Source organism: Klebsiella sp. KE9456, from assembly GCF_043832615.1.
In the GTDB taxonomy this organism is placed as follows: domain Bacteria; phylum Pseudomonadota; class Gammaproteobacteria; order Enterobacterales; family Enterobacteriaceae; genus Klebsiella; species Klebsiella indica.
Genome location: NZ_JBDYQK010000015.1, coordinates 1 through 57,671, shown reverse-complemented (window position 1 = coordinate 57,671; position 57,671 = coordinate 1). Strand labels below are relative to the sequence as shown.

Below are 57,671 nucleotides of genomic sequence, written 5' to 3'. Positions count from 1 at the left end.
GATACGCTGGGGCTGCGAATCGATTTAGTTGTCGACCTGTGGTTTGCACAGCAGCCGTGGCAAGGTCCGGATCGCGCGGAGGTCACTGCGCGAATTATCAACCGCGCCATCCAGTTGGTTGAAGATGCGCGCCCGCTCCTGCCCGGCGTGCGAGAAGCCGTCGCGCTGTGTAAAGCCCAGGGGCTCAAAATCGGTCTGGCTTCGGCTTCACCGCTGCGGATGCTGGAAAAAGTCCTCACCATGTTTGAACTAAGAGACCAGTTTGACGCCCTCGCCTCGGCCGAAATGCTGCCCTTCAGCAAACCGCACCCGCAAGTTTATCTCGACTGCGCGGCGAAACTCGGGGTCAGTCCGCTGAACTGTGTGGCGCTGGAAGACTCGGTAAATGGCATGATTGCCAGCAAGGCGGCGCGTATGCGCTCAATCGTCGTTCCTGAGGCAGAAAACAGCCGCGATCCACGCTTTGTGTTGTCTGACGTGAAGCTCGCGACGCTGGAATCCCTCACGGTGCGCGACCTGCTGGGCTGAAGTTGCGGTACAGGATATATCAACGGCCCGCCATACCTTTTTAATTAAAACAATGTTTCATTTTAATTGTTTTTTTCTCTTTTGCCCTCTATGCTGATTTCACAGGCGCTATTTGACGCATGAAATCAGCATACAGAGGTGCATATGGTACTGAACGCCTTCGACCTTACGAATAAGGTCGCTATCGTTACGGGTTGTGATACCGGGTTAGGCCAGGGGATGACGCTGGGTCTGGCGCAGGCCGGATGCGATATCGTCGGCGTTAATCGGCGCATTCCGCATGAAACGGCGGAAAAGGTTCTGGCGCTAGGCCGGCGGTTTATTCCCATTCAGGCCGATCTGAGCCGTCAGGATGACATCGACGCCATCGTAAACCAGGCCGTTGCGGCGATGGGACGTGTGGATATTCTGGTCAACAACGCTGGCACGATTCGCCGCGCCGATGCGATCTCCTTTAGCGAAAAGGACTGGGACGATGTCCTCAATCTGAACCTGAAATCGGTATTTTTTCTTTCACAGGCCGTCGCGAAACAGTTTATTCGCCAGGGTGATGGTGGAAAAATTGTCAATATTGCTTCGATGCTCTCTTTCCAGGGCGGTATTCGCGTGCCTTCATATACCGCCTCAAAAAGTGGCGTGCTGGGGATTACCCGCCTGCTGGCCAATGAATGGGCAAAATATCACATCAATGTTAACGCCATTGCGCCAGGATATATGGCCACCAACAATACGCAGCAGTTACGGGACGATGCTGAACGCAGCAAAGAGATTCTTGACCGCATCCCGGCCGGACGCTGGGGAATTCCGGACGATCTGCAAGGACCGGTGGTCTTTCTTGCGTCCTCCGCCGCCGATTACATCAACGGATTTACCCTCGCGGTAGACGGTGGATGGCTGGCACGTTGACGGTTTTGTGACAAAGAGTTACACCGTCACCTCTTCCCCGCACTGTATAAAAACCCTATACTGTATAAATTGACAGTTTAGGGTTTTTATCATGACGGCGGAAGGCCACCTCCTTTTTTCTATCGCCTGTGCGGTATTTGCGAAAAATGCGGAATTAACCCCCGTGCTGGCCCAGGGTGACTGGTGGCATATTATCCCTTCCGCCGTGCTGACCTGCCTGCTGCCCGATATCGACCACCCCAAATCTTTTCTTGGGCAGCGATTAAGCTGGATATCAAAGCCCGTGGCGCGCGCCTTCGGCCATCGTGGTTTCACCCACAGTCTGCTGGCGGTATTTGCCGCGGTCGCGCTTTTCTCACTGAAAGTGCCAGAGAGCTGGATCATTCCGGCAGACGCGCTGCAGGGGCTGGTACTGGGTTATCTCAGCCATATCCTCGCCGATATGCTGACCCCGGCGGGTGTTCCACTGCTCTGGCCCTGTCGCTGGCGTTTTCGTTTACCGGTGCTTGCGCCGCGCAAGGGGAATCAACTGGAACGCGTGCTCTGCATCGCGCTATTCGTTTACGCCGTATGGCTGCCGCAAAACGTCGCCGAAAACAGCGCAGTACGCTGGTCGTCGGAGATGATTAACGCCCTGCAAATGACGTTTCATCGTCTGATTGGTCCCCCGTCCAGGCAATAAACCAGCAAAAAAACAAAACGGTTATAATCAATTCCATTTGGATATAAGTAAGGAAAGACGCCTTCTGCTACCCTTGCCGTCACAGGAATACGACATTGACCTACGGTCACAAAGGATATCAGGAGAACAGGAATGAATTTTCCATTAATAGCGAATGTTGTTGTGTTCGCGGTTTTACTGCTGGCGCTGGCGCAAACCCGGCATAAGCAGTGGAGTCTTGCTAAAAAAGTGCTGCTTGGTCTGGTTATCGGCGTTATTTTCGGTCTGGCGCTGCAGATTATCTATGGTTCCGGGCATCCGGTGCTGCAGGACTCTCTCCAGTGGTTCAATATCGTCGGCAACGGTTATGTGAAACTGCTGCAAATGATTGTTATGCCACTGGTGTTCGCCTCAATTCTGAGCGCGGTCGCCCGCCTGCATAATGCTTCACAGCTCGGTAAAATCAGCTTCCTGAGCATTGGTACGCTGCTATTCACAACCCTGATTGCCGCGCTGGTCGGAGTGCTGGTGACCAATATGTTTGGTCTGACCGCCGAAGGGCTGGTTCAGGGCGGCGCGGAAACTGCCCGTCTCAATGCCATTCAGAATAACTATGCCGGTAAAGTCGCGGACCTGAGCGTCCCGCAACTGATCCTCTCTTTTATCCCCAAAAACCCGTTTGCTGACCTCACTGGCGCAAACCCGACATCGATTATCAGCGTGGTTATTTTCGCGGCGTTTCTCGGCGTGGCCGCGCTGAAACTGTTGAAAGATGATGTGGCAAAAGGCCAGCGCGTACTCACTGCGATCGACACGCTGCAAAGCTGGGTTATGAAACTGGTGCGCCTGGTTATGCAGTTAACACCCTACGGCGTGCTGGCGCTGATGACCAAAGTGGTGGCGGGATCCAACCTGCAGGACATCATCAAACTCGGCAGCTTTGTTATCGCCTCCTACATTGGCCTGGGCATCATGTTCGTGGTACACGGGCTGCTGCTGGCGGTCAACGGCGTGAGCCCGCTGAAATACTTCCGAAAAGTCTGGCCGGTGCTCACCTTCGCCTTTACCAGCCGCTCCAGCGCGGCATCTATTCCGCTGAACGTTGAAACGCAAACCCGCCGTCTGGGCGTGCCGGAATCTATTGCCAGCTTCTCAGCATCGTTCGGCGCCACTATCGGTCAGAACGGCTGTGCGGGTCTCTACCCGGCGATGCTGGCCGTGATGGTCGCGCCGACTGTGGGTATTAATCCGCTCGATCCGCTGTGGATTGCTACCCTGGTGGGCATCGTTACCGTGAGTTCCGCTGGCGTCGCGGGCGTGGGCGGCGGCGCAACCTTTGCTGCGCTGATTGTCCTGCCGGCGATGGGTCTGCCAGTGACGCTGGTGGCGCTGTTAATCTCGGTTGAGCCGCTGATCGATATGGGCCGTACCGCGCTAAACGTGAGCGGTTCAATGACGGCGGGCACGCTGACCAGCCAGTGGCTACGTCAAACAGACAGAACAATTCTCGATAGCGAAGAAGATGCTGAACTGGTACACCGCTAATGGCAGGCCTGATGAGGATTGAGAGCGCAAACAGCGCTGATATCCTCAGTTCAGCGCCGTTCGGGACTTAAGAAGGGATGATTACGGGTCAGAGGATATCAGTGAATCGGTGGTGCTGGCGAAGATGGCGCGTTTTTGTTTTCGCCTGATTTTGCTCCGTGGATTATTCCGTTCACTGCCCATACGAGGATATTGGCCATCTCCACGGCCTGCGAACCGTGTGGGGGCGTCTCACCCGCCCCCAACGAAAGAGCGAGAAACACTGTGAACCGCTTAACCGAACGGTATTACGGGGGACTCTCAATCGTTTTTTATTCTTACGGCGCCGCCTCCTCAGGCGCCTATTTCACCTTCCTGCCGCATTTGCGTCGCCCAGCGTTGCGCCGCTTCCGGCACATTAAAGGTGGGTGAACGACGAAAATGTTCGCCCATTAGCACAAAAGCGACATACTTCCCCCGCAATAACCAGACATCGCGATATCCCTCAATCTTGATGGCGTGTTCCGGCGGTGCTGGCTCTACTCGGGGCACGTAGCTGATAATCTGGCGGTTTTGTTGGCGAAGAGGTTTCATCACAAATAGGTTCACTAAACAAAGCGGGGACAGAAACCACTATCATAGCCGAAAAAGCCTCCGTTCGTCGCCCCTTTGCATACTCGCCGTACAGATGTAAACCCTATAAAAAGCCGATCACTGCCACCCGGATATCAGTAAAAAGGACAAAATTGCCACAGTCTCTGTATAAAAGGCCCGGCAGCACCGCCGCCGGGCCGGCTGTCACCGACAACCACTACAGGTCGCAATACGTCCCGAGCCGATATCCACGCCCGGCTATGGCATACTTTAACGATTCGGATGTCAGCACATCCAGTTCGCTCAGACGCGGATAACAATAGGCGCTGCGCATAATCGTGTTATCAATAAATGCCGGATGACACATTACTTCCAGCGATTTTTCATCACGCTGAATAGAGGCATCCAGCGTTTGCAAAAATAGGGCTTCGGAAACCGCCTCGCCGTAAAAGTCGCGGGAAAAACCATCGCTGCTGCGCACCCTATCATGCGCCAGCGCTGAAGGCGCCACTTGCTGTCGGTCAATACGCAACGCAATCCCCTTGCGGGCGGCAAACGCCGCCACAATGGGGTAAATCTGCGCCATCATATGCACATGATGATGGCTGTCGATATGCGTCGGCTCGCAGCCAAACAGCTCGACAAACCGAGCAAACTGACACTCCAGCTCATACGCGATTTCATCCAGCGGCAGATTACCCGCTTCCGCCATCTCCCATATCCACTTGCCGAGACGCCCTTCACGCGTTAAACCCGGCATGGCCGACAGCGGCTCCCCCAGCGTCAGCACAAAATGCATCCCGACCGCCAGCTCCGGTGCACCGCGGCGAAGCTGCACGGCATGGCCGATCGCTTCACCGTTGACCAGTGCCGTTGTAGACGTAACCAGACCATTTTTGCAAGCTTCGATAATACCGTAATTTTGCCCCTTGCTGAGACCAAAGTCGTCGGCATTCACGATCAACACGCGCGCCATATACAGCTCCCGTTACTGTTTCAGTGTTTCGATAGTCGTCGCAAAGTTTGGCAGCCATTTCTCATGTGCGAGGATCATCTCCCGCGCCAGTTTTTCGGCATCGCGATCGGAGTGGATCAGCGGATTCAGGTTAAGCGCCAGCAAAACATCATCCAGCTTACCGCTGATTGCAGCGTCGCTGGCCGCCACCTCAAAACTCTTGATGGTATAAATCAACCCCAGCACTTTCTCATCGAAATGGGTGATGCGCGGCGTCGGTTTTGCGCCATCGCGGCCAAGCGTGCAGCTCATCTCTACCGCCCACTCTGCCGGAACGTTGTCGATGTGACCGTGGTGCGGCACATTCACGTAATGCTCAGTCTGTTTATCATTGTAGATAGCGTTGATGACTTCACAGGCTGCGTCGGAGTAATAGGCCCCGCCGCGTTGCTCCAGCTCTTTCGGCTTCACCTTCAGCGCCGGATTTTTGTACAGCTCGAACAGCTGCTTCTCAACTTTCTGCACCACCTGAGCGCGAGCGCCGCCTTTGTAGTATTCCCCCATTTCAATTGCCAGCATCTCTTTTGGCTTGAAGTAGTAAAGCAGGTAGGAGCATGGAATCAGGCGCAACGCGCGTATCAACCCTTCGCTAAACGGCAGGTCAAAGATATTTTTCACCGAATTAGCGGTCAGACGACCGGACGCCACGCCGTCCAGCAGTTCGTCAAAGCGCGAGACGCCGTTAACCAGCACATCGCGGACAAAGACCAGGTGATTCAGGCCAAACAGATCGATGTTAAGCACATCACTCGGGTTCAGTTTCAGCACATCGGTGATAAACATCTTCATACCAACAGGGATATTACACACGCCGATAAAGCGCTTAAAATCGGTGTGGCGACAGACGGCTTCAGTCACCATCCCTGCCGGGTTAGTGAAGTTGATAATCCAGGCCTTCGGGCAAATTTCCTGAACATCTTTCACAATATCAAATATCACAGGAATGGTGCGCAAACCTTTAAACAGCCCCCCCGCACCATTGGTTTCCTGACCTAAATAACCGTGACTCAGCGGAATTCGTTCGTCCTTCTCACGCGCCTTCAACTGACCGACGCGCAATTGGGTGGTAACGAAATCAGCCCCTTCCAGCGCCTTGCGACGGTCGAGAGTTTTGTAGACCTGCATCGGCACACCGGCTTTTTCAACCATCCGCTGACACATCGCATGGATAATATCGAGCTTTTCCTGCCCTTCCGCGACATCCACCAGCCACAGCTCGCTCACCGGCAGTTCATGATAACGCTTCAGGAACCCTTCCAGTAATTCCGGGGTATAGCTGCTGCCGCCGCCAATCGTCACGACCTTTAATTTCTGGCTCATATTTTTCTCCCTTGTGGACTACGCATATATAGCCGCCATATTTCAAAATGCAGATGTGTCAGCCGCGAATGACGCTCCCTGACGGGCAGCCGCCAGCAACGTTCAGGACGGTTAACCGTTTTGTCCTGCACCCCGAATGATTTTGGCTATACGTTACCCACTCCCCGCGTAAATGCGGATAGTTAAGCTGGATATTTTGCTTACGCGAATATTTCGCGCCTGGTTAATTAATACTTGTAAGATGCTTCCGATAGCTACTGGGGGTAAATGAAGTCAGTTTCTTAAACGTTTTAATAAACAGACTGGGACTGCTGTACCCCGACTCATAGGCAATATCGGTCACTGAGTAATTCGTTATCTCTAACTGTTTCTTGGCAAAGTTGATACGGATATCGTTAATTATCTGCATTGGCGTTTTCGCATAATAACGCTGAGTTGCCCGGGTTAAATATTCCTGCGTTTTCCCGGAGGACTTCACCATATTTTCCAGCGCACATTCAGCAAACATAACTTTATCGTGCATACCTTCAACGGTATTTTTCAACCATTGTGGAATAAAATCCTCCTCTGGCTCCTCGCGATAATGCCGTAAACGATTGAGAGTATAAAACGATACCAGTTCAATAAATTCATCAAACTCGGTTTCGCGAAAATTCAGTGATGCAATAACCGACTCAATATAACTAAGAAACGAACTTTTAACGGTATAGACCTGGGAGGCAACCAGACCAAACGGCAGTAAAGGCAGGTAGTGTTTCTCAAAGAAACGTTTACTGATGCCTACGTTGAGAATGCGCGTCGCACCAAATTCATAAAAACTCTGGTGATGCGACCCCATTGGAATAAAGACAAAATCCCCGCGCTCCAGCAGCACCCGCTTACCATTAATGACCTGATAATAGCGCCCGGTCAACACAATGGTATATTCATAATAATCATGCTGGTGAAGCCCGCTGACGCTCTCCGTCTTGTTATAGATGACCACGTGAAAATTTTTGCCGTTAAAGAGTTGTTGCTCCCGGGCGGTACTGATTTCTGTGGTCATCATTTTTGGCTGCCTCATCGTGTCGATGACCTATTGTACCTTCTCATGCAGCTCAATCAATTCAGCGACCAGCTCGCGAGCCAGCATGGAAGTCATCAGATGATCTTGCGCATGAACCAGCACCAGACTCACTTTCATTTTGCCTTCACCTTCATCACTCTCGATTAATTGTGTCTGCACAAGGTGCGCTTCGCTCAACGCCATTCGCGACTGCTCCATCATCGCTTTGGCCGACGCGAACTTCCCCTGCTTTGCTTCCTTCAGCGCGGCATAAGCCAGGCTACGCGCCTGCCCGGAGTTAATGATCAATCCCATCACCACCTCTTCGAGGTCGTTGGCCGGGCGCTCTTCCTCTGCAATGTTATCCAGATCAAACATAATGACTCCCTCATCTCTCAGACGGTACGGGGATTTCCCGTACCGTGTAATGTCAGAATTTCAGTGCGTTAGCGATATCTTCTTCGCTCTCTTCCTGCTCAATCACGCCCTGCGCTTTGTTGGAAATCACCACAAACGGCAGGTAGACCAGGGTTGATATGGCAAGGTTAAACAGGGCCAGCAGCAGAGCGGCGACGCTGCCGTTCGTGTTAAAGAACGCGCCCAAACCGGTTGGCATGGTCCACGGCGCGATGTTGGTAATCGGCGGGATAACGCCCAGGGTATAAGCCGTCATGGTGATAGCCGCCAGCAGGGGCTGAATCAGAATGAATGGAATGAACATCACCGGGTTCATAATAATCGGCAGACCAAACAGAATAGGTTCGTTAATCTGGAAGATACCCGACGGCAGCGCCAGCTTCGCAACCTGACGATGATCCTCACGCCGTGAAGCGATAAAGATGGCGATAATCAGGCCCAGCGTCGCGCCGGTACCGCCGAGGAAAATATAGGAGTCCAGCATCGGTTTGGCCCACATATGGAAGGTTTTACCCGCAGCCAGCGCCGCGTCAACCGAACCATACTGCTGGTAGATTGCGATGTTTTCCAGCGCCCATGGCGTCATAATTCCGCTGTCCAGTGCCGACAGCGCCAGCGAACCATGTACGCCAAAGAACCACAGCAGGGAGGTGAAAATCACGTACGCCCAGCCGACAACTGCGCCCATTGCGGCCAGCGGCGTGGAGATGGTATCCATAATTATCTGATGGAAGTTAGTGCCCCAGTGCGTCAGCGCCCAGGAGATAATTCCCATAATAGACAGAATAATAAACGCCGGAATGACTGCGGAAAATGATCGGGAAACCGAAGCCGGTACGCTGGACGGCAGGGTGATCACCCAATTACGATGAACAATAAAAGTGAACATCTCCGCCACCACCAGGCCGATAACAATACCTGAAATGATATTGGCGCCGCCTAACCAGTTCGCGCCGACAGCGTAAGCCTCGCCAACGCTATAAGGGGTCACGGTCATAAATGCCGCGATAGCCAATAATCCTGCCGCCATCGGGTCGACTTTGCGCTCTTCCGCCAACGCAGAACCAATAAAGAAAGGCGCCATCAGCGACATAATGCCGAGCGTGCCGTTATAAACGTTACCACCGATTGCTTTAAAACCGTTTAGCGTTTCAATGGTGGAAGCATCCAGACGAATGCCCATTGAATAAAAGAAAGAACCTTCACCAAAACTCAGAAATACGTTATTAATTAAAACAAACATGGCCCCGGCCAGCGTCAATGGCATTAACTTAATAAAACCATTTTTAATTGCATTGACGTGTGGCTGCCTTCCTATTTTAACAGCAAACGGAAGGAGTACCTTTTCAAGCGAATCAATCACTTTACTCATAATAAATACCCTTTAAGGCCGCAATATATTTATTGCGGCGATGGCCGATAAAATTACTCTTTGACGGGAAAATAAACTCTCTTCATTCCGGATAACAATATATTTGTCCTCCCTTGTGTGGTTATCAGCATTACCCGGAAAAATCGAGTTTTAAAATAAAATTATTGCGCAGCCGCTTTCTTAATGGCCGCAACGGCTTCTTTCAAAACGCCTAAACCATCGACTTTACCGTATAAAATAGAATCAATAACAGCCACAGGTTTATTTGGCAGTAAACGCTGGATATCCGGCAGCATATAGGCGATCTGCGGGCCTAACAGAACAACATCGGCTTCGGGTCCCTTTTCTCCGGCTAAGGTTTCCGGAAATGCTTCGATAATAACCGGCACCGCATATTTCTCGGCCTGCGCTCGCATTTTAGATACCAGTAGTGACGTAGACATACCGGCTGAACAGAACAGGTAGATATGTTTTTTTTCCATCAACGCTTCCTCAATTGCTGTGACCTGCTCTCTTCAGCATTTTTATGCCGGAGAGGCGGTAAGAAATATTGCTGCGAATTAATATTGTTGATGCAGTGAGTATATAGTATCGTTCTTCGCGCGGATAATTCCTCCTTGATCAGAATTGTCTCTCATTGACCTTACGTTATGACTACCTTCACATTTCCCTCAAATAATTCGCGCAATTAAATAAGCAACATCATGCATGAAAAAAGCCTGGACAAAGGCCAGGCTTAGGGGAAATCAGCAGTATGGCGAGATCTTACTTGCTGGTGGCTGGGTCAGTATCATACTCAGCACAGGTCTGGTAGCCGGAATTCATTACATGGCCGGTATCATCCAGGGCAACAAAGTAGGTTTCAATTTTACCATCACGTTGACCCAGAATGTAGGTCTGGCAGGTCCCACGCGCATGAATCATGGTGACTTCTGATGAAGGTTTACCGGCGATCTGCATCACCTGCGCGCGGGTCATCCCCTTTTTAACATCTTTAACGACCGGCTGCGTGAACTGATCTTTGGTGCGGTCGTAGGCCGTACACCCTGCCAGCATGGTTAATACTGCTGCTGCGCCGAGAAATCCTGCGAAATGCTTGTTCATATTCCATCCTCTTTTTTTGGCGTGTTAATAAGCCTGGAATAAATGTCGTTATTTTTCAAGCCGAAGGTAGAAATGAGCAAAAATTAAGAGCTTTCCAATAAAATAATCTATGCCATTGAGATCGCCTGCTTTTACACCACTCAAAACGGTGATCCTTGTTGTTTTACCGTCAAAGAGGTAGCTTAAACCTTTGCTGATTGCCAAACTGATTCACTTCCGGGAGGGCGCGATGACGCTACAACAAGAGATTATTCAGGCGCTGGGCGTAAAACCCCAGATCGATGTCGAAAGCGAGATACGCCGCAGCGTAGACTTTCTCAAATCTTATCTACAGCGGTATCCTTTTATTAAATCACTGGTGCTCGGCCTCAGCGGCGGCCAGGACTCAACGCTAACCGGTAAATTGTGTCAACAGGCCATCAGCGAACTGCGCGCGGAAAGCGGCGACAGCAGCCTGCAGTTTATCGCCGTTCGTCTGCCATACGGCGTACAGGCGGATGAGCAGGACTGCCAGGATGCCATCGCGTTTATTCAGCCGGATCGCGTTTTAACGGTCAATATTAAAGGGGCCGTGCTCGCTAGCGAACAGGCGCTGCGCGAGGCGGGAATCGAGCTTAGCGACTTTGTTCGCGGCAACGAGAAAGCCCGCGAACGCATGAAGGCGCAATACAGCATTGCCGGCATGACCCAGGGCGTCGTCGTGGGAACTGACCACGCAGCGGAAGCGGTGACCGGATTCTTCACCAAATACGGCGATGGCGGTACGGATATTAACCCCATCTTCCGCCTCAACAAACGTCAGGGCAAACAGCTGCTGGCTCATTTCGGTTGCCCGGAGCATCTGTATAAAAAATTGCCGACCGCCGATCTTGAAGATGACCGCCCCTCCCTGCCGGACGAAGTCGCGCTGGGGGTAACCTATGAAAATATTGACGACTATCTGGAAGGCAAAACGCTGGATGAGAAAATCGCTAAGACCATCGAAAGCTGGTATCTGAAAACCGAACATAAACGTCGGCCGCCGATTACCGTTTTCGACGATTTCTGGAAAAAATAATTCCCGCTCTTTTCACCCCGATTTTGATCGGGGTGAGTTTTGAACTTCCCGCCTCTTTACTCGCCTGCTATACTGTACAGATAAACAGCATCAGGAGTAAGAGTGGCAAGAAGGCAATCCGCGCCGCGTCTTGAGTTTGAAGCGGCGGCAATTTATACATACCCTGAACACCTGCGTCCGTGGCTCGACGCATTGCCAAAGCAGCCCGGCGTTTATCTGTTCCACGGCGAAAGCAATAGCCTGCCTCTCTATATCGGCAAAAGCATCAATATCCGTAGCCGGGTACTGTCGCACCTGCGAACCCCCGACGAAGCGGCGATGCTGCGCCAGGCCCGGCGAATTACCTGGCAACGTACAGCGGGTGAACTCGGCGCGCTATTATTAGAAGCGCAGTTGATTAAAACGCAGCAGCCGCTTTTCAATAAACGTTTACGGCAAAACAGACAATTGTGCGCATTACGCCTTACTGACGCACGCCCGCAGGTCGTTTATGCCCGCGAACTGGATTTCTCGCATGAAAGTAATCTCTATGGTCTCTTTGCCAACCGACGCGCGGCGCTGCAGGCATTGCAAAAAATCGCTGACGGGCATCGCCTTTGCTATGGGTTAATGGGGCTGGAGCCGCTAAGCCGCGGTCGCGCCTGTTTTCGCTCGGCGCTGGGCCGCTGTGCCGGCGCCTGTTGCGGTAAAGAGCGTCCCGAGGATCATCATCAGCGGCTGCTGGCAAATATGGAAAAGATGCGGCTGGTATGCTGGCCGTGGGCCGGGGCGATCGCGCTGGAAGAGAAGAGTGACGATATGACCCAATACCACATTATTCATAACTGGCTGTGGCTGGGCGCCGTAGATTCTCTTTCGCACGCGCCGGCGCTGACGCGCCTGTCGGCAAAATTTGATCATGACGGTTATAAAATACTGTGTAAGCCGCTGTTAAGCGGCCAGTATCCGCTCCATTCGCTGTGAGAAATAGCGGATTGTTAGTCGTCTCCTTTCGCGTCGTGAAGGCTAAACGTACCGGCGTGGCTGTTAAACTCTGCCGGGCAAGCGAAGCGCCCTTAGTTCAGGCCCCGTTCTCAGATAAAGAAAAACCGCCGATCCTGCCCAACGCCTGTTGGCATAATTGGGCAAGACCGGCGGTCTTAAATCAGCGCGCTGAATTATTCAGCGGGTGCAGGCATTTTACCTTCCGGCGCTTTACGTTCTGTCAGATGCTTCTCAAAATTGGCATTGAACTGTTTTTTCTGTTCCGGCGTCAGAATGTTGTAAATCTTGTTCTGGGTTTCCAGACGGGCCAGCGCCATCTCTTTGTGCTGGGCTTCCATCTTCTCAATCTGCGCTTCCGCCTTTGCCTTGTCGAAGGTATCGCTGGCGATGAGATCGTGCATTGCGCGGCGTTCATCCAGCAAAGGACGCTTCATCTGCTCACGCTGGCTCTTCATAATATCGCGGATTTGCGCTTTCTGCGCATCGGTCAGGTTCAGACCTTTAAACATCATTTCGTGTGGGGCGCCAGGTCCGCGTTTATGATGCAGCATCGGCTTGCCGTCTGCTGGTGCGGCGGAGGCATCTGCCGCATGCGCCAGGTTAGCCGCGCCCAGCGCCAGAGTAGAGGCAACAAACAGTGCAGTAATCTTCTTCATCGTTAAATCCTTACTTTGCGTTATTCTTACGGCGCGTTGCCGTGTTGACGAGATAAACTTTACGGTATTTATCGTCAATTAGTCAGAACAAGCGTAAAACAATGAAAGTGTAAAAAACATTTTCTCATCAATTGTGGAGGAAATATGGAAAACAAGGAGATAAACGCAAGAAAAAATAACTAACAGACTGTTTTATATATAAATCAAGTGAATTATAAAACAGCAGGGATTGAAAAAAAAGAATTAAACCAGGAATAATCTGTAATCAATCAACAGAAGAACAAAAAATAACATTACGGGATAAAAACAAACCACAAAATAAATTCTGTCGCCCGCCCGGACGACAGCATATTCAGCAGCGTTCCAGCATCAGCCCGGCGCGCTGTCCGCAGGCGACGCCGGGGTTGGGAAACAGTACATACTCCTGCGCTTTTGCCGCCACGTAACGAGTATCGCCATCTTCAGCAAGCAACGTCCCTGCTCTGAATGGCGTGAAATTCAGGGTTTGCGCCGACATATATAACTGAAACTTGTCGCTGCTGCGGGTGATCTGCTGCACCACCCGGTAGCGCAGTGGCATATTCCCCTCTCCCGCCCCCCTATCGCCAGCCAGCAGACGTAGTAGCGCATGCTGCGTGGCGCTAAACTGACTCAGTTCGTTGTCGCCAAACGGTAGCGCCTTTCCCAGTTCCAGGGTACAGGAGTACGCGCCGAAACGTTCACTGCTGAAATGCGTAAACGTTCCCCCCGGTCGCTGATGAAATACCAGCGCTTCCAGCCCCGCGCCCCCCAGCCAGCGCAAAAAAAACTCATCCCATGGTTTTTCCCGCGCCGGAAGGACGCCAAAGCGGGTATGCAGAGAACCGCGAATCGCAGTATGTAAATCAAGGTGCCAGCGTTCACCGGAACCTGCCTGATAAAAGCGGGTCAGCACATGCTCCAGTTGCCGGGCACGGGCGGTTTCATCGCTGGGGCTAAATGACCGCCAGCGCTCGCCGAACATGCGGTTGATATCGCTATGCATATAGCGCTGGTTGGCTCTCAGCGCAGGCGGATTACCCAGCACCACCAACAGCCGCCAGCGCAGCGGCAACTCCCCGCCGCACAGCTGGCGCAGCAGTAAATCAGTGATTTCAACCGGTGCGGTTTCATTACCATGAAGCCCGGATGACAAAACCAGCGAACCTTCACACGGTTCATGGGGGATGAGCTGTAAAATACCCCAGTCAATCCACTGCCAGCGAAAGCGCGCGGTTTGGCCATGAAAATGGTGAGGCAGACGCCCCGCCAGAGTTAATGCCAGAAAGTCTTCCACAACGCCTCCTTATTGCTGGAACGGATAGACTGACCCCAGACGCAAAATTTGCGTTAAGCGGTCGAGCGCTTCGCGTCCTTCGCTCAGCAGTTGGGGATCGGCCAGATCGGCCTGAGTCAGGCGATCGCGATAATAGCGTTCCACCCAGGCATTAAGCGTCGCTAACAGCGCATCGTTGATCATAACCGCCGGATTCACCGCCCGTAGCTCCCTTTCATTCAAGACGACCCGCAAGCGCAAACACGCTGGTCCGCCGCCGTTAGCCATGCTTTCACGCAGATCGAACACCTGTAACTCATCAACTGGATTATCGCCATCAACCAGCCGATTCAGATAACGCCAGACGCCGGGGTGCTCTTGTGCCTCCAGCGGCAGAATAAGCCGCATCCCGCCCTGCGGCTTACTTAACAACTGGCTGTTAAACAGATAGGTCGCCACCGCGTCTTCAACGGAGACCTGGCTTGCGGGCACGACGATCGGCGTAAATCCGTCAACCTGCCGGGCCAGCTGTTGCAGAAGTTGCGGTTGGTCAACAAACGCCTGTTCATGGCAGAACAACACCTGCTGATTGCTTACCGCGATCACGTCGTTATGAAAGACGCCTTTATCGATCACCGCCGGGTTTTGTCGGGCGAAAATCAGTTGCCGGGGATTAACCTGGTTCAGACGGGCGACAGCCTGGCTGGCTTCCAGCGTTTGCCGCGCCGGATAACGCCGCGGGTTGTCCTCGCCTCCCTGCTGGCGACCATAAACAAATAGCTGCACGCCCGGCGCACCATACTCGCCGCCGAGACGGTTATGATTTGCCGCCCCTTCATCGCCGAACAGCGCCACCTGAGGCAACGCCCCGTGTACGGCGAACTGCTGCTCATCGGGAAAAATCGCCCGCAGCAGCGCTTCCGTGGTCGGCGCTTCGCTGGCGCGATGGAATTTATCATGCAGACTGGCGACGGTCAGATGCACCCGGCCATCCAGCGTATCGGCAGAGGGCGAAACCGTAGCGGCGTTTGCCACCCACATTGATGATGCTGAGCTCGCCGCCGAAAGCAGATCCGGCGCCTGACGCGCCGCTTTTTCCAGCACCTGCGCATCGCTGCCGCGAAAGCCAATCTGGCGTAATAACGGGATATTTGGCCGCTCCTGCGGTGGGATCAGCGCCTGCGGATAGCCCGCATCCGCCAGGGCTTTCATCTTCTTCAGCCCCTGCTTTGCCGCCAGTTGGGGATTCGACATCCGATAGCGATGCTTAGTCGAAGCTTCGTTGCCAAAGGATAATCCCGCATAGTGGTGAGTCGGGCCCGGCAGCCCGTCAAAATTCACTTCCCAGGCTTTCATCGCGATACCTCCTGCCGGAAATCCAGCCCCGGACTCAGCGTTGTCGGTAACGACAGCGTTGGCGACTCCAGGCTGGCCATCGGCCAGGCGCAATAATCGGCGGCATACCACGCTCCCGGACGATGGTTACCAGACGCCCCGGTGCCGCCAAACGGCGCGGTGCTGGCGGCGCCGGTCAGCGGTTTATTCCAGTTAACGATACCGGCCCGCGCCTCCAGCAGCAGACGGTCAAATCTGGCGCGGTCGGCAGAGATCAGCCCGCAGGAAAGCCCGAATCGGGTGTCGTTGGCCAGGGCAATAGCGTCATCGAATGAGTCATAGCGCCAGACGCAGAGCAGTGGACCGAAAACCTCTTCATCCGTCGTCAGCGTCGCCTCGCTCATCTCGATAATACCCGGCGTCAGTAGCGAGGTTCCGGCCTGCAACAGACGCGGTTCCAGCAGCGTCCTGCCGCCGTTTGCCACATGATCCAGCCACGCCTGATGCACCTTTTGCGCCGCCTGCGGCGAAATTAATCCCCCCATAAAAGGCTGAGGTTCCGCATCCCACGCGCCGGGGATTATTTTTTGTGACACCGTCACCAACCGCTGTAAAAAGGCGTCCCCCGCTTCACCACGTTTCACCAGCAGCCGGCGCGCACAGGTGCAGCGCTGCCCGGCGGTAATAAACGCCGACTGAATCGTCAGATACACAGCGGCATCAATGTCCTGCGGCTCATCAACAATCAACGGATTATTGCCGCCCATCTCAAGGGCGAGAATTTTTTCCGGCTGTCCGGCCAGTTGCCGGTGCAGTTGAAAGCCGGTGGCGGAACTACCGGTAAACAGTAGCCCGTCGATATCCGCCTGGCTGCTCAGGGCTTCGCCCGTTTCCCGCCCTCCCTGGAGCAAATTAAGCACACCTGGCGGCAAACCCGCTTCAGTCCATAGTTTCACCACCGCCTCGCCGCTCTGCGGGGTCAGTTCGCTGGGTTTAAACACCACGGTATTCCCCGCCAGCAGCGCCGGTACGATATGCCCGTTAGGCAGATGTCCGGGGAAATTATAGGGGCCGAATACCGCCAGCACGCCGTGCGGCCGATGGCGCAGCGTCGCCGCCCCCTCTGCCATTGCGGTCTGCGCTTCCCCCGTGCGGCGATGATAAGCATTCACCGAAATCGCGATTTTGTTAATCATCGCGGTAATTTCCGTTTCCGCCTCCCAGCGCGGCTTAGCCGTTTCCTGAGCGATAATCGCCGTCAATTGCGTTTTGTTCGCCTCCAGCAGCGCGGCAAACTTTTCCGCGATAGCCTTACGGGCGACAAATGGCTGGCGCGCCCACGCAGGAAACGCCTGACGTGCGGCGCTGACCGCCAGCGCAACCTGCTCAGCATCGGCGTCATTACCCTGCCAAAGTAATGCCTGGCTCACCGGGTTACTTTTACTGCGCACCGGGCCGTGACCGCGTTGCCATTGACCGTTAATCCATAAACTCATGATGTTTTCTCCTCAGCGCACAGGCGAACCAGACGGATTTGGTCACCAGCGCGGCATTTCAGGGCGTCCTGTTCACGCGGGTTCAGCGCGACACGATGGCTGTCGGGGTCAGCATGAACCAGAATGGCGCGGAACTGCTGGTACTGTTCATTAGCGGCCAGGCAAAGCGGCCACTCGCCGGGGGCAGGTTGTCCTTGCGCAACGGTAACCAGCCGACTTTCACGGATAGCCCGCACCCGGTCAATCTCGCACTCCAGCGTCGGCCCGCCGTCGAAGATATCGACGTAATTCAGATAGCGGAATCCCTCTTTCTCCAGCACCGCGCGCGCCGGGGCCGTTTGCGGATGCACCTCGCCGATCGCCGCCTGCGCCTCGGCGGATAAAAAATCGATATACAGCGGATGTTTCGGCATCAGCGCGGCAATAAACGCTTTTTGTCCGGTACCGCACAGATAGTCGGCGCGGGTGAACTCCATCGCAAAAAAGCGCTTACCGAGGCTTTCCCAGAATGGCGAATAGCCATGCTCATCGATCACCCCACGCATCTCCGCCACCACTTTTTCATTAAAGCGTTGGCGAAAAGCGGCCATAAACAGAAAACGCGATTTCGACAGCAGGTAGCCGTTACCCGCCTTACGCCATTTCGGGGCGAGGAATAAGGTACACAGTTCGCTGCTGCCGGTATGATCGTTACTGAGAAACAGCGTCGGCATGGCGTTGTACACATTCAGCGCTTTCGAGGCATGAACCTGGGTGCCCACACGATAGTTGTACCAGGGGTCATTGAGGCCCACTGCCACCTCAATAGCGCAGATCCCCGCGATCTCGCCGCTGACGCAATCTTCAAGGACGAACACATAGCCCTGCTCGCTTTTCGGCAGTGCGTCGCGCCAGGTTAGCTGCGCGCGCTCAATCCGCGCCGCCAACGCGGCTTCATCAGCGGGCAGTGACGTCAGCCCACCGCCAGTCTCGCCAGCCAGGGCCATCAACCCCGGCAGATCCTCTTTTTCTACAGGACGGATCACCATCATGATAAGACCCTCGCGAGAAAGTGCTCACAGGCCCGATCAAAGCGATCCAGCCCGCGATTAATCTCTTCTTCACTGACGATCAACGCTGGCGCAAAGCGCACCACGCTGGCACCGGCAATCAGGATCATCAGCCCCTCTTCCGCCGCCTGATGACTGATGGCTTTCGCCTTTCCGGCATATTCGTCTTTCAGCTCGCAGCCAATCAACAACCCGAGTCCACGGATCGCTTTAAACAAGCCGTAGCGGGCGTTAATGGCATTCAGCCGTTCGCTGAACCACTGATGACGCAGCTTAACGCCGTTGAGCACCGCCGGAGTATTAACGATGGAGAGCACTTCCCCCGCCACCGCGCAGGCCAACGGGTTACCGCCATAAGTGGTACCGTGAGTGCCGACGGTCATTACGCTGGCGCAGCGCGCCGTTGCCAGCAACGCGCCAATCGGGAAGCCGCCGCCCAGCGCTTTAGCCGTAGAGAGCACGTCAGGCGTGACGCCGTAGTGCATATAGGCGTACAGCTCGCCGGTGCGCCCGACACCGGTCTGCACCTCATCGAATATCAACAGCGCATTGTGCGCATCGCACAGTTCGCGTAAACCACGCAGAAAATCCGCATCCGCGGGCACTACACCGCCTTCACCCTGCATCGGCTCAACGATTACCGCGCAGGTATCGTCGTTAATCAGCGCCTTTACCGAATCGAGGTCGTTGTAGATGGCATGCTGGATTTGCGGCGGCAGTGGCGCAAAATCCTGCGAATAGGCAGGCTGGCCGCCAGCGGAAACGGTGAACAGCGTGCGCCCGTGAAAAGCATTTTTGAATGCCACGATACCGCTTTTCTGGCTGCCAAAATGGTCGTGGGCGTATTTGCGCGCCAGTTTTAGCGCCGCTTCATTGGCTTCTGCCCCGGAATTACAGAAGAAAACCCGGTCGGCAAAGGTGGCATCAATCAGCCGTTTCGCCAGACGCAGTACCGGCTCATTAGTATAACCGTTGCCGGTGTGCCAGAATTTCCCCGCCTGTTCGCTCAATGCGTTAATCAACTGCGGATGCGCATGACCGAGGGCGTTAACCGCAATACCGCCGGCAAAATCGATATACTCTTTCCCCTGCTGATCCCACAGGCGTGACCCTTCGCCGCGTACCGGAATAAAAGCCGCTGGCGCGTAAACGGGCATCATCCATTCATCAAAATGGCTACGCGTAATTGACTGACACATATCGACCTCTCCGGTAAATAAAAAGTTTAAATAATGTTAAATTTTATGTTTATTACGCTGTAAATGTAGATTGCACGGTTCATGCCAGCCAGAGGAGAAAATGCATAAAGTGAAGTCGACAACGAAATATCAATAAGTTACAAGCACCTCTTATTCACCTTAAATGCATAAAAAGTGAATAAAAACACAAAATACACATTTAATAGTGGAAAAAAAAGAAAGATTATTCATATGTAAGATATAATTCTGCAATTGTGATCAGAGACGAAATTTACCGGCAATATTCGCCCTTTTTTGGCGCATCGCGCTGCATAATGGTGCGCAGTTGGCCAGCTCGCCAATGGCTGCAATTGGCAGAATAAACTGCCTTAACGAAGCCAGGGCGGCGAATTTCTGCTACCATCCCTGCACTATTCACCTTGCACAGTGGCAGCGACTATGAAATTTGTCTCTTTTAATATCAACGGCCTGCGTGCCCGCCCTCATCAGCTGGCCGCCATCATCGATAAACACCAGCCCGCCGTCATCGGCCTGCAGGAAACCAAAGTTCACGACGATATGTTTCCGCTCGAAGAAGTGGCGAAACTTGGTTACAACGTTTTTTATCACGGGCAAAAAGGCCATTACGGCGTCGCGCTGCTGACCAAAGAAACGCCCGTCTCCGTGCGTCGCGGCTTCCCGAACGATGGTGAAGACGCCCAGCGCCGGATTATCATGGCGGAAGTCCCTTCCCCGTTTGGCAATGTTACGGTGATTAACGGCTACTTCCCCCAGGGAGAGAGCCGCGATCACGCAACCAAATTCCCGGCTAAGGCGGCGTTTTATCAGAATTTGCAACACTATCTCGATAACGAACTGAATAAAGACAATCCGGTGCTGATCATGGGCGATATGAACATCAGCCCAACCGATCTCGATATCGGCATCGGTGAAGAGAACCGTAAACGCTGGCTGCGCACCGGTAAGTGTTCATTCCTGCCGGAAGAGCGTGAATGGATGGATCGTCTGCTGGGCTGGGGTCTGGTGGATACATACCGCCACGCCAACCCGCAAGACAACGCGCATTTTTCGTGGTTTGACTATCGTTCGAAAGGATTTGACGACAACCGCGGTCTGCGTATCGACCTGTTGCTGGCCAGCACCCCGCTGGCGCAGCGCTGTATCGAAACCGGTATCGACTACGAAATCCGCGGGATGGAAAAACCCTCCGACCATGCGCCGGTATGGGCGACCTTCAAAGCGTAAATTATTGCTGTCAGTAAGGCGGCGGCATTGATCAATGGTTTTCAGGCGGATTTAAGATTGTCTGGAAGGGAAGATATAAGGATGGCGATAATAAGCCCCTATTACGTACAGTACGATGACTCACATGCTCAAAACCATTGATGTTGTAGCCGCCATTATCGAACATAACGGGCAAATTTTGCTGGCGCAGCGGCCCCCGCACGCCGATCAACCGGGAATGTGGGAATTTGCCGGTGGAAAAGTTGAACCCGGCGAGACCCAGGCGCAGGCGCTGACCCGCGAGCTTCAGGAGGAACTGGGGATCCACGCTCATCCAGCGCGTTATATCGCCAGCCATCAGCGTGAAGTGTCCGCGCGCCTGATTCACCTTCATGCCTGGTGGGTTCCGCATTTTAGCCCGGCCCCCACTGCTCGCTACCACAGCCAGCTATGCTGGTGCTCGCCGCAGGACGCGTTAACCTTCAATCTCGCCCCAGCGGACATTCCCCTGCTGGAAGCCTTTATCGCCCGGCGTCCTGCATTGTTACCCGATGATTTATGCCGGGCCAGTCATCGTTTTTAATTATGACCAATACGCAATCATAAAAATTCCTTTCTGAACAATTTTTCCTTGCTCAACTAACGATTTCCAGTGGTATAGTCGAAAAATCGGCCTTTTCAAGGGCCGAATAATAATAAATATACTCTAAATAATTCGAGTTGCATGAAGGCGGCAAGAGAGTAAATCCCCAGGAGCATAGATAGCTATGTGACTGGGGTGAACGATCGCAGCCAACACACATGCAACTCGAAGTATGACGAGTATATACAGCTAATCATTCTGCCTGCACGATAGCGGCAAGGACGAGGCTCACGCACAGGCCGCGCATCTTTGCCGTTAATCATAAAGCGGGCACAGGGATGACATGTATATACCCTAAATTATTCGAGTTGCAGGAAGGCGGCGACGCAGTGAATCCCCGGGAGCGTACTCCAGTACGTGACTGGGGTGAACGAGGAAAGCCAACGCACATGCAACTTGAAGTATGACGGGTATAGATGCGATCACAACCATAAGAGGAACTTATATCAATGGATCAGATGTGCACTCTGGAAAACTTTCTCGCCCGCGTTCAACAGCGCGATCCCCATCAAACTGAATTTGCTCAGGCCGTTCGCGAGGTGATGACCACCCTGTGGCCTTTCATTGAGGAAAACCCACGCTATCGTCAGCTGAATTTGCTGGAGCGTCTGGTTGAGCCGGAGCGGGCTATCCAGTTTCGCGTCGTTTGGGTTGATGACCGTAACCAGGTTCAGGTTAACCGCGCATGGCGCGTACAGTTCAACTCCGCTATCGGCCCGTATAAAGGCGGCATGCGTTTCCACCCTTCAGTCAATTTGTCGATACTCAAATTCCTTGGTTTTGAACAAACCTTCAAAAACGCCCTGACCACCCTGCCGATGGGCGGCGGTAAAGGCGGCAGCGACTTCGATCCTAAAGGTAAGAGCGACGGCGAAGTAATGCGCTTCTGCCAGGCGCTGATGACCGAACTCTATCGCCACCTCGGCCCGGATACTGACGTACCTGCCGGCGATATCGGCGTGGGCGGGCGTGAAGTCGGCTTTATGGCCGGAATGATGCGTAAACTCTCCAACAACAGCGCCTGCGTGTTCACCGGCAAAGGCCTCTCCTTCGGCGGCAGCCTGATTCGCCCGGAAGCAACCGGTTACGGCCTGGTATACTTCACTGAAGCGATGCTCAAGCGCCACGGCATGGGCTTTGAGGGAATGCGTGTATCGGTTTCCGGTTCCGGTAACGTTGCTCAGTATGCGATTGAAAAAGCGATGGCGTTGGGCGCGCGCGTGATCACCGCTTCTGACTCCAGCGGCACCGTGGTGGATGAAGCGGGCTTTACCACTGAAAAACTGGCTCGCCTGTGTGAAATCAAAGCCAGCCGCGATGGTCGCGTGTCCGACTATGCCCGCGAGTTTGGCCTGACCTATCTTGAAGGCAAGCAGCCGTGGTCCGTACCGGCGGATATTGCCTTGCCCTGCGCCACACAGAACGAACTGGATGTTGACGCCGCGCGTCAGTTAATCGCTAACGGCGTGAAAGCGGTGGCCGAAGGCGCCAATATGCCGACCACCATTGCCGCCACTGACCTGTTCCTCGACGCAGGCGTGCTATTTGCGCCGGGTAAAGCGGCTAACGCCGGCGGCGTGGCGACCTCTGGTCTGGAAATGGCGCAGAACGCCGCGCGCATGGGCTGGAAAGCGGAGAAAGTGGATGCCCGTCTGCATCACATCATGCTGGATATCCACCATGCCTGCGTGGAGTACGGCGGCGACGCGAAGCAGACCAACTACGTGCGCGGGGCAAATATCGCCGGTTTCGTCAAAGTCGCGGACGCGATGCTGGCGCAGGGTGTGATTTAACGCTGAGAGTCGTCAGAAGCGGATGGCTTCGGCTGCGGCTGATCAGCGCGATGCCCGGTATCCCATAATGCTGGTCCGTTAAGGGCCGTCAGTTGTGTTTATAACTGGTTGAGCGGTTCTGTCAATCGGTGGTTTAAACGAAAATCTAATTCTGCTGATTCGCTTACTGAGCTGATACGGGCTGAAATATAAAGGATATAACTTTTTTTATGATTTTCAGCCACTGAAAAGCCACTGACGAATAACGGACTCACCGCATGGGGGTTGGGCGCATCAAGGAAACCTGGCGAGAACGCAGGCGCGCATCCAGGACAGGCCGCCAGGACGGCGGCCAGAGGGCGGGTCGAGACAGGACGTCGAGTCCCGCCCGGTCCGCCAGATGAAGCCGGAGTGGAGCGGACCGCGCAGCGGCAGGTTTTCAGCGCAATGCCGGGGGTGCAGGGGGACGGGCGAAACGTCCCCCTGCCCGTTCACACGCTGTGGATATAACGAATATCCGTGAATTTATCGTGAACGGAACAGACCACGGAATCTGAATGGGCGAAAACGAAAAACGCGCCATGTTCGCCATAACCACCGATAATGCGATTGCCACAGGCAAATAAAACAAAAGACAACACCGATGATTTGCTTAAGTGAACGGCATTGCCCGGTTTCCCCGGGGGTTTTTATTGCGGGCCTTCTGCCACAGCGTCAGATGCCGGTTTCTCACCTTTCGCTGCAGATCGACCTTTACGCTTACTAAAACCTTTCTTACCCTCTCCCGGCGCGACAATACCACGGAAGCGGCGTACCGGCGTGCTACGCGCCTGATCGATAAGCTGGAACAACGTGCCCACCAGCGGCTGCATAAAATCCTGATAGCGACACTGCTTTTCGCTAATTTGCGTCAGAACCGATTCCCAGTGGGCGGTCATATCCGGGCGGGTCGCCATTTCAGGCAGCGAATGGAACAGCGCTTTCCCCGCGTCGGTAGAGTGGATATAGCGCCCTTTCTTGGTCAGGAAACCACGTTTGAACAGCAGCTCGATAATCCCGGCGCGGGTTGCCTCCGTTCCGAGGCCATCCGTCGCGCGCAGGATCTTCTTCAGATCTTTATCCTGCACGAAGCGGGCAATACCGGTCATCGCCGACAGCAGGGTTGCATCGGTAAAATGACGCGGCGGCTGAGTCTGGCGCTCCACCACTTCGCCCTTTTCGCACAACAGTTCGTCATCTTTTGCCACCACCGGCAGCGGCATACCGTCGTTTTCCTCATCACGCTCTTTATTGCCCAGCAGCGTTCGCCAGCCAGCTTCCGCCAGAAAACGGGCTTTGGCGACAAACTTACCGTTGGCGATATCGAGATCGATCTGACATTTGCGGAATACCGCATCCGGACAGAACTGCATCAGATACTGACGGGCAATCAGGCCGTAGACTTTTTCCTCATTGTCATTGAGTTTCACCTGCGTGCTACGCGCAGTAGGAATTATCGCGTGGTGCGCATCAACCTTTTTATCGTCCCAGCAACGGTTGCGGATCTCCGGATCCACCACCGGCTGCGGCAGCAGATCCGCCGCGTGGACGCCAATGGCGTTCAGCACCGCATGACGCCCGGCAAAATGCTCCTCCGGCAGATAGCGGCTATCCGAACGCGGATAGGTAATCAGCTTGTGGGTTTCATACAGCTTCTGACAGATATCCAGCACGCTCTGCGCGCTAAAACCAAAGCGCTTCGCCGCTTCAATCTGCAGCGCTGAAAGGGAGAACGGCAGCGGCGCGGGCTCCGAGTCGCGCTTGTCGTTATAGGCGGTCACCGTCGCCGGTTGGCCCTCAATCCGCTTAACGACATGTTCAGCAAGTGCACGATGAAGCAGTCGCCCTTCTTCATCCTGATACGGTTCGCAGGCCTCACTGGGCACCCAGGTCGCCACAAAACGCTCATCCTTCGGGGTAACGATATGCGCCTTCACATCGAAGAAATCTTTCGCGACGAAGTTTTCAATCTCTTCGTCCCGACGAACCACCAGGCCAAGCACCGGCGTCTGCACGCGTCCGACCGATAACACGCCCTGATAACCGGCGTTACGTCCGAGGATGGTATAGGCGCGGGTCATATTGATCCCGTACAACCAGTCGGCGCGGGCGCGGGCCAGCGCCGAGACGCATAACGGAATAAATTCACTGTTGGCGCGCAGGCGGTTAATCGCGCGCTCCACCGCCTGCGGGTTAAGGTCATTAATCAGGCAGCGCTGCACCTGCTGGCGCTTTTCCGGCGATAATTGCAGATAATCCAGCACTTCATCCACCAGTAACTGACCTTCCCGGTCCGGGTCGCCCGCGTGGATCACCTCCTCAGCCTCGCCAAGAAGGCGCTTAATCACGTTAAGCTGTTTGGTTACCGACGGCCGGGGCTGAAGCTGCCACTTGTCCGGCACAATGGGCAAGTCGAGCAGGTTCCAGCGCGCATAGCGCCCGTCATAGACATCAGGCTGTGCCTGCTCCAGCAGGTGGCCGATACACCAGGTGACCACCTGTCCGTTGCCGCACTCAATGTAGCCGTCGCCTTTGCGGTGCGGTTTTGGCAGCACATCGGCAATGGCGCGCGCAAGACTTGGCTTTTCTGCAATAAACAGCCGCATGAAATCAACGGATCTCAATCATGGGGCGTCCACCGCGCGCGGTGAGCAGTTCGCCAATGGCGGCAAGCGTGATACCAAACTCGGCCGCCGCCGCTTGCACCTCCGCCTCCGCTTCCGGCGTCACTGCCAGCAGCAGACCGCCAGAGGTTTGCGGATCGCACAGCAGATCGCGCCACGCTGGCGGCATCTCGCCCATAAGATGACCGTAGCTGGCAAAGTTACGTCCGGTCCCTCCCGGTACCGCGCCCGCTGCAATGTACGCTTCCACACCGGGCAGCTTCGGGATATCCGCATAGGAGAGTTGCGCCTGAACGCCTGCGCCACGGCACACTTCGCTCAGGTGGCCGAGTAACCCGAAACCGGTCACGTCGGTCATCGCTTTTACGCCATCGATGCTGGCAAACGCCGAACCGACAAGATTCATCTGGCACATGGTTGCCGTCGCCAGCCCCTGATGCTCAGGCTTGAGCAGCGACTTCTTCTCCGCAGTGGTCAGCACGCCAATACCCAGCGGTTTAGTGAGATAGAGTTTACACCCCGCCTGAGCGGTACTGTTTTTCTTGATGCGATCGGTTGACACGACGCCGGTCACCGCGAGACCGAAGATCGGTTCGGGGGCGTCAATTGAGTGGCCGCCAGCCAGGGCAATTCCCGCCTGCTGACAGGCAAAACGCCCGCCGTCAACCACCTCGCGGGCGATCTCCGGCGACAGGGTATTGATCGGCCAGCCGAGGATAGCAATCGCCATAATCGGTTTACCGCCCATGGCGAAAATATCGCTGATGGCGTTGGTGGCGGCTATGCGTCCAAAGTCGAACGGATTATCAACGATCGGCATAAAAAAGTCGGTGGTGCTGATAATGGACGTACCGTTGCCGAGATCATAAACGGCCGCATCGTCGCTGGTCTCATTACCCACCAGTAAATTCGGATCGATAAACTTCGCCTGGTCGCTTTTGAGGATCGTTTCCAGCACTTTTGGCGAAATTTTACACCCGCAACCGGCTCCGTGGCTGTATTGCGTTAAACGAATGGTTTGCTCGCTCATGGACATCTCCTGTCATTGCAATCCCGCTATGGTAGCGCTCAAACGTCGGGGTGATAAGTATCACTGTCCTAAATCGCGTATGGTTGCTCATTAAGCAGACAAAAAACGACTTTGCAAAACGGCAGAAGTACCTGGTGAACAGGGTTTCGTCGTCGCGGGATCCGTGAGGCGGCGCTGCGCACCTGTCCGTGCGCCCCTCGCAGGCGCACGCAGCACGTGGCCGGGCCTGGCGTCAACCGTTTCCCGACAAAAGGCAAGCGCCGTCAGAAGCGCGTGACGAACGGCGCGGTATCCGGCAACGCTATTTTGGTTGAGGCTTTCAACATCGGCGTCCCCAGATAGAGAAATCCGACAATTTTATCCTGCTCCCGGCAGGCAAATCCTTCGCGCACCACCGGGCTCTCGGTCAACGCCCCGCTACGCCAGATCCCATTAAAACCCTGCGCCACTGCCGCCATTTGCATGGCCATCACCGCGCAGCCTGCCGACATCTCCTGTTCCCATTTCGGCACCTTCGGATGATCTTCGCAGCGGGCCACCACGGTAATAATCAACGGTGCGCGAAACGGCGCGCTACGGGCCTTTTCAATCGCTTTTTCATCTGCCCCCGCCGCGATGGCGCCCTTTTCCAGCAACTGGCTGAAGCGTTCGCGACCTTCATCGGCAATAATAAAGAAACGCCACGGCTGCAACGTCCCGTGGTCCGGCGCACGCAGGCCTGCGCGTAGAATATTTTCCAGCTGTTCGCCTGCCGGGGCGGGCTCAGTCAGACGTGACGCGCTGCGGCGATTAAGCAATAGTTCGAGAGCATCCACCTGTATAACTCCTGTCATGTCATTTTTCATAAAATTAACATGCGCAAGGATTTTGTTACAGCCCAACAGGTGATTCCTGCTGACAACCGTCGGCACTCTCTTTAGGATAGCCAGACGCGGCTGCCCCGGCGGCTCGCTCATTTTTAATAATGGTAAGGGAGAATACATGCGCACTCTTTGGCGACTACTCGCCGGAATGATTAAATGGACATGGCGGGTACTCAATTTCATTCGCCAGCTCGCACTGAACGTGGTTTTCCTGCTGCTGGTACTGGTTTGCATCGGTATCTGGTCTCAGTTCAGCGGTACCACGACAGAGCACACCACCCGCGGCGCGCTGCTGATGGATATCACCGGCGTCGTCGTCGATAAGCCCTCCGCCAGCAGCAAGCTTGGCGTGATTGGCCGCCAGCTTTTTGGCGCCAGTTCCGATCGTCTGCAGGAAAATTCGCTGTTCGATATCGTGCAAACGATACGCCAGGCGAAAGATGACCGGAATATCACCGGTATCGTGCTGGATCTGAAAAATTTTGCCGGTGGCGATCAGCCATCAATGCAGTATATCGGTAAGGCGCTGCGCGAATTCCGCGATAGCGGTAAGCCGGTGTACGCTATCGGTAACAGCTACAGCCAGGCGCAGTACTATCTGGCCAGCTTCGCCAATAAGATCTGGCTCTCGCCGCAGGGTGAAGTGGACCTGCATGGTTTCGCCACCAACGGCCTGTACTACAAATCGCTGCTGGATAAACTCGAAGTCTCAACCCATGTCTTCCGCGTCGGCACCTATAAGTCGGCGGTTGAGCCGTTTATCCGCGACGATATGTCGCCCGCCGCCCGTGAGGCGGATAGCCGCTGGATTGGCGAGCTGTGGCAGAATTACCTCAACACCATCGCCGCTAACCGGCAGATTACCGCCCAACAGCTGTTTCCTGGCGCACAGGGCGTGATTGACGGCCTGCGTAAAGTCGATGGCGACACGGCGAAATACGCGCTGGATAACAAGCTGGTTGATGAGCTTGGCACCGCCGCTGAGGTGGACAAAGCGCTGACGAAGCAGTTTGGCTGGAGCAAGGCGGACAACGACTATAGCGCAATCAGCTATTACGACTATGCGCTGAAAACCCCTGCCGATCAGGGCGCGACGATTGCGGTTATCTTTGCCAACGGCGCGATTATGGACGGGGAAGAAACGCCGGGCAATGTCGGCGGCGATACCACTGCGGCGCAGATCCGCGATGCGCGTCTGGATCCGAAAGTGAAAGCCATCGTGCTGCGAGTCAACAGTCCGGGCGGTAGCGTCAGCGCCTCTGAAGTGATTCGCGAAGAGCTGGCGGCGGCGAAAGCAGCGGGTAAACCGGTCGTCGTATCAATGGGTGGCATGGCGGCCTCCGGCGGCTACTGGATCTCAACCCCGGCGAACTATATCGTGGCAAACCCGAGCACCCTCACCGGCTCCATCGGCATTTTTGGGGTAATCAATACCGTTGAAAATACGCTGGGCGCAATTGGCGTGCATACCGACGGCGTCTCAACCTCGCCGCTGGCTGATGTCTCTACCACCAAAGCGCTGCCGCCGGAAGTGCAGCAACTGATGCAGTTGAGTATCGAAAACGGCTATAAGCGCTTTATTACCCTGGTGGCGACCTCGCGCAAGAGCACGCCGGAGAAAATCGACCAAATCGCCCAGGGTCATGTCTGGACCGGAGAAGACGCGAAAGCTAACGGCCTGGTCGACAGCCTCGGCGACTTTGACGACGCGGTAGCAAAAGCCGCGGAGCTGGCGAAGCTGAAACAGTGGCATCTCGATTTTTACCAGGAAGAGCCCAGCTTGTTCTCAATGGTAGTGGATAGTCTGACCGGTTCAGTCCGTGCAGCGCTGCCGGCGGCGATTCAGGCCTATTTACCCGCCCCGGTCGCCGCTGCGGCTAACGCGGTGAAAACCGAGAGCGACAAGCTGGCGGCGTTCAACGATCCGCAGAACCGCTACGCTTTCTGCTTAACCTGCGCCAATATTCATTAATCCTTCCGCCGCCCCTTTCCACGGGGCGGCCTGTCTTCTGACAGACTGAAATGAAGGAAACCCGCCAGCGCCTATGCCACTTGCCGCGTCGCCGGTATATACTTCGCCGGTCCATATATAATCTAAGTGATGCTATGCAGAAGAAATCTATTTACGTTGCCTATACCGGCGGCACCATTGGTATGCAGCGTTCAGAACATGGTTACATCCCTGTTTCCGGCCATTTACAACGCCAGTTGGCTTTAATGCCCGAATTCCACCGCCCGGAGATGCCTGACTTCACCATCCATGAATACGCGCCATTGATGGACTCTTCCGACATGACGCCGCAGGACTGGCAGCATATTGCCGACGATATTCGCGACCATTACGACCAGTATGACGGTTTCGTGATCCTGCACGGTACGGATACCATGGCGTTTACCGCCTCAGCGCTCTCCTTTATGCTGGAGAATCTGGGGAAACCGGTCATTGTGACAGGGTCACAAATACCGCTGGCCGAACTGCGCTCCGACGGACAAATCAACCTGCTCAACGCGCTGTACATAGCAGCCAACTATCCGATTAACGAAGTCTCGCTCTTCTTCAACAATCGCCTTTATCGCGGCAACCGCACCACGAAAGCCCACGCCGACGGGTTTAACGCCTTTGCCTCACCGAACCTGGCGCCGCTGCTGGAAGCCGGAATTCATATTCGCCGCCTCACCACGCCTCCCGCGCCCCATGGTAATGGCGAGCTGGTGGTACATCCCATCATACCGCAGCCGATCGGCGTGGTGACGATCTACCCCGGCATCTCTGCTGATGTGGTGCGTAACTTTCTGCTCCAGCCGGTCAAAGCGCTGATCCTGCGCTCTTATGGCGTCGGTAATGCGCCGCAAAGCGGCGATTTTATTCAGGTGCTGACCGAGGCCAGCCAGCGGGGTATTGTGGTGATTAATTTAACCCAGTGCATGTCCGGCAAAGTCAATATGGGCGGCTACGCTACCGGCAACGCGCTGGCTCAGGCAGGAGTAATTAGCGGTTTTGATATGACCGTCGAAGCGACGCTAACCAAGCTACACTATTTGCTGAGCCAGGATCTGGACGTTGCGGCAATCCGCCGCGCGATGCAGGAGAATCTGCGTGGCGAACTGACCCCCGATGAGTAAGGACAAGTATATGACACAGCGTGCACTGTTATTGATTGACTTACAAAACGATTTTTGCGCCGGTGGCGCGCTGGCCGTTCCGCAGGGCGACAGTACGGTGGAGATCGCCAATCAGCTTATCGACTGGAGTCTGGCGCGCGGCGAGATCGTCGTCGCCAGCCAGGACTGGCATCCGGCAAATCACGGTAGCTTCGCCAGCCAGCATCAGGCGGAGCCCTATACCCAGGGCGAGCTTGACGGTCTGGCGCAAACCTTCTGGCCAGATCACTGTGTGCAAAATAGCGCAGGCGCGGCGCTGCATCCGCTGCTTAAACAGCAGGATATTACCGCGGTGTTCCGTAAGGGCGAAAATCCGGCCATCGATAGCTACAGCGCGTTTTTCGATAACGGTCGGCGGCAAAAAACAGAGCTTGATGCGTGGTTACGTGAACGCGGAATAACCGAGCTGACGGTGCTGGGCCTCGCCACCGACTACTGTGTCAAGTTTAGCGTGCTGGATGCGCTGTCTCTGGACTATCGCGTCAACGTCATTACCGACGGTTGCCGCGGGGTAAATATTCATCCGCAGGACAGCGCCCAGGCGTTTATGGCAATGGCTGCGGCTGGCGCAACGCTGTATACCCTGGCAGACTGGCAAGAAACACAACGCTGAGCCTTAACGCCAGCAGCTTATCCGGCCTCTCCATTACGCACATGTTACGTCCTGACTGGCGTTTCGCGGGCCGGATAACGCTTCCTCTTGCAGATAACAATCCCGCGCCCTTTAACCTGCCCGGATCGCCTCACTGAGCATATTATGTCCATACGTAGGGGATGCGCCCATCTGCCACGTCAACCGGTTCAGACTGTCCTTCCGCCTTTGTACAGCGGGAGTATAACCTCTGCACTGCCATGTTTTTTTGCCCGGCACCATCCCCCCTTTCCTTCATTGCCCCACAAACACGCAAACGCGTCGACATTTGCACCAAACTGGTCATCAAAAAACCTTATTATGCGGCGAATGCGCCACAAATAGCGCCATTTCATGACTGGCACAAAAATGGCATGGGGATACAAACTTAACCAGTTAGTCAAAAAAAGGGGGAGACCGGGAATGAGCCAGTTGATCTACGCAGAGGAATCTGCGGTCGTGCCGTTGAAACCGATAACCGCCACCGCACGCCCTGCCATCAGGGTAAACCAGGCCAACGTGATTTACCCGGCGGCCGATCAGCCAGTGCATGCGCTGAAAGATATTAATCTGACCATTCGCCAGGGGGAGTTTGTTTCGTTTATCGGCCCTTCCGGTTGCGGTAAAACAACCTTATTGCGCGCCATTGCCGACCTGGAACCCATCACCTCCGGTGAAGTGCTGGTTAATGATATGTCGCCTTCAGAAGCCCGGCAGGGGGGCGCATACGGGTATGTTTTTCAGGCTCCGGTGCTGTTGCCATGGCGTACCGTACTGGCAAACGTCAAACTGCCGCTACAAATCCAGGGTATGCCGCCGGAGCGCTGCGACGACATCGCCCGTGAACAACTGGCGCGTGTCGGGCTGAAAGGGTTTGAGAAAAAATACCCGTGGCAGCTTTCCGGCGGCATGCAGCAGCGTGTCTCCATCGCCAGAGCGCTGGGTTTTGAACCTAAAATCCTGATGATGGACGAGCCCTTTGGTGCGCTGGATGAACTGACCCGCGACAACCTCAACCAGCAATTACAGCAGTTGTGGTTTAACGAACAACGCACAATGGTCTTCGTGACGCACTCCATTTCCGAGGCGGTATACCTCTCTACCAAAATCGTGGTGATGTCGCCACGTCCAGGGCGAATTGTGAAGGTAATTGAGTCGCCGCTGCCTGCAGAACGTTCCCTTGCCATTCGTGATACGCCGGCATTTTTGCAGCTTGCCGCCGATGTTCGCAAGGCGCTGGTGGAGGGACATCATGAGCATTAGCCAACGCCTGCATCTCTATGCTCTGCCCGTCGGCAGCGTACTCCTGGTGGCACTGTTCCTCTGGTATGTACTGGCCTTCGCGCTGAACGCACCGGGCGTGATCGACCGGGTATTGACCCCGCGCGGCGCATGGACCAGCCGTGATTTGATCGTCGCCGCCCTGAACGCCACCCGCCCGCTGCTGCCAGCGCCGCATCAGTTGCTTGTCGATATCTGGAACAGCCTGACGCAGTGGCCGATCGACTCGCCGAGAAATTTGTTACTGCACACATGGGTCACCGCCAGCGCGGCGCTGACCGGTTTCGCAATGGGGGTGGTATTGGGTGTTCTGCTGGCCATCGGTATAGTGCACTCGCCCACACTGGATAAGGCGCTGATGCCGTGGATCGTCGCGTCGCAAACCATTCCGGTCCTGGCTATCGCCCCTATCGTATTGATTATCCTCGGCAGTCTGGGGATCACCGGCATGTTGCCAAAAGCGACCATCGCCATGTACCTGTGCTTTTTTCCGGTCACCATCGCCATGGTGCAGGGACTGCGTTCGCCGCAGAAAATGGAAATGGAACTGGTGCATACCTACGCCGCACGACGCGCCGATATTTTCTGGATGGTTCGTCTTCCCTCCTCGCTACCCTATCTTTTCCCTGCGTTTCGCGTCGCCATCGCCAGCGGTCTGGTCGGCACAATGGTGGCGGAGTTACCGACTGGCGCACAGGCCGGGCTGGGGGCGAGACTGCTGACCGGCTCCTATTACGGCAATACCATTCAGATTTGGTCTGCGTTGGTGATGGCGTCACTGCTGGGCCTGACATTGACCGGGATGGTCACACTGACTGAACGGCTGGTGATGCGCCAGCGTAAGGGGGCGTAATGAAAAAGCACGCGATTCCTGGCTCGCTACTGTTAGTAAGCGCGTTTATCGTCGCTATCCTGGCGCTTATTCAGTTAAGCGCCGCTGACCATACGTTTTCTGCACTCCGCCTCAATGCGCTGCTGCTCATTGCCTGTGCGCTGTTGGCCTGCTCAACAAAAAGTTTGCGCAACCTGCTCTTTGCGGTCGCGCTCGTTGTCAGCGCGCTCTGGCTGGCGGTATTACCGTTTAATGGCATGCTCACTCTGGCCCTGGCGCTGCTCGCCGCGGTGAGCGTACAACGTCTGGCCAGCGCGCCGGTTCCACCTGCAGCCGTCGCCGCGTTACTCGGCGTCTGGTTGCTGTGGTTCTGGCAGATTCTGGTCAGCGGATTTGCCGTTCCCCAGGTTATCCTGCCCGCCCCGCTTGATATCCTCACCGCGTTAATCGACAGCGCTTCGCTGCTGGCGGGCGATCTGGTGCAGACCGTTCTCAAATCGGTGCTGGCGGGTTATCTGCTGGGCTGCGGCGCAGGCATTGGCGTGGCGCTGCTTATCGACAGGCTTCCCTTCCTGCAGCGCGGGCTGCTCCCGGTCGCCAGTCTGACCAGCACGGTGCCGCTGGTGGGCGTCGCCCCTATCGCCGTGATGTGGTTTGGTTTCGACTGGCCGTCAAAAGCCGCGGTGGTGATTCTGGTGACCTTTTTCCCGGCGCTGGTCAGCACGCTGGCCGGACTGAAAGCGAGCGACAAGCTGGAGCAGGAATTGATGTACTGTTACGCTGCCACGCCTCATCAGCAGTTGCGCATGCTGCGCCTTCCCGCCGCAATGCCGTTTATTTTTAACGCCCTGAAAGTGAACGCCACCCTGGCGCTGATCACCGCCATTGTCGCCGAATATTTTGGCTCCCCCACCGCCGGGCTGGGCTTTCGCATCTCCACAGAATCGGCGCGAATGCATATGCCGGTGGTGTGGTCGGCGATTGTGGTGTCGTCACTGGCCGGTTCGCTGATTTACACCGTGCTGGTGCGCCTCGACAGACGCATAAATTTCTGGCATCCCTCGATTCGCGGGATGGCGGCGGAAAAGTAAAACAACATAAAAACATGATGATGCACACACTAACCCGAGGAGTTATCCCATGATGAAACGTTCCGCTTTTCGCCGGGGGTTGTTGCTGGCGGCAATGTCTGCGGCATTGACTTTTTCAGCATACGCAGCAGAGAAAGTGACGCTGCAGTTGAAATGGGTGCCACAGGCACAATTTGCTGGCTACTACGTGGCGCAGGAAAAAGGGTTTTATAAAGACGAAGGGCTGGATGTTACGATCAAACCCGGCGGAACGGATATTTCTCCGGTCCAGGTGATTGCCGGGAAATCCGCAGATGTGATCGTTAACTGGCTGCCTGATGCGCTGGCCTCACGTGAAGCGGGCGTTCCGCTGGTCAATATTGCCCAGATCTTCAATCGTTCCGGCATGATGCTGACCTGTAAAAAATCGAGCGGGATTAAAACCCCCGCCGATTTCAAAGGCAAAACCCTGGGTGTCTGGTACGGCGGCAACGAGTACCCCTTCTTCAACTGGATGAACAAGCTGGGACTGAAACCCGGCACCGATATTACTATTCTCAAACAAGGCTTTAACGTTGACCCACTGTTACAGGATCAGGCAGCCTGTATCTCCACCATGAACTATAACGAATACTGGCAGTTGATCGATGCGGGCCTGAAAGAATCGGATTTGATCACCTTCCCGTACGAGGATCAGGGCGTATCCACGCTGGAAGACGGGCTGTACGTGCTGGCTCCGAGCCTGAAAGACCCGGCGTTCGTCGCCAGAATGGCGAAGTTCCTCAAGGCATCGTTTAAAGGCTGGGATTATGCGGTGAAACATCCGCAAGAGGCAGCGAAAATCGTGGTAGCGGAAGATGCTTCCGGCGCGTCTACCGAAGCGGTGCAAACTCGCCAGATGGAAAACGTGGCAAAACTGATCACTAATGCCAACACGCCGCAAATTGGCTATCTCGATCCGGCGGCTTATCGCCATACGATTGATGTCCTGCTACATAGCGGCGGCGATACCCCGGTGATTAAAAAAGACCCGGGTGACAGTGCGATGACCCATATCGTCTGGGATGCCGCGGCAAAGCTGAAATAGTCCTCCCGCCAGGGACGGCGGATTTCACCGGAGCCAATGATGAATGAAAGTCTGCTGGGCGGCATTGAGGTATCGCTGGAAAAAGGGCGTATTCGCCAGGATAACGAAGCCATCATAATGGCTGCCGCCGAACGCGTCTTTGCCTGTTACGGATTTCGCGGCGCCACCATGCAACAGATCGCCGATGCCGCCGACCTGCCAAAGGCCAATCTTCATTACTATTTTGGTCACAAAAAAAACCTCTATCTGCGCGTACTGGAGTGCATTCTGCACGACTGGCTGGCGCCGCTGGAAGGGATCTCGGCGCATGCGGATCCCAAAACGGCGCTGGAAGAGTATGTCCGTAAAAAGATTGGCTTTAGTTTTTCTCGCCCTGAAGCCTCCCGCCTGTTTGCCAACGAAATCCTTCAGGGCGCGCAGGCTGTTCATCCGCTATTAAAGACGCAGCTCAGGCGACTGGTGGAGGAGAAGGCGCGCATTCTTGATGGCTGGATTTCACAGGGTAAGCTGCGGCAACTGGATACCACCCATTTCTTTTTTACCGTCTGGGCGATAACCCAAACCTACGCAGATTTTGATATTCAGATTGCCGCCGTACTGGGGGAAGATTCGCGCAGTGCGGCAGCGCAGTCGCGAACAACAGAACATGTATTGCGCTGCGTTTGCCGCATCTGCGGCCTGGAATGATTGACGACTTCTGCCGCAATATGCAGCAAACAGCGGCAAATATGGTGCAAATTGCACCAAAAAATACCACAAAAAGGCATGCTGCATTATTCACAACGCCCTACCTTCCTTAATTTACACGCTCTGCGGCGAACCTGCTGGAAATGGCACGTAATTAGCATGGTTATTACGTGAAAACTTAACCATCTGGTCAAGATTTTAAACGCAGGGAGAGATAACCCTGCTAATCATTCAGGAGAAGCATGATGAGCGACTGTTCAGGTATCGACGCCCCCGGACGCCAGGCCGCCCGGCTGGCGCCCGACGCGTATGCGCGTGAGTTTGCGGACTGCGCGCCCCCGTTAACCGCCTCGCAGGCGGTGATTGAAGCGGAACGCTGTTACTACTGCTTTGATGCCCCCTGCTCCCGGGCCTGCCCGGCCGATATCGATGTACCGAGCTTTATTCAACGTATCGCCCAGAACAACAATCGCGGCGCGGCGGAGGTCATTCTGCGAGCCAATGTGTTAGGCGGGATCTGTAGCCGCGTCTGTCCGACAGAAACATTATGCGAACACGCCTGCGTGCGTCACGCGCGAGACGGTCGCCCGCTCAATATCGGACTGCTCCAGCGCTATGCCACGGATGATTTCTTTGCACATCCCGGTCAGCCGCTATTCATCCGTGGGCCTGAAACAGGGAAACGGATTGCCGTGGTTGGTGCGGGTCCGGCGGGGCTGACCGTCGCTCACCAGCTGGCGGTTGCGGGTCACAGCGTGGATCTCTTCGATGCCCGCAGTAAAGCCGGCGGTCTCAACGAATATGGTCTGGCCCGCTATAAAGTCACCGATGGTTTCGCCGCGCGGGAAGTGGCCTGGTTGCTCTCCGTGGGCGGAATTACGCTGCACGCCGGAAAAACCCTGGGGAAAGAGATCAGCCTCGCCCAACTGCAGGCCAGCCATGACGCGGTATTCCTCGGCCTTGGGCTGGCGAGCGTGAATCAACTGGAAAACACTGGCACAGAACCTGACGGTATTTTTGAAGCGGTGGATTTTATCGCCGATTTACGCCAGTGCACAGATCTGAGGCAAATCCCTGTCGGCCGTAAAGTGGTGGTCATTGGCGGCGGTATGACCGCCGTTGACGCCGCTGTACAGGCAAAAAAACTCGGCGCGCAGGACGTTACCCTTGTTTACCGCCGCGGCGAAGCGCAAATGAAAGCATCGGAAAAAGAGCGGCAGTGGGCGCAACTGAACGGCGTAACGGTGCGTCTGTGGGCCACCCCGTTGCGGTTCGAACAGCGCAACCATCAGCTTACGGGCGTGACGTTCAGCGTAACGCGCGAGGATGTTCAGGGGGCCGCGACCAGCGGCGAGACCTTCACGCTGGAAGCCGACATGGTGCTTAAAGCCATCGGTCAGACTTTCGAATGTTCCCCGGTCGGGCAAGCCGTGCAGTTAAAACAGGGACGCATCGCCACCGATGAGAATGGCCGCACCTCGCTGGCCGGCGTCTGGGCCGGCGGCGACTGCTGTGCCGGCGGTCTTGACCTGACGGTCGACGCCGTGCGCCAGGGCAAACTCGCTGCCCGCTCTATCTCTCTGGCCCTCGCCATCAACGACGCCGCTAACGCCATCTCTTTTCAGGAGCATGCCCATGGCTAGTCTGCACAGTGATTTTCTCGGCATTCAAAGCCCCAATCCATTCTGGCTGGCGTCTGCGCCGCCTACCGATAAAGAGTACAACGTGGAACGCGCTTTTCAGGCCGGATGGGGCGGCGTGGTATGGAAAACGCTCGGCTTAGATCCCCATGTGGTTAACGTTAGCGGGCCGCGCTACGCCACTCTTGCTGGCGGCGACCGCCGCGTTATTGGTCTGAATAACATTGAATTGATCACCGACCGTTCTCTGGCCATCAATCTTGAGGAAATTACCCGTATCAAACAGCGATGGCCGGACCGGGCTGTCGTGGTATCGATCATGGTGCCCTGCGAAGAGGAAGCGTGGAAAACCATTTTACCGCAGGTTGAAGCCACGGGCGCAGACGGTATCGAACTTAACTTTGGCTGCCCACACGGCATGAGTGAGCGAGGAATGGGCGCCGCAGTGGGCCAGGTGCCGGAATATATCGAGATGGTCACCCGCTGGTGCAAGCAATATTGCCGCCTGCCGACGATCGTCAAACTGACGCCGAACATCACCGATATTCGCTATCCGGCCCGGGCCGCGAAGGCGGGTGGCGCTGACGCTGTTTCGCTGATCAACACCATTAATTCGATCATCGCCGTCGATCTTGAGCAGATGTTGATGTTACCGCACACCGGTAATCAGGGCTCGCATGGCGGCTACTGCGGTCCGGCAGTGAAGCCCATAGCGCTGAATATGGTCTCGGAAATTGGCCGCGATCCGCAAACCCGCGGTTTACCGATTTCCGGCATTGGCGGTATTGCGACCTGGCGCGATGCGGCGGAATTCATCGCTCTGGGGTGCGGGACAGTGCAGGTATGTACCGCGGCGATGGTGCATGGTTTCCAGATCGTGCGCGACATGATAAGCGGCCTGGAAAACTATATGGATCAAAAAGGGTTCCGGACCCTTGAGGACTTCCGCGGCATGGCACTGCCGAGCGTCACTGACTGGCGCTATCTCAATCTCAATCATGTGAATAAAGCGATCATCGACCAGGCGTCGTGTATCAAGTGCGGGCGCTGCCACCTGGTTTGTGAGGACACGTCGCATCAGGCGATTACCGCCATCACCGGGGAAACCCGGCATTTTGAAGTGCGTGAGGAGGATTGCGTCGGCTGCAACCTTTGCGCCTCAATTTGCCCGGTTGAGAACTGCATTTCACTGCGCAGCCTGCAGCCTGGCGAAAAAGATAAACGGACTGGAAAAGTGGTGACCGATGTTTACGCCAACTGGACCACGCACCCCAATAACCCGCTGACCACCCCGGCGTAATGAGCGGCGGTGCGGTCGGTTCCCCCTCACCCTGCCCCGGCTCCCTCAAGGGAGAAGGGGAAAAACAGAACCGCGCTGGTAAGCGCCGCCTCGCCGGGGAGCGAGTCAGGCTGAGGGGAAAAGACCATAACCCATCAAACAAAGCACTACAGGAGAAAACGAATGCGTAACCTGTTGATTAAAGGCGGTACTGTCATCAACGCGGACCATCAGCGCCGCGCCGACGTGCTCTGTGTCGATGGCATCATCGCGGCCGTCGGCGATGCATCTCAGTGGGATATTCCCGTTGACACCGAAACCCTCGACGCTGGCGGATTGTATGTGATGCCTGGCGGCATCGACCCGCATACCCACATGAACTTCCCGTTTATGGGTACCACCACCGTCGATGACTTCTACAGCGGCACTGCGGCCGCGCTGGCGGGCGGTACAACCACCCTCCTCGATTTCGTCATCCCTAACCCACAGCAGCCGCTTATGGAGGCCTATCAGCAGTGGCGGGGCTGGGCGGAAAAAGCGGCAACGGATTACAGCTTCCACGTCGCCATCACCTGGTGGGACGAAAGCGTGCGCCAGGATATGGGAACGCTGGTACACCAGGAAGGCGTCAATAGTTTCAAGCACTTTATGGCCTACAAAAACGCCATTATGTGCGATGATGAAACGCTGATGAACAGCTTTCGTCGTTGCCTCGAACTAGGCGCAATGCCGACGGTACACGCGGAAAATGGCGAGATGGTATACCTCCTGCAACAAGAGATGCTTAAGCAGGGTATCACTGGCCCGGAAGCTCACCCGCTCTCTCGTCCGCCGGAAGTCGAAGGGGAAGCCGCTAACCGCGCCATCACGGTGGCCAGTATTATGGGAGTGCCGATTTATGTGGTACACGTCTCATGTCGCGAATCTGCCGCAGCCATTGCCCGCGCTCGCGCCAACGGGCAGCGCGTCTATGGCGAAGTGCTGGCGGGGCATCTGGTGATTGACGATAGCGTCTATCGCCATCCGGACTTTGGTTTCGCCGCCGCCCACGTTATGAGCCCGCCGTTTCGCGAAAAATCCCATCAGGCGGCGCTGTGGCACGGCCTGCAATCCGGTCAGCTTCACACGACGGCGACCGACCACTGCACCTTCTGCGCCAGCCAGAAAGCGGCGGGCAGGGATAATTTCGGCAAAATTCCGAACGGCTGCGGCGGTGTGGAAGAGCGTATGGCCGTCATCTGGGATGCCGGGGTCAATAGCGGACGCCTGACGCCAGGCGAATTCGTGGCAATTACCTCAACGAATACCGCCCGTCTCTTCAATATCTACCCGCGCAAAGGCTGTGTTGCACAAGGCGCGGATGCCGATCTGGTCCTCTGGGACCCGGCTGGCAGCAAAACGCTTTCCGCCAGCACACATCATTCGCGCAATGACTTCAATATTTTCGAAGGCCGGACGGTCACCGGCATCCCTGTTTTTACCATTAGCCAGGGCCATCTGGTATGGGCCGATGGCGAACTGCGCGCCCGTGAAGGGGCGGGTCGCTATATCAAACGTCCGGCATTCGGCCCGGATTTCAGCGCCGCAGCGGCATGGGAGCGCCAGCACGCCCCGCAGGCCGTCGCCCGTTAATCACCTGACATTGAGGAAACAATCATGAACAGTGAAGTCATTTCACCAGACACGAACCGCATTGATATCAGTGACCTGAGGATTGATGGCGAACGTTTGTGGCAGTCATTAATGGATCTCGCACACATTGGCGCCACGCCCAAAGGCGGGGTCTGCCGTTTAACGCTGACTGACCTTGATCGCCAGGGGCGTGATTTAGTCGTCGGCTGGGGTAAAGCGGCCGGGCTGTCGGTCGAAATAGATCAAATCGGCAACGTCTTTATGCGCCGACCTGGCCAGAACAACACCCTGCCGCCGATTGTCGCGGGTAGCCATATCGACACCCAGCCAACCGGAGGAAAATTCGATGGCAATTTCGGCGTACTCTCGGCGCTGGAAGTTATCCGTACCCTTAACGATCGCAATATTGAAACGGAAGCGCCGATTGAGATGGTCTTCTGGACCAACGAAGAAGGATCGCGTTTTGTGCCGGTTATGATGGGGTCCGGGGTTTTCGCCGGCATCTTTCCGCTGGAGATGGCCTATGCGGCAACCGACACCGAAGGTAAATCGGTAAAAGATGAACTGTCCAATATTGGCTATGCGGGCGAGGTGGTCCCCGGCACCCACCCGATAGGCGCCTACTTTGAAGCGCATATTGAACAAGGCCCTATTCTTGAAGATCAGGATATCGCCATTGGCGTGGTACAGGCCGTACTGGGTATTCGCTGGTATGACTGCATCGTCACCGGGATGGAGTCCCATGCGGGCCCCACGCCGATGGCGCTGCGTAAAGATGCTTTGCAGGTCGCCACCCATATTATGCAGGAAGTCATCAATATTGCCGGGCAATTTTCTCCGCATGGACGGGGAACCGTCGGTATGGTGCAGGTGCATCCAAACAGCCGCAACGTGGTGCCCGGCAGCGTGAAATTCTCCATTGATTTTCGCAACATGACCGATGCCGACGTTGATAACATGGACGCGGCGTTAAAAGCGTACATTGCCGAAATCGCCCAGAAGAGCGGACTGAATGTGGAACTTAAACAGGTCTCACACTATCCTGCCGCCCCTTTCCACCCGGATTGCAAAGAAGCCGTACGGCGGGCTGCGCAAAAATTAGGTTACTCTGCGATGGATATCGTCTCCGGTGCAGGACATGATGCCGTGTATATGAGCATGCTCGCGCCGACCGGTATGATTTTCATTCCCTGCAAAGATGGCATCAGCCACAATGAGACGGAGTACTCATCACCGGAACAGGTTGCGGCTGGCGCAAACGTACTGTTACACGCGATGCTGGAAAAAGCCGGGGTAGTCTCGCGGGAGTAATCGCCCTGCTTATAAACGCCGATGGCTGGCGACCGCATAGTGCGGGTCAGTTAAGCGAGCCATCGGTTTTTTCGCCAGCGTGAATCACTTTTTTAACGTGGTTTTGACGAAAGTGGCGCCCTTTTCGTTCGCCCCCATGCCCGGCATTGCGCTGAAAACCTGCCGCTGCGCGGTCAGGTCGGATTTCCTTCTGACGACTTTCACAACAACACAGCGCGGGCAAATGACGCTTTAGCCAGGCCACTACCGGATCCGTCGAGATTCAGGATTTAAACCGCGCAATAGGCTCCGGCGTGATGCCAAACTCAACTTTTAATTGCTGTTTGCTTTTCATCACCATCTGCCCGTTCGTATCAATGGTCATATGTTGCGCATCAACGTTATGCCGGGCCTGCCACAACATCACCAGTTGCAGGCTGTTTTCTTTCTGCTCCGGGGTTAACGCCACCCCATCGGGCCATTTTCCCAGTTCCACCGCCGTCGCCAGGCGCTGATAAACTTCCGGCGTCATACTGCTGATAATTTGTTCGATATCCATTTGTCGCGCCTTAAGATTGGAATAATTAGCTGAATCGTTTTTTCAACCCTTGATTTGCTCACCATTTTCATCGTTAGTGAAGCTCAGGGAAGCGGAATTAACACAAAAACGTTCACCGGTGGGCTGTGGGCCATCCGGGAAAACATGACCAAGATGCGCATCGCAGTTTCCGCAGCGAATTTCCGTGCGTTGCATACCGTGAGAGTCATCATTCAGGTAGCGGATCGCATCCTCACTTACCGGCTCATAAAAGCTCGGCCAGCCACAGCCCGAATCATACTTACTCTGGGAGTGAAACAGCGCGGCATCGCACACCAGACAATGGTAGACGCCATCTCGTTTGTTGTGGAGGAGCCGCCCGGTGAACGGCGGTTCAGTACCGTGATTCTGCGTCACGTAAAACTGCATCTCGGTCAGGTTTTTTTTAAGCGCATCCGCGGTGGGTTTATTCGACATTGGCTTGCTTCTCGCTCTTGCTTTTCGCTATGTAAGAACACCTTCTTTACGCCGATTCTAACAAAATATTAACAATGAAATGTAGACTTTTGTTCTAAACTTAGGCAATGCCATAAGGCAGGCAGATAATTGTGACGCACATCACAACTTTATCTTAATCGCCCTTTAAAATTCCGCGCGCTGCCCCCATATGGAATCGAGCTCAAAGGGAAAGTGAGGCAAATCAATCGCGCAGAGGCCGGCTTAGTATTGATTTGTCGCAATGATTGACACGATTCCGCTTGACGCTGCGTAAGGTTTTTGTAATTTTACAGGCAACCTTTTATTCACTAACAAATAGCTGGTGGAATATATGACTATCAAAGTAGGTATCAACGGTTTTGGCCGTATCGGTCGCATTGTTTTCCGTGCTGCTCAGAAACGTTCTGACATTGAGATCGTTGCAATCAACGATCTGTTAGACGCTGACTACATGGCTTACATGCTGAAGTATGACTCCACTCACGGCCGTTTCGACGGTACCGTTGAAGTGAAAGACGGTCATCTGATCGTTAACGGTAAAAAAATCCGTGTTACCGCTGAACGTGATCCGGCTAACCTGAAGTGGGACGAAGTTGGTGTTGACGTCGTTGCTGAAGCAACCGGTATCTTCCTGACTGACGAAACCGCGCGTAAGCACATCACTGCTGGCGCGAAAAAAGTCGTTCTGACTGGCCCGTCCAAAGACAATACGCCGATGTTTGTTCGCGGTGCTAACTTCGACAAATACGCAGGCCAGGACATCGTTTCCAACGCCTCCTGCACCACCAACTGCCTGGCGCCGCTGGCAAAAGTCATCAACGACAACTTCGGCATCATCGAAGGCCTGATGACAACCGTTCACGCGACCACCGCAACTCAGAAAACCGTTGACGGCCCGTCTCACAAAGACTGGCGTGGCGGCCGTGGCGCGGCTCAGAACATCATCCCGTCCTCTACCGGCGCAGCTAAAGCGGTAGGTAAAGTCCTGCCGGAACTGAACGGCAAACTGACCGGTATGGCGTTCCGCGTTCCGACTCCGAACGTATCCGTTGTTGACCTGACCGTTCGCCTGGAAAAAGCGGCTTCTTACGAAGACATCAAGAAAGCGATCAAAGCTGCCTCCGAAGGCCCGATGAAAGGCGTTCTGGGCTACACTGAAGACGACGTTGTTTCCACCGATTTCAACGGTGAAGTTTGCACTTCCGTGTTCGATGCTAAAGCAGGCATCGCGCTGAACGACAACTTCGTTAAGCTGGTTTCCTGGTACGATAACGAAACCGGTTACTCCAACAAGGTTCTGGATCTGATTGCCCACATCTCCAAATAAGCTGAGATGAGAAAGTAATCTGTAAGAGCGACTTCGGTCGCTCTTTTTTTTGATCTGAAGAGCTATCCGTCATGCTTCAGGTAGCAGGTATAATATCGCCTGCGTTCACTCATCCGGATCACTGACTAATGTAAGCTCATCGGGCGTAATCAGGGACATCCAGCTTCCTGATCGCAGGCAATCCACGGTTGGACAAATCGGGTACTGACGAAATTTGCCCTTCACTCGCCGCAGGATTCACCTGTGACTTTGCCCTCAGGGCCAGCTAAGCGCTGCGCAAAACGGTTACGCGTTTTGTCCAGTTCCCGCATGATTTAAGATAAAAAGGATTGTGTAATGATTAATAAAATTTTTGCTCTCCCGGTTATCGAACAGCTTACCCCCGTTCTCTCTCGTCGCCAGCTTGACGACCTGGAGCTGATCGTTATTGACCATCCGCAGGTCAAGGCATCTGTTGCTTATCAGGGGGCTCATCTGCTCTCGTGGAAACCTGCCGGAGAAGAAGACGTGCTGTGGCTCAGCGACAACACGCCGTTTAAACATGGCGTTGCCCTGCGCGGCGGTATTCCTGTTTGCTGGCCATGGTTTGGCCCTGCCCGGCAGCCGTCCCATGGCTTTGCGCGTATCCTGCCGTGGACGCTTAAAGGCCACGATGAAGATGAACACGGCGTGATGCTGACGTTTGCTCTGCACAGCAGCGATGAAACCCGGAAATACTGGCCCCATGATTTCACGCTGTATGCGCGTTTTAAACTGGGCCAGAGCTGCGAGATTGAGCTGGAAGCGCACGGCGAATTTGAAACCACTTCCGCCCTGCACTCTTATTTCAACGTCGGCGATATTGCGGCAGTGAAAGTGAGCGGTCTGGGCGACCGTTACATTGACAAAGTTAACAACTCAGAAGAAGGGGTATTAAGCGACGGCGTACAAACCTATCCTGACCGTACTGACCGGATTTATCTGAATGCTGAATCCTGCAGCGTGATCCATGACGATGCGCTACGTCGCAATATCAACGTTATTCATCATCATTACAGCAACGTGGTGGGATGGAACCCGGGGCCTGCGCTTTCACAAAGCATGGGCGATATGCCGGACGAGGGTTACAAGACCTTCGTTTGCGTCGAAACCAGCTGCGTGACCGTGCCGCAGAAGGCCAGCGAGGAGAATCCATCGCGGCTGGCGCAAACTATTCGCGTGGTGAAATACTAAATACGGCGAACTCTGCGGGCTGATAACCGTTGTCTGTGTTCTGAATAATTCGAGTTGCTGTTCAAAACGCGTCACCGTTCTGAACAGCGCTTGCGCTGGCTTCAAAGGTGTGCGTCCGCAGGCCGGTTCACACGGCGGGTATAATCAATTCCCGCACCACTCAGGGGGATCGGAACGGCTTCTGACCCAAATCCCCAAAAAACACAATTCCCTCTGATTTCCGGGCAAAGCCCGCCCTGGGATTGACTCAACTGAACGACATTACGCCCGTCCGGCACCGTCTTTACACAATATCCAGCGGCGTTTTTCTTCCTGGCGCCGGATAAGCGCGATCCAGGCTCGCCCGTTCCTCAGCGGACAACACGATCTCCAGCGCAGCGGCATTTTCCGTTACATGCTCAATACTTGCCGCCTTTGGAATCGCCAGCACGCCCCGATGGCTAATCACCCACGCCAGCAGCACCTGCGCCGCCGTCAGCCCTCTCTGCTGCGCAATACTTTTCACAACAGTATGATTTAAAAGCCCATTGCGCAGCCGACCGGCCTGGGCCAGCGGACAATACGCCATCACCGGCAACCGTTGCTGCTGGCACCACGGCAGCAGGTCATACTCGATACCGCGAGAGGCCAGGTGGTAGAGCACCTGATTCGTCGCGCACTGCTCGCCGCCAGCCACCTGCCACAGCTGCTGCATATCATCGTAATCAAGATTCGACACGCCCCAACGGCGAATTTTCCCCTGAGCAACCAGGGTCTCCATTCCCTCCACCGTTTCCTGCAGAGAATAATCACCGCGCCAGTGCAGTAAATAGAGATCAAGGTAGTCGGTATTCAGGCGACGCAGACTGGCTTCACAGGCGCTGACCAGCTTGCGCCCCCCGGCATTCCACGGATAAACCTTTGACACCAGCACCACGCGATCGCGCTGCCCGTGAATCGCCTCTCCAACCACCTCTTCCGCGCCACCATCTGCGTACATTTCGGCGGTATCGATAACCGTTAACCCGAGGTCGATGCCCGCGCGTAGTGCAGCCACCTCCTGCGCACGCCGCGCCCGGTTTTCCCCCATATACCAGGTTCCCTGTCCAATGACGGGAACTGTCGGATGCTCGCCAAAACGTATTGCCCTTTCTGCCATACATACCTCCCGCAATTTCATTGCACAACCATAATGCAAAACAGGGCGTTTCGCCCTGTTTTGATGCATGAATTGCCCTGTTATAAAGCACAATCAGAAAGAGTAAGTGATTCCGGTAGAAATCAGGCCGCTCCAGGATTTATCCACCATCGGACTATCGGTGATTTCGTCAGACAGGCGGGTATAACGCGCGACGCCGTATACGCTCCAGTCGCCGAGGAAACGATAGTTTGCCGACAGCTCCAGATACGGATTCCAGCTGCTGTCAGGATCGTAGCTGCGCATACCGCTACGAGTGGACTCATGGCGCGAAACACCGTAGTAGTACTCATTCTGGTTATCGCTATTCCATTGAACGCCAACGCCCGGCGTAAGCGTCAGATTCCCGTTGCTATAGCGATACAGCCAGGCCAGATCCCACACAATGCCGTTGCTGTTATCCAGCGTATCGCCAGCCAACGAGGTACGCAAGAAACCGTACTGCGTATTGTGAATATAGGCAAGCCCGGCCATCATCGTGGATTTTCGCTTATCCAGACGACGCATTTGCTGACTGTCGCTGTCACCCGGCTTAAAGTACATTGGCGACCAGTACGCGGTCACCGAAAGCTTATCGTTAGTATCATTCCACAGGTAGTAACCACCACCTAAACCCCGAAACCAAACGTTATCACTCTCATAATTAATAACCGGCACCGGGTAGACATCAGTATCATACTGTTTATAAGGGCGTTCAACGATCCCCACACCCGCTCCCAGACTGAGCTTTCCCTCGGCGTGAACAGCAGATGCTGACGTTGCCATCAATGCACCCAATGCCAGAAGTTTGATTTTAGTCACGATCCATATTCCTGTTGTCAACTTATCTGCGCACGCAGTTTAACGTTGTAAACAACATGTCTCAAATTCTTTACCTGTCATTACATTGAACTCACCAATTTCTCACCACCAGATGACCGCTGGCTGACAATCCAATGACAGTGCAATGACGCCCCGAGTCTGACCCGGGCGACAACAGGACGTTATTCCGGATGAGTTATTGATATGTCATTGAAATTGATTCGCCATGCCATGCAAGTTTTCCAAATGCATCTAAGCTTTAATTTAGAAGAAGTAAATCCGGGGCACGTTATTCACCGACTTCGCCAACCTGGCATAAGGGTTGCTGGAGAATCAGTGAGCGTTGTGCGGCTTACCTCTTCCGGGGGCTCCCACTATTCATATGAACGGCTCTCAACCTGTGCTAAAAACGAAAGGACGGCATGCCATGAATATATTCGATCACTATCGCCAGCGCTATGAAGCTGCCAAGGACGAAGAGTTCACACTGCAGGAGTTTCTTACCATTTGTCGGCAAGATCGCAGTGCTTATGCTAACGCAGCAGAAAGATTGCTGATGGCTATCGGTGAGCCGGTCATGGTCGATACGGCCCTGGAACCCAGGCTATCCCGTCTCTTTTCAAACCGGGTCGTTGCACGCTATCCGGCGTTTGAAGAGTTTTACGGTATGGAAGATGCCATTGAGCAGATTGTTTCCTACTTAAAACACGCCGCTCAAGGGTTAGAAGAGAAGAAACAGATTCTGTATTTGCTGGGGCCTGTGGGCGGCGGTAAATCATCGCTGGCCGAACGCCTGAAGTCCCTGATGCAGTGTGTTCCGATTTACGTGCTTAGCGCTAACGGAGAACGCAGTCCGGTCAACGATCATCCGTTATGCCTGTTTAACCCGCGCGAAGATGCGCAGATCCTTGAGAAAGAGTACGGCATTCCAAACCGCTATCTGGGGACCATTATGTCGCCCTGGGCCGCCAAGCGCCTGCATGAGTTCGGCGGCGACATTACAAAGTTCCGCGTGGTAAAAGTGTGGCCATCGATTCTGGCGCAGATAGCCATCGCTAAAACCGAACCCGGGGACGAGAACAACCAGGACATCTCCGCGCTGGTGGGTAAAGTGGATATCCGTAAACTGGAGCATTACGCGCAGAATGACCCGGATGCTTACGGCTATTCCGGCGCCCTGTGCCGCGCCAACCAGGGGCTGATGGAGTTTGTGGAGATGTTTAAGGCGCCCATCAAGGTGCTGCACCCCCTGCTGACCGCGACTCAGGAGGGTAACTATAACGGTACCGAAGGGATATCCGCCCTGCCGTTTAACGGCATCATCCTTGCCCACTCCAACGAATCAGAGTGGGTGACTTTCCGTAACAACAAAAACAATGAGGCTTTCCTCGACCGCGTTTATATTGTCAAAGTTCCTTATTGCCTGCGCATTTCGGAAGAGATCCGCATCTATGAAAAACTGCTCAATAGCAGCGAGCTGAGCCATGCGCCCTGCGCGCCGGGGACGCTGGAAACGCTGGCGCGCTTCTCCATTCTGTCGCGCCTGAAAGAGCCGGAAAACTCAAGCATTTACTCGAAAATGCGCGTTTATGACGGCGAAAGCCTGAAAGATACCGACCCGAAAGCGAAATCCTATCAGGAGTATCGTGATTATGCCGGCGTCGATGAAGGCATGAACGGCCTGTCTACGCGCTTCGCGTTTAAAATTCTCTCGCGGGTATTCAACTTTGACCACACGGAAGTCGCCGCTAACCCGGTACATCTGTTCTACGTTCTGGAACAGCAAATTGAGCGCGAGCAGTTCCCCCAGGAGCAGGCAGAGCGCTATCTGGAATTCCTGAAAGGCTATCTGATCCCGAAATATGCCGAGTTTATCGGTAAAGAGATCCAGACCGCTTACCTCGAATCCTACTCGGAATATGGACAAAACATTTTCGATCGCTATGTCACCTACGCCGACTTCTGGATTCAGGATCAGGAGTACCGCGATCCGGATACCGGTCAGTTGTTTGACCGCGAATCGCTGAACGCGGAGCTGGAGAAAGTCGAGAAGCCCGCCGGGATCAGTAACCCGAAAGACTTCCGTAACGAAATCGTCAACTTCGTTTTGCGTGCCCGGGCGCACAACAGCGGGCGCAATCCAAACTGGACCAGCTACGAAAAACTGCGCACGGTGATTGAGAAAAAAATGTTCTCCAATACCGAAGAACTGTTGCCGGTGATTTCCTTCAACACCAAAACGTCAACCGATGAACAGAAGAAACACGATGACTTTGTCGATCGCATGATGGAGAAAGGCTATACGCGTAAGCAGGTTCGTCTGCTATGCGAATGGTATCTGCGGGTACGTAAATCATCCTGATAATAAGCCCGGCAGGCAATCTCTGTCGGGTTAATAACAGCGGCGAAGAACTCGTTAACTCGGGTTGTGGGATAAAGTGCGCTGAAGCCCGGACATGTAAGGGCATATACCCTGACTCTTTCACGTTGCAGGACAACACGGCTAACCGTGTTGAACGGCGCTTACGCTGGCCCCGCGGGGCAAGGCTCAGGAAGGGGCCGAGTGAAGGCCAACGCGCAGGCAACGTGAAGTATGACGGTATAACCCCTCAATGAAACAGGACGGGTATCGTTGGCAAATGCAGTACAGGAGGGCATATGACCTGGTTCATAGACCGACGCCTGAACGGGAAAAACAAAAGCGCCGTCAACCGGCAGCGCTTTCTGCGCCGTTACAAAGCACAGATAAAACAGTCGATCTCCGAGGCCATCAATAAACGCTCGGTGACCGATATTCAGAGCGGAGAGTCCGTCTCCATTCCAACGGACGATATTAACGAACCGATGTTTCATCAGGGTCGCGGCGGACTTCGCAACCGCGTACACCCCGGCAACGATCACTTTGTCCAGAATGACCGAATTGAACGGCCACAGGGTGGCGGTGGCGGAGGTGGCGGCGGCCAGGGACAAGCCAGCGCCGATGGCGAAGGGCAAGATGAATTTGTCTTTCAGATTTCGAAAGACGAATACCTTGATCTGCTGTTTGAAGATCTTGCGCTGCCAAATCTGAAGAAAAACCAGCAGCGGCAGTTGACGGAGTTTAAAACCCATCGCGCAGGCTACACCGCCAATGGCGTGCCGGCCAATATCAGCATCGTTCGCTCGCTGCAAAACTCGCTGGCGCGACGTACCGCCATGACGGCCAGTAAACGTCGTGAACTGCATACGCTGGAAAACGAACTGGATATCATCAGCAAAAGCGAACCCGCACAACTGCTGGAAGAGGAACGGCTACGTAGAGAAATCGCAGAGTTACGGGCAAAAATCGAGCGCGTACCGTTTATTGATACGTTCGATCTGCGTTACCGGAACTATGAAAAGCGGCCAGAACCCTCAAGCCAGGCGGTGATGTTTTGCCTGATGGACGTTTCCGGCTCTATGGACCAGGCAACGAAGGATATGGCCAAACGGTTTTACATCCTGCTCTATCTGTTCCTCAGCCGGACTTATAAAAACGTTGAAGTGGTCTATATTCGCCACCATACCCAGGCCAAGGAGGTTGATGAGCACGAATTCTTTTATTCCCAGGAAACCGGCGGCACGATTGTCTCCAGCGCCCTGAAATTAATGGATGAAGTGGTCAAAGAGCGCTACGACCCTGCGCAGTGGAATATCTACGCCGCACAGGCATCGGATGGTGATAACTGGGCGGACGACTCGCCGCTGTGCCACGAACTGCTGGCGAAGAAAATCCTGCCAATCGTGCGTTACTACAGCTATATCGAGATCACCCGTCGGGCGCATCAGACGCTGTGGCGCGAGTACGAACACCTGCAGGCAACATTTGATAATTTTGCCATGCAGCATATTCGCGACCCGGAAGATATCTACCCGGTGTTCCGCGAACTGTTTCACAGGCAGGCATCGAAAGCAGACAGTTAACCTTCGCAAAACAGCCAGCATCCTGCTTCGCTGGCTGTTTTTTACGCTGACTTTATCCAGCCGCGCCTATTGCAGCAGATCAGGATCAATCGCTGACATAATGAGATCCGGCAGGTTGTCCATCTGATGCACTTTGCCGCATTTAACAATAATTTGTCGCGCGTTATCGTATCCGGGCGCCCACAGCCGATTATTTAAAAGCACATCTTTATAGACTGCGACTAGCGGTTTTTTCCATGCCGCCGCCATATGTACCACCGACGTATCCGGCGAAATAACCAAATCCGCTTGCGCAATTAACGCCATGCAATGGTGTAGCGTTTTAAACGGATTAACGCTCACTTTTTCCGCTAAGGGAATGCGAATTTCATTACGGTGATCGAGCAAGATAATATTGACATCAGGATAGTCTGTACGCAGTCTGGCGATAAGCGTTGCCAGTTGCTCCTGCGACATACTGCGATCCTGATTGCCGGCAAAAATATTAATCACCACCTTGCGCCCTTCCCGGCCCGCCATGTAGTCGCCCACTTCCTGATACACATCCTGTGGAATATGCAGATCATAAGACGCGAGATGTTTTTTATCCAGCTTCAGATAGTCGGCGATAAGATCAAATGTCTTACTGACGTGCAATTTTTCGCAATCAAAATCAAAAGACTTTGAATATTGATTAATTGATGGCCATTTATTAAACCCCAGTACCGATTTAGCATTTATCTGCCGTAACAGCAACATCCTGTGTACCGGGATATCAAACAATGACGGGTCAATAACTATATCGTACTTATTATTCGCAAGCTCATTAATAATGGACTTAGGCACGTTATGGGTGAATTTACGCAAAAAATCCGCTGAGCTGACATTGTCAGCTTCGTAAATATGGCGAATTCGCGGGTTATGCCGCATCACCTGACTGTTCGACTTCGTCAACAGAAAGTCAACGGTCATTCCCGCTTCATGCAGGCATTTAACCAGCGCGGAATCGACGACCACATCGCCTAAAGCGCCTTCATTACGCATCAGCAACACGGTTTTCGCTGACGATAAATCAACCTCATGCCGCGTGCGGCTATCCCAGAACGCCTTCGCGAGATGAATCCGAACCGCGCTACGGACTCTCTTGGTAAAATAGTTACGGCGTCTGTTCAACTCCCTTATTTTTTGGAACTTTCTGGGGGATACCTGCACCGCTACCTTCTCCGTCATCATAACCTCGTAACCACATCAATAGCATCGATATTAGCCATCCTAATGACTAATAAAAACAAAAAAAGTTCTCGCGATAAGTAAAATCGTTGAGCGTTTGATACTGGCAGGATAGTAATATGTTTTTTTATTCCAGCATATCTTATTGAAGAAAAAACGCATTAAATGTGGAGTTAATGTGGAAGATATAAAGGCAATCCCCCTTCTGCACAGGGGGAAAATATGCCTGGAATATATACTTCTTGATTGCATATATCGCGTTCATGTGCGTTGGCCCATCACTTGCCCTTACCAACGCGGTTATAAACGTTTAACCATTTTGTTCCGCAATATGCATTATTTCCGTTCTCAATCCTGATTCTCCACGCACCACCAGAATTAATGAATCAGCTTCCGGATGCGACACGCCATCGCCGGTTTTCATCCGTTGCGGAGAGGATTACACTCACAGCTTTATGTACAAGATAAAGGTCGATATGAACGGATCGGTAAGACAGAACCCCCACCAGCAGTTGCTCAATCTGCTTGACGTACACCATGCGCGCTACCGGCTCATGAAGCATGATGCTGTCGGCAAATGCGAGGCCGTGTCGGCGATCCGCGGTACCGCTCTGGGCCAGGGGGCGAAAGCGCTGGTATGCAAAGTTAAAGGTCACGGTGTGAACCAGCACGTACTGGCTATCCTCGCCGCCGATCGGCAGGCGGATTTAGCCCGTCTGGCCGAATATATTGGCGGCAGCAAAGCCTCGCTGGCCAGCCCGGCAGAGGTGGAAACGCTGACCGCCTGTGAATTTGGCGCGATCCCCCCCTTTAGTTTCCACCCGGCGTTGCGGCTGGTTGCCGACCCGCTACTGTTTGAGCGTTTCCCAGAAATCGCCTTTAACGCGGGCAGACTCGATACGTCGATTATTCTTGATACTGACGACTATTTACGGATTGCGCGTCCGGAACTGGCCGTATTTCGCCGCCAGGACTGAAACCTTTTCGGCCCAGAAACAGTGGCCTGAGGTCAAGGTGACTCTCCCGACGTTAATACCCGCAAGCTCCGCCGCGGGGAAACACAAGGCACGGGCCCAGAAATAGCGAACATACGGTAAAAAAGCCTGTTTACTCACGCGATTATGCGTAAAGTAAACAGGCTTCTCTTTTGATATTTTGGCAAGGACCTCTGCACATGTTCGATACTACCCTGCTCATTCTGCTGGGCCTCGCAGCGCTCGGCTTTATTAGCCATAACACCACCGTCGCTATTTCAATCCTGGTTTTAATTATCATTCGCGTTACACCGCTGAACGCATTCTTTCCATGGATAGAAAAGCAGGGGCTGACCATCGGTATTATTATCCTCACCATTGGCGTGATGGCCCCTATCGCCAGCGGGACGCTGCCGCCCTCAACGCTGCTCCATTCATTCGTTAACTGGAAATCACTACTGGCGATTGCCGTGGGCGTATTTGTATCCTGGCTGGGCGGCCGAGGCGTCGCCCTGATGGGCTCACAGCCGCAGTTGGTTGCCGGATTGCTGATCGGCACCGTGCTCGGCGTCGCCCTCTTCCGCGGGGTCCCGGTCGGGCCGCTAATCGCCGCGGGGATCGTCTCCCTGTTTATTGGTAAGGCGTAGTCAGACTGGCAAGATAACGTCCTGGTGTTTGTCCCAGTCCCTTTTTAAACATCGTGATAAAAGCGGTCGTGGAGTCATAGCCCAGGCTCTGGGCCGTCTGTTGCACCGACAGACCGCGGATCAGCATCTGCAAAGAGAGGATTAACTGTAGCTGATGCCGCCAGCGGCGAAAATTCAGCCCCGTCTCACGCACCACCAGCCGCGCCAGATTACGCTCACTCATGGCGAATGCCTCCGCCCATTGCGTCAGCGTTTTCCAGCGTGCCGGCTCGGCGGCTATCATTTCCGCCATTTGATGAATTTTAGGGTGCCCGGATACCGGTAGCTGAAGATGCTCCTGCGGCTGCTGCGGTAGTTCGTCGAACAGTACCTGCACCAGCCTCGCTGTCTCCGGCTTATCCGCCCCGGCCCTGCCACGTTGGGCCATCGCGAGGATAAGCTCACGAACCAGCGGTGAAATCTTTAACGTGCAGCAGCGCCGCGGCATCGGCGCGGCGTCAGGTTCAATAAACAAAAAACAGATCTGCGCCTGCGGTGTCGCGCGGTTACTGTGTGGCACCTGACCCGGCACCCATACCGCATACTGCGGCGGAACCATCCACATCGCATTCTCCACCTCGCAGGTTAGCGCCCCGCGTAGCGCAAGAATCAGTTGCCCTTTGCGATGATGATGGCGTGGAATGTACTGCTCGTCGGCAACGACCTGGATGCGAAAAGCCAGCGCCGCATCACGATCGCTATCCGGATCGTAGCCATCAAGACCGAGTCCGATCATAAAATTGTCCGATTTTAGCGATAATCTGTCATTTTAGCTTGATTCAAACAGGTGGCAAACACGCTATTGTTAACGCCCCGTTTCCTTGTCTGAGATAGCCATGAATTTTGTTTCACCTGCTGCCGAACGCCCCCCTTTTTTATTCATTGTCGGCATACTGCTTATTGCGACGACTTTACGCGTGGCATTTACCGGCGCCGCGCCATTACTGGATGCCATTCGCGGTGAATATGGCCTGACTACGGCGCAAACCGGTTTACTGACCACCCTGCCGTTGCTGGCCTTTGGTCTGGTTTCCCCGTTGGCTGCGGGCATTGCACGCCGTTTCGGTATGGAGCGCAGCCTGTTGTTGGCAATGATTCTGATTTGCCTCGGGATCGGATTGCGCTCCCTGCCCTCCGTTGCGCTACTGTTTTTCGGCACCGCGATAATCGGGTGCGGCATTGCCCTCGGCAACGTCCTGCTTCCGGGACTGATCAAACGAGACTTCGCCCGGCACATTGCCAGAATGACCGGCGCATACTCCCTGACCATGGGCGCTGCGGCGGCGCTGGGGTCGGCAATGGTGGTGCCACTGGCGCTTACCGGAATGGGCTGGCATGGCGCGTTGTTGATGTTAATGGTTTTCCCCTTACTGGCGCTGTTTGTCTGGCTGCCGCAATCACGTCGCCAGGTTCCCGCGACTCTGACGGGGTCAGGCGCGATGCACAGTCGCGGTATCTGGCGCTCGGCGCTGGCCTGGCAGGTAACGCTTTTTCTCGGGATTAATTCGCTGGTCTATTACATCATCATCGGCTGGCTCCCCGCCATTCTGCAAAGCATCGGCTACAGTGAAACGCAGGCGGGTTCGCTACACGGATTGCTCCAGTTGGCCACCGCCGCACCAGGACTGGTCATCCCGTTACTGCTTCATCGTTTGCAAGATCAGCGCGGCATTGCCGTTCTGACGGCCCTGATGTGCGCAGCCAGCTCGCTTGCTCTGTGGTTTTTCCCCGCTCAGGCGGCCGTGTGGGCGATTATCTTCGGCTTTGGTTCCGGTGCGACCATGATTCTGGGGCTGACCTTTATCGGCCTGCGCGCCAGCTCAGCACACCAGGCGGCGGCGCTGTCAGGAATGGCGCAAACCGTTGGTTATCTGCTGGCCGCTTGTGGTCCGCCGATAATGGGGAAAATACATGATGCCAACGGCGACTGGCATATTCCGCTGATCGCCGTAGCGATGATGTCCGTCATGATGGCCGTGTCTGGCGCCCTGGCCGGACGCAATCGAGAAATTCACGGCTGACACTGCCCACGCCCGGCAATCTTCACTGCCGGGCGCGTGCTCATTGGTTTGCCGCGCGTAAGAACGCCTGTACCAATGGTGCGGGCCGCCCTTCCAGTGCATTGCGTTCATGCTGGAATAGCGTGGCGACGAAGAACGGATGTGTCACCAGTTCCACCGCCCGGATCTCGCCTTCATCATCCCAGCCGGTCACCCGCAGATCGCCCTGCTCCAGCTCCCGGGCAAACGCATCGGCAATCCCGTAACTACAGTGATATCCCTCTTCAATACTGTCACGACCATAGGCTCTGGCGATAAGCGTACTGGCGCGCAGTTCAATTGTGTCCGACTTTTCCACCAGTGAGCAACTTAGCGGTGCAATCACCATTCGTCCTTCGGTATCGGTCTCCGCATGCGCGGCATCCCGCCAGCCCAGGACATTGCGCGCGTATTCAATAATCGCATGCTGAAATCCGCCACAGGTACCGAGGAACGGCACACCGTTTTCACGCGCGTGACGAATGGCGATAAACGCGCCTTCGGTATTTTTATAAGGACTGCCGGGAACCGCCCAGATAGCATCATAGTGGGCAAGCATATCGGCGGAGTTTATCTCACGGGTTGCCAGCCAGTCATAGCGCAACGGTAGATCCAGCACGGCGGCGGCATCGTCAATTGCCAGGGGAATCGCTTTGTGAGCGAGGGCATCGGGGTTGTAATCACCAACCAGGGCGATACGCAAGAGAGAGTTCATAGCAGGTTCCTTATGTTACAGCGATTATCAGACAACACAAGGAACCTCAGATTAACGATCCCGGCGGCCGAACACAATCCTTATTTGTATTAGTCGCGACTTGATCTGACACATGGCCTTGAAAGGTTGAGAGTTACCGGTTTTGATATGGGTGTCGAATCCTTATACAAAACACGAGGTAACTCTCATGCTTCATACTACCAATCCCGTT

52 protein-coding genes (1 of these 52 running past the window's edge) are annotated in these 57,671 nt (G+C 54.7%); 28 read left to right on the top strand and 24 right to left on the bottom strand.

All coding sequences use genetic code 11. From position 1 onward, the window contains the following. The 4 genes from hxpB to ABK821_RS16060 form a co-directional block, all read left to right on the top strand. Nucleotides 1-528, top strand: the 3' portion of a protein-coding gene (gene hxpB / locus ABK821_RS16075; RefSeq protein WP_343178973.1) for a hexitol phosphatase HxpB. 141 nt of this gene lie to the left of the window's left edge; only the last 528 of its 669 coding nucleotides appear in the window; the start codon falls outside the window, past its left edge; it ends in the stop codon at nt 526-528. Between the two features lie 144 nt (nt 529-672). Continuing rightward, nucleotides 673-1,434, top strand: a complete 762-nt coding sequence (gene kduD / locus ABK821_RS16070) for a 2-dehydro-3-deoxy-D-gluconate 5-dehydrogenase KduD (RefSeq protein ID WP_308563857.1) — start codon at nt 673-675, stop codon at nt 1,432-1,434. 91 nt (nt 1,435-1,525) lie between these two features. Then, complete coding sequence (locus ABK821_RS16065; RefSeq protein ID WP_142502073.1) at nt 1,526-2,116, top strand: metal-dependent hydrolase; 591 nt, start codon at nt 1,526-1,528, stop codon at nt 2,114-2,116. 132 nt (nt 2,117-2,248) lie between these two features. After that, entirely contained in the window at nt 2,249-3,640 is a 1,392-nt protein-coding gene (locus ABK821_RS16060) for an L-cystine transporter (RefSeq protein WP_138361299.1), read from the top strand. A 333-nt stretch (nt 3,641-3,973) separates the two neighbouring features. Here ABK821_RS16060 and cedA read toward each other — a convergent pair whose 3' ends face one another. The 8 genes from cedA to osmE form a co-directional block, all read right to left on the bottom strand. Continuing rightward, nucleotides 3,974-4,228 (bottom strand): cell division activator CedA, encoded by a 255-nt coding sequence (gene cedA / locus ABK821_RS16055; RefSeq protein WP_138361298.1) that lies wholly within the window; start codon nt 4,226-4,228, stop codon nt 3,974-3,976. Between the two features lie 202 nt (nt 4,229-4,430). Continuing rightward, nucleotides 4,431-5,189 (bottom strand): chitin disaccharide deacetylase, encoded by a 759-nt coding sequence (gene chbG, locus ABK821_RS16050; protein WP_138361297.1) that lies wholly within the window; start codon nt 5,187-5,189, stop codon nt 4,431-4,433. A 12-nt stretch (nt 5,190-5,201) separates the two neighbouring features. Then, nucleotides 5,202-6,548: a 6-phospho-beta-glucosidase gene (locus ABK821_RS16045; protein WP_138361296.1), complete on the bottom strand. Its 1,347-nt coding sequence runs from the start codon at nt 6,546-6,548 to the stop codon at nt 5,202-5,204. Nucleotides 6,549-6,771: 223 nt separating this feature from the next. After that, a complete protein-coding gene (chbR, locus tag ABK821_RS16040; RefSeq protein WP_277753114.1) occupies nt 6,772-7,611 on the bottom strand; it encodes a transcriptional regulator ChbR in 840 nt (279 codons plus the stop codon). Nucleotides 7,612-7,623: 12 nt separating this feature from the next. After that, nucleotides 7,624-7,971 (bottom strand): PTS N,N'-diacetylchitobiose transporter subunit IIA, encoded by a 348-nt coding sequence (chbA, locus tag ABK821_RS16035; protein ID WP_138361294.1) that lies wholly within the window; start codon nt 7,969-7,971, stop codon nt 7,624-7,626. Between the two features lie 52 nt (nt 7,972-8,023). Then, the gene (chbC, locus tag ABK821_RS16030) at nt 8,024-9,382 is read right to left on the bottom strand and encodes a PTS N,N'-diacetylchitobiose transporter subunit IIC (protein WP_138361293.1); all 1,359 of its coding nucleotides are present in this window, start codon (nt 9,380-9,382) and stop codon (nt 8,024-8,026) included. A 161-nt stretch (nt 9,383-9,543) separates the two neighbouring features. Then, complete coding sequence (locus ABK821_RS16025; protein ID WP_138361292.1) at nt 9,544-9,864, bottom strand: PTS sugar transporter subunit IIB; 321 nt, start codon at nt 9,862-9,864, stop codon at nt 9,544-9,546. 283 nt (nt 9,865-10,147) lie between these two features. Beyond that, on the bottom strand, nt 10,148-10,486 hold the full coding sequence (gene osmE, locus ABK821_RS16020; protein ID WP_138361291.1) for an osmotically-inducible lipoprotein OsmE: 339 nt from the start codon (nt 10,484-10,486) through the stop codon (nt 10,148-10,150). A gap of 229 nt (nt 10,487-10,715) precedes the next feature. Here osmE and nadE point away from each other — a divergent pair, with 229 nt between their 5' ends. After that, complete coding sequence (gene nadE / locus ABK821_RS16015; RefSeq protein WP_138361290.1) at nt 10,716-11,543, top strand: ammonia-dependent NAD(+) synthetase; 828 nt, start codon at nt 10,716-10,718, stop codon at nt 11,541-11,543. A 102-nt stretch (nt 11,544-11,645) separates the two neighbouring features. Beyond that, nucleotides 11,646-12,506 (top strand): excinuclease Cho, encoded by an 861-nt coding sequence (cho, locus tag ABK821_RS16010; protein ID WP_343178975.1) that lies wholly within the window; start codon nt 11,646-11,648, stop codon nt 12,504-12,506. Between the two features lie 194 nt (nt 12,507-12,700). Here the strand turns inward: cho and spy are convergent, their stop codons facing one another. The 6 genes from spy to ABK821_RS15980 all read right to left on the bottom strand — a co-directional run bounded on the left by spy (nt 12,701) and on the right by ABK821_RS15980 (nt 19,556). Beyond that, entirely contained in the window at nt 12,701-13,183 is a 483-nt protein-coding gene (gene spy, locus ABK821_RS16005; RefSeq protein ID WP_138361288.1) for an ATP-independent periplasmic protein-refolding chaperone Spy, read from the bottom strand. 352 nt (nt 13,184-13,535) lie between these two features. Next, on the bottom strand, nt 13,536-14,498 hold the full coding sequence (gene astE, locus ABK821_RS16000) for a succinylglutamate desuccinylase (protein WP_343178977.1): 963 nt from the start codon (nt 14,496-14,498) through the stop codon (nt 13,536-13,538). A 9-nt stretch (nt 14,499-14,507) separates the two neighbouring features. Then, complete coding sequence (gene astB / locus ABK821_RS15995; protein ID WP_343178979.1) at nt 14,508-15,833, bottom strand: N-succinylarginine dihydrolase; 1,326 nt, start codon at nt 15,831-15,833, stop codon at nt 14,508-14,510. Continuing rightward, complete coding sequence (gene astD, locus ABK821_RS15990; protein WP_343178980.1) at nt 15,830-17,308, bottom strand: succinylglutamate-semialdehyde dehydrogenase; 1,479 nt, start codon at nt 17,306-17,308, stop codon at nt 15,830-15,832. The genes astB and astD overlap by 4 nt, the downstream gene beginning before the upstream one ends. Then, on the bottom strand, nt 17,305-18,339 hold the full coding sequence (gene astA / locus ABK821_RS15985) for an arginine N-succinyltransferase (protein ID WP_343178981.1): 1,035 nt from the start codon (nt 18,337-18,339) through the stop codon (nt 17,305-17,307). Before astA ends, astD begins: the two co-directional genes overlap by 4 nt. Next, on the bottom strand, nt 18,336-19,556 hold the full coding sequence (locus ABK821_RS15980) for an aspartate aminotransferase family protein (protein ID WP_343178982.1): 1,221 nt from the start codon (nt 19,554-19,556) through the stop codon (nt 18,336-18,338). The genes astA and ABK821_RS15980 overlap by 4 nt, the downstream gene beginning before the upstream one ends. Nucleotides 19,557-19,994: 438 nt before the next feature. Between ABK821_RS15980 and xthA the strand changes: the two genes are divergently transcribed. The 3 genes from xthA to gdhA all read left to right on the top strand — a co-directional run bounded on the left by xthA (nt 19,995) and on the right by gdhA (nt 23,216). Then, nucleotides 19,995-20,801 carry an exodeoxyribonuclease III gene (gene xthA, locus ABK821_RS15975; protein ID WP_138361282.1) on the top strand — a complete coding sequence of 269 codons (807 nt, stop codon included), beginning with the start codon at nt 19,995-19,997 and terminating at the stop codon, nt 20,799-20,801. Between the two features lie 124 nt (nt 20,802-20,925). Next, the gene (locus ABK821_RS15970; protein WP_138361281.1) at nt 20,926-21,363 is read left to right on the top strand and encodes a pyrimidine (deoxy)nucleoside triphosphate diphosphatase; all 438 of its coding nucleotides are present in this window, start codon (nt 20,926-20,928) and stop codon (nt 21,361-21,363) included. A gap of 509 nt (nt 21,364-21,872) precedes the next feature. After that, on the top strand, nt 21,873-23,216 hold the full coding sequence (gene gdhA / locus ABK821_RS15965; protein WP_138361280.1) for an NADP-specific glutamate dehydrogenase: 1,344 nt from the start codon (nt 21,873-21,875) through the stop codon (nt 23,214-23,216). Nucleotides 23,217-23,884: 668 nt separating this feature from the next. Here the strand turns inward: gdhA and ABK821_RS15960 are convergent. The 3 genes from ABK821_RS15960 to ABK821_RS15950 form a co-directional block, all read right to left on the bottom strand. After that, the gene (locus ABK821_RS15960) at nt 23,885-25,840 is read right to left on the bottom strand and encodes a DNA topoisomerase III (RefSeq protein WP_142502081.1); all 1,956 of its coding nucleotides are present in this window, start codon (nt 25,838-25,840) and stop codon (nt 23,885-23,887) included. A 4-nt stretch (nt 25,841-25,844) separates the two neighbouring features. Continuing rightward, entirely contained in the window at nt 25,845-26,888 is a 1,044-nt protein-coding gene (gene selD / locus ABK821_RS15955) for a selenide, water dikinase SelD (protein WP_138361278.1), read from the bottom strand. Nucleotides 26,889-27,151: 263 nt separating this feature from the next. After that, a complete protein-coding gene (locus tag ABK821_RS15950) occupies nt 27,152-27,703 on the bottom strand; it encodes an NAD(P)H nitroreductase (protein WP_138361314.1) in 552 nt (183 codons plus the stop codon). Between the two features lie 166 nt (nt 27,704-27,869). On the opposite strand from ABK821_RS15950, the gene sppA reads away from it, so the two are divergent. The 12 genes from sppA (at nt 27,870) to ABK821_RS15890 (ending at nt 42,363) form a co-directional block, all read left to right on the top strand. After that, the gene (gene sppA / locus ABK821_RS15945) at nt 27,870-29,723 is read left to right on the top strand and encodes a signal peptide peptidase SppA (RefSeq protein WP_138361277.1); all 1,854 of its coding nucleotides are present in this window, start codon (nt 27,870-27,872) and stop codon (nt 29,721-29,723) included. A gap of 134 nt (nt 29,724-29,857) precedes the next feature. Then, nucleotides 29,858-30,874 (top strand): asparaginase, encoded by a 1,017-nt coding sequence (gene ansA, locus ABK821_RS15940; RefSeq protein ID WP_343179037.1) that lies wholly within the window; start codon nt 29,858-29,860, stop codon nt 30,872-30,874. Between the two features lie 10 nt (nt 30,875-30,884). After that, nucleotides 30,885-31,526 (top strand): bifunctional nicotinamidase/pyrazinamidase, encoded by a 642-nt coding sequence (pncA, locus tag ABK821_RS15935; RefSeq protein WP_138361275.1) that lies wholly within the window; start codon nt 30,885-30,887, stop codon nt 31,524-31,526. A 441-nt stretch (nt 31,527-31,967) separates the two neighbouring features. Then, nucleotides 31,968-32,807, top strand: coding sequence for an ABC transporter ATP-binding protein (locus ABK821_RS15930; RefSeq protein WP_138361274.1), 840 nt, complete (start codon nt 31,968-31,970; stop codon nt 32,805-32,807). After that, the gene (locus ABK821_RS15925) at nt 32,797-33,678 is read left to right on the top strand and encodes an ABC transporter permease (RefSeq protein WP_138361273.1); all 882 of its coding nucleotides are present in this window, start codon (nt 32,797-32,799) and stop codon (nt 33,676-33,678) included. Before ABK821_RS15930 ends, ABK821_RS15925 begins: the two co-directional genes overlap by 11 nt. Further along, a complete protein-coding gene (locus ABK821_RS15920; RefSeq protein WP_142502086.1) occupies nt 33,678-34,748 on the top strand; it encodes an ABC transporter permease in 1,071 nt (356 codons plus the stop codon). Before ABK821_RS15925 ends, ABK821_RS15920 begins: the two co-directional genes overlap by 1 nt. Nucleotides 34,749-34,797: 49 nt before the next feature. Beyond that, a complete protein-coding gene (locus tag ABK821_RS15915) occupies nt 34,798-35,814 on the top strand; it encodes an ABC transporter substrate-binding protein (protein WP_138361271.1) in 1,017 nt (338 codons plus the stop codon). 36 nt (nt 35,815-35,850) lie between these two features. Continuing rightward, nucleotides 35,851-36,501 carry a TetR/AcrR family transcriptional regulator gene (locus ABK821_RS15910; protein WP_241675629.1) on the top strand — a complete coding sequence of 217 codons (651 nt, stop codon included), beginning with the start codon at nt 35,851-35,853 and terminating at the stop codon, nt 36,499-36,501. A 242-nt stretch (nt 36,502-36,743) separates the two neighbouring features. Beyond that, entirely contained in the window at nt 36,744-38,144 is a 1,401-nt protein-coding gene (locus tag ABK821_RS15905) for an NAD(P)-dependent oxidoreductase (protein ID WP_308563729.1), read from the top strand. After that, nucleotides 38,137-39,441, top strand: coding sequence for an NAD-dependent dihydropyrimidine dehydrogenase subunit PreA (gene preA, locus ABK821_RS15900; RefSeq protein ID WP_308563731.1), 1,305 nt, complete (start codon nt 38,137-38,139; stop codon nt 39,439-39,441). Before ABK821_RS15905 ends, preA begins: the two co-directional genes overlap by 8 nt. Nucleotides 39,442-39,603: 162 nt before the next feature. Beyond that, nucleotides 39,604-41,052, top strand: a complete 1,449-nt coding sequence (gene hydA, locus ABK821_RS15895) for a dihydropyrimidinase (protein WP_343179038.1) — start codon at nt 39,604-39,606, stop codon at nt 41,050-41,052. Nucleotides 41,053-41,076: 24 nt separating this feature from the next. Next, on the top strand, nt 41,077-42,363 hold the full coding sequence (locus tag ABK821_RS15890; RefSeq protein WP_138361267.1) for a Zn-dependent hydrolase: 1,287 nt from the start codon (nt 41,077-41,079) through the stop codon (nt 42,361-42,363). A gap of 262 nt (nt 42,364-42,625) precedes the next feature. On the opposite strand, the gene ABK821_RS15885 is transcribed toward ABK821_RS15890, so the two are convergent. Further along, nucleotides 42,626-42,901: a YeaC family protein gene (locus ABK821_RS15885; RefSeq protein WP_138361266.1), complete on the bottom strand. Its 276-nt coding sequence runs from the start codon at nt 42,899-42,901 to the stop codon at nt 42,626-42,628. A gap of 42 nt (nt 42,902-42,943) precedes the next feature. Next, entirely contained in the window at nt 42,944-43,357 is a 414-nt protein-coding gene (msrB, locus tag ABK821_RS15880) for a peptide-methionine (R)-S-oxide reductase MsrB (protein ID WP_138361265.1), read from the bottom strand. 352 nt (nt 43,358-43,709) lie between these two features. On the opposite strand from msrB, the gene gapA reads away from it, so the two are divergent. Beyond that, nucleotides 43,710-44,705: a glyceraldehyde-3-phosphate dehydrogenase gene (gene gapA / locus ABK821_RS15875; RefSeq protein WP_138361264.1), complete on the top strand. Its 996-nt coding sequence runs from the start codon at nt 43,710-43,712 to the stop codon at nt 44,703-44,705. 336 nt (nt 44,706-45,041) lie between these two features. Further along, nucleotides 45,042-45,917, top strand: a complete 876-nt coding sequence (locus ABK821_RS15870) for a D-hexose-6-phosphate mutarotase (protein ID WP_138361263.1) — start codon at nt 45,042-45,044, stop codon at nt 45,915-45,917. 283 nt (nt 45,918-46,200) lie between these two features. Here ABK821_RS15870 and ABK821_RS15865 read toward each other — a convergent pair whose 3' ends face one another. Both ABK821_RS15865 and ABK821_RS15860 read right to left on the bottom strand, forming a co-directional pair. Continuing rightward, nucleotides 46,201-47,055, bottom strand: a complete 855-nt coding sequence (locus tag ABK821_RS15865; RefSeq protein ID WP_343179039.1) for an aldo/keto reductase — start codon at nt 47,053-47,055, stop codon at nt 46,201-46,203. Between the two features lie 93 nt (nt 47,056-47,148). Next, entirely contained in the window at nt 47,149-47,895 is a 747-nt protein-coding gene (locus tag ABK821_RS15860; RefSeq protein WP_138361261.1) for a MipA/OmpV family protein, read from the bottom strand. Between the two features lie 427 nt (nt 47,896-48,322). On the opposite strand from ABK821_RS15860, the gene yeaG reads away from it, so the two are divergent. Continuing rightward, entirely contained in the window at nt 48,323-50,257 is a 1,935-nt protein-coding gene (gene yeaG / locus ABK821_RS15855) for a protein kinase YeaG (RefSeq protein WP_138361260.1), read from the top strand. A 296-nt stretch (nt 50,258-50,553) separates the two neighbouring features. Continuing rightward, a complete protein-coding gene (locus ABK821_RS15850) occupies nt 50,554-51,837 on the top strand; it encodes a YeaH/YhbH family protein (RefSeq protein WP_138361259.1) in 1,284 nt (427 codons plus the stop codon). A gap of 66 nt (nt 51,838-51,903) precedes the next feature. On the opposite strand, the gene ABK821_RS15845 is transcribed toward ABK821_RS15850, so the two are convergent. Next, nucleotides 51,904-53,046: a glycosyltransferase family 9 protein gene (locus ABK821_RS15845; RefSeq protein WP_395033981.1), complete on the bottom strand. Its 1,143-nt coding sequence runs from the start codon at nt 53,044-53,046 to the stop codon at nt 51,904-51,906. Nucleotides 53,047-53,522: 476 nt separating this feature from the next. On the opposite strand from ABK821_RS15845, the gene ABK821_RS15840 reads away from it, so the two are divergent. After that, the gene (locus ABK821_RS15840; protein ID WP_138361258.1) at nt 53,523-54,023 is read left to right on the top strand and encodes a YbaK/prolyl-tRNA synthetase associated domain-containing protein; all 501 of its coding nucleotides are present in this window, start codon (nt 53,523-53,525) and stop codon (nt 54,021-54,023) included. Between the two features lie 197 nt (nt 54,024-54,220). Continuing rightward, on the top strand, nt 54,221-54,667 hold the full coding sequence (locus ABK821_RS15835) for a DUF441 domain-containing protein (protein WP_138361257.1): 447 nt from the start codon (nt 54,221-54,223) through the stop codon (nt 54,665-54,667). Here ABK821_RS15835 and ABK821_RS15830 read toward each other — a convergent pair. Continuing rightward, a complete protein-coding gene (locus tag ABK821_RS15830; RefSeq protein ID WP_138361256.1) occupies nt 54,651-55,442 on the bottom strand; it encodes a helix-turn-helix domain-containing protein in 792 nt (263 codons plus the stop codon). The two genes, ABK821_RS15835 and ABK821_RS15830, sit on opposite strands and share 17 nt — an antisense overlap. 100 nt (nt 55,443-55,542) lie before the next feature. Here ABK821_RS15830 and ABK821_RS15825 point away from each other — a divergent pair, with 100 nt between their 5' ends. Next, nucleotides 55,543-56,727, top strand: coding sequence for a CynX/NimT family MFS transporter (locus tag ABK821_RS15825; RefSeq protein WP_138361255.1), 1,185 nt, complete (start codon nt 55,543-55,545; stop codon nt 56,725-56,727). Nucleotides 56,728-56,767: 40 nt separating this feature from the next. On the opposite strand, the gene ABK821_RS15820 is transcribed toward ABK821_RS15825, so the two are convergent. Continuing rightward, on the bottom strand, nt 56,768-57,460 hold the full coding sequence (locus ABK821_RS15820; RefSeq protein ID WP_142502092.1) for a CTP synthase: 693 nt from the start codon (nt 57,458-57,460) through the stop codon (nt 56,768-56,770). Between the last annotated feature and the right edge of the window lie 211 nt (nt 57,461-57,671).

What these genes read in the sequence shown, in the direction of transcription:
- kduD (WP_308563857.1), top strand. Translation starts at nt 673, where the DNA reads ATGGTACTGAACGCCTTCGACCTTACGAATAAGGTCGCTATCGTTACG.
- ABK821_RS16065 (WP_142502073.1), top strand. Translation starts at nt 1,526, where the DNA reads ATGACGGCGGAAGGCCACCTCCTTTTTTCTATCGCCTGTGCGGTATTT.
- ABK821_RS16060 (WP_138361299.1), top strand. Translation starts at nt 2,249, where the DNA reads ATGAATTTTCCATTAATAGCGAATGTTGTTGTGTTCGCGGTTTTACTG.
- chbG (WP_138361297.1), bottom strand. Translation starts at nt 5,189, where the DNA reads ATGGCGCGCGTGTTGATCGTGAATGCCGACGACTTTGGTCTCAGCAAG.
- ABK821_RS16045 (WP_138361296.1), bottom strand. Translation starts at nt 6,548, where the DNA reads ATGAGCCAGAAATTAAAGGTCGTGACGATTGGCGGCGGCAGCAGCTAT.
- chbR (WP_277753114.1), bottom strand. Translation starts at nt 7,611, where the DNA reads ATGAGGCAGCCAAAAATGATGACCACAGAAATCAGTACCGCCCGGGAG.
- chbA (WP_138361294.1), bottom strand. Translation starts at nt 7,971, where the DNA reads ATGTTTGATCTGGATAACATTGCAGAGGAAGAGCGCCCGGCCAACGAC.
- chbC (WP_138361293.1), bottom strand. Translation starts at nt 9,382, where the DNA reads ATGAGTAAAGTGATTGATTCGCTTGAAAAGGTACTCCTTCCGTTTGCT.
- ABK821_RS16025 (WP_138361292.1), bottom strand. Translation starts at nt 9,864, where the DNA reads ATGGAAAAAAAACATATCTACCTGTTCTGTTCAGCCGGTATGTCTACG.
- osmE (WP_138361291.1), bottom strand. Translation starts at nt 10,486, where the DNA reads ATGAACAAGCATTTCGCAGGATTTCTCGGCGCAGCAGCAGTATTAACC.
- nadE (WP_138361290.1), top strand. Translation starts at nt 10,716, where the DNA reads ATGACGCTACAACAAGAGATTATTCAGGCGCTGGGCGTAAAACCCCAG.
- spy (WP_138361288.1), bottom strand. Translation starts at nt 13,183, where the DNA reads ATGAAGAAGATTACTGCACTGTTTGTTGCCTCTACTCTGGCGCTGGGC.
- astB (WP_343178979.1), bottom strand. Translation starts at nt 15,833, where the DNA reads ATGAAAGCCTGGGAAGTGAATTTTGACGGGCTGCCGGGCCCGACTCAC.
- astD (WP_343178980.1), bottom strand. Translation starts at nt 17,308, where the DNA reads ATGAGTTTATGGATTAACGGTCAATGGCAACGCGGTCACGGCCCGGTG.
- astA (WP_343178981.1), bottom strand. Translation starts at nt 18,339, where the DNA reads ATGATGGTGATCCGTCCTGTAGAAAAAGAGGATCTGCCGGGGTTGATG.
- ABK821_RS15980 (WP_343178982.1), bottom strand. Translation starts at nt 19,556, where the DNA reads ATGTGTCAGTCAATTACGCGTAGCCATTTTGATGAATGGATGATGCCC.
- xthA (WP_138361282.1), top strand. Translation starts at nt 19,995, where the DNA reads ATGAAATTTGTCTCTTTTAATATCAACGGCCTGCGTGCCCGCCCTCAT.
- ABK821_RS15970 (WP_138361281.1), top strand. Translation starts at nt 20,926, where the DNA reads ATGCTCAAAACCATTGATGTTGTAGCCGCCATTATCGAACATAACGGG.
- gdhA (WP_138361280.1), top strand. Translation starts at nt 21,873, where the DNA reads ATGGATCAGATGTGCACTCTGGAAAACTTTCTCGCCCGCGTTCAACAG.
- ABK821_RS15960 (WP_142502081.1), bottom strand. Translation starts at nt 25,840, where the DNA reads ATGCGGCTGTTTATTGCAGAAAAGCCAAGTCTTGCGCGCGCCATTGCC.
- selD (WP_138361278.1), bottom strand. Translation starts at nt 26,888, where the DNA reads ATGAGCGAGCAAACCATTCGTTTAACGCAATACAGCCACGGAGCCGGT.
- sppA (WP_138361277.1), top strand. Translation starts at nt 27,870, where the DNA reads ATGCGCACTCTTTGGCGACTACTCGCCGGAATGATTAAATGGACATGG.
- ansA (WP_343179037.1), top strand. Translation starts at nt 29,858, where the DNA reads ATGCAGAAGAAATCTATTTACGTTGCCTATACCGGCGGCACCATTGGT.
- pncA (WP_138361275.1), top strand. Translation starts at nt 30,885, where the DNA reads ATGACACAGCGTGCACTGTTATTGATTGACTTACAAAACGATTTTTGC.
- ABK821_RS15930 (WP_138361274.1), top strand. Translation starts at nt 31,968, where the DNA reads ATGAGCCAGTTGATCTACGCAGAGGAATCTGCGGTCGTGCCGTTGAAA.
- ABK821_RS15925 (WP_138361273.1), top strand. Translation starts at nt 32,797, where the DNA reads ATGAGCATTAGCCAACGCCTGCATCTCTATGCTCTGCCCGTCGGCAGC.
- ABK821_RS15920 (WP_142502086.1), top strand. Translation starts at nt 33,678, where the DNA reads ATGAAAAAGCACGCGATTCCTGGCTCGCTACTGTTAGTAAGCGCGTTT.
- ABK821_RS15915 (WP_138361271.1), top strand. Translation starts at nt 34,798, where the DNA reads ATGATGAAACGTTCCGCTTTTCGCCGGGGGTTGTTGCTGGCGGCAATG.
- ABK821_RS15910 (WP_241675629.1), top strand. Translation starts at nt 35,851, where the DNA reads ATGATGAATGAAAGTCTGCTGGGCGGCATTGAGGTATCGCTGGAAAAA.
- ABK821_RS15905 (WP_308563729.1), top strand. Translation starts at nt 36,744, where the DNA reads ATGATGAGCGACTGTTCAGGTATCGACGCCCCCGGACGCCAGGCCGCC.
- preA (WP_308563731.1), top strand. Translation starts at nt 38,137, where the DNA reads ATGGCTAGTCTGCACAGTGATTTTCTCGGCATTCAAAGCCCCAATCCA.
- hydA (WP_343179038.1), top strand. Translation starts at nt 39,604, where the DNA reads ATGCGTAACCTGTTGATTAAAGGCGGTACTGTCATCAACGCGGACCAT.
- ABK821_RS15890 (WP_138361267.1), top strand. Translation starts at nt 41,077, where the DNA reads ATGAACAGTGAAGTCATTTCACCAGACACGAACCGCATTGATATCAGT.
- ABK821_RS15885 (WP_138361266.1), bottom strand. Translation starts at nt 42,901, where the DNA reads ATGGATATCGAACAAATTATCAGCAGTATGACGCCGGAAGTTTATCAG.
- msrB (WP_138361265.1), bottom strand. Translation starts at nt 43,357, where the DNA reads ATGTCGAATAAACCCACCGCGGATGCGCTTAAAAAAAACCTGACCGAG.
- gapA (WP_138361264.1), top strand. Translation starts at nt 43,710, where the DNA reads ATGACTATCAAAGTAGGTATCAACGGTTTTGGCCGTATCGGTCGCATT.
- ABK821_RS15870 (WP_138361263.1), top strand. Translation starts at nt 45,042, where the DNA reads ATGATTAATAAAATTTTTGCTCTCCCGGTTATCGAACAGCTTACCCCC.
- ABK821_RS15865 (WP_343179039.1), bottom strand. Translation starts at nt 47,055, where the DNA reads ATGGCAGAAAGGGCAATACGTTTTGGCGAGCATCCGACAGTTCCCGTC.
- yeaG (WP_138361260.1), top strand. Translation starts at nt 48,323, where the DNA reads ATGAATATATTCGATCACTATCGCCAGCGCTATGAAGCTGCCAAGGAC.
- ABK821_RS15850 (WP_138361259.1), top strand. Translation starts at nt 50,554, where the DNA reads ATGACCTGGTTCATAGACCGACGCCTGAACGGGAAAAACAAAAGCGCC.
- ABK821_RS15845 (WP_395033981.1), bottom strand. Translation starts at nt 53,046, where the DNA reads ATGACGGAGAAGGTAGCGGTGCAGGTATCCCCCAGAAAGTTCCAAAAA.
- ABK821_RS15840 (WP_138361258.1), top strand. Translation starts at nt 53,523, where the DNA reads ATGAACGGATCGGTAAGACAGAACCCCCACCAGCAGTTGCTCAATCTG.
- ABK821_RS15835 (WP_138361257.1), top strand. Translation starts at nt 54,221, where the DNA reads ATGTTCGATACTACCCTGCTCATTCTGCTGGGCCTCGCAGCGCTCGGC.
- ABK821_RS15830 (WP_138361256.1), bottom strand. Translation starts at nt 55,442, where the DNA reads ATGATCGGACTCGGTCTTGATGGCTACGATCCGGATAGCGATCGTGAT.
- ABK821_RS15825 (WP_138361255.1), top strand. Translation starts at nt 55,543, where the DNA reads ATGAATTTTGTTTCACCTGCTGCCGAACGCCCCCCTTTTTTATTCATT.
- ABK821_RS15820 (WP_142502092.1), bottom strand. Translation starts at nt 57,460, where the DNA reads ATGAACTCTCTCTTGCGTATCGCCCTGGTTGGTGATTACAACCCCGAT.